This window comes from Alcaligenes faecalis (genome assembly GCF_005311025.1).
Lineage (GTDB): Bacteria > Pseudomonadota > Gammaproteobacteria > Burkholderiales > Burkholderiaceae_B > Alcaligenes > Alcaligenes phenolicus.
The window spans coordinates 1-56214 of the sequence record NZ_CP031747.1 but is presented as its reverse complement, the minus strand read 5'-3'; the positions used below and the strand labels follow the sequence as shown (position 1 = coordinate 56214).

Here is a 56214-nt window from a genome sequence, read left to right as displayed (position 1 = left end):
TGTCAGACCGCGTCTGCTTCTTTGATAAAGGCGTGATCGTGGAGTCCGGCCCGCCTGAACAAGTGTTCTGCCATCCGCAGGAAGCGCGGACGCAGGCGTTCCTGAGCAACTTTATTCAGGCGGCTTGAACACTTGCGCTCTACGTCACTTGAAGGTGGCTCTGCCCTGAGCCACCTTCAAGCAGCTTTGGCCGAAAAGGTAGCCATCTCCTGCAAAGGCAGCAGGCGGGAATCCTCAAGCGCTGCGCTACGATGAGCCAGCCCTTTCAAGTAGTCCGTATTATCAGCAAAAGCCAGAAAGGAATCCGCGCTTTGCTGCTTAACCAGCATGGCCAGATCCCAGCGCTCCTCTTCTGGCCCAATCAAGAATGACCCGCCAGAACCCAAAAATAAAAGCTGGCCACCACTTGCGTGCAGAAATGGCAGAGTGTGTTCGATATATCGCTCAAACGCCTCTGCTCCACTGATGGGTGTTTCAGGAGCCAGTTCTGGACAAGCGCAGTAATCCGCCACACGGCGAAAGCGCAGCAGATTCAACATGATGACGCTGCCCTGCAAATGACGCATGACAAAAGCACGGCCTGACGCCTGTGTCGGCTCCAGATACACTCGCGGCTCAGGATTGGCATTCATGATCTTTGTCCTCAAATCTTGTTAGGCCGAAAGGGTCACCGGAGTTTCAGCCAGCTTGATCGCATGCTCCCGCACATCTTCCGGCCAGCCAGCCAGCAGGGTTTTGAAGCGCTCCAGCTCATCGACAAACAAGGCTCGCATCGCTTCCTCAAAGCCAGGCAAATCACCACCGATTGCCGTCATGAAGTTATAGGCTCGTTCCTGCGCCTGGCGACGCTGATCTTTGGCGGCGCTGGCACGGCGAGCTTCTTCAACCAGTTTGCGTAGCGCAACCGATGCCCCTCCGGGTTGAGTCGCCAGCCAATCCCAATGTCGTGGCAACAAGGTCACTTCACGAGGAATCACGCCCAGCTTAGGGCGACCACGGCCGCGTGGAGCTTCTTCCTCTGTCTGCTCGACCTCTACTTCAGGAGCATCCACTGGCGCATAGCGTTGCGCCAGCTCTTCGTCCGTCCCTTGGGTGTTCACATCCACAAAACGGCCTGTCACATCGTCAAAGATCAGTACGGGATCGTTAACCCGGCTCTCCAGCACTTTCTTCACGGCCAGCACATTGGTCAGCATGGGACCGGACGCGATACGGCGGTGGCCCATAAAGCTGGTGTAGGTATTGGGGTAAGTCGTTTTCATGTCAAAACCAGAGCTTCAAGTAAGAAGGTTCTATTTTTACCCGGATGATATTAATTCGTCAATATTACCCGGGTAAAAATAAGCGATTGTTGCTAATTGGGTGCATTAACACAGTTGATCCCGTCCAGCAGCCATCACAAGGACTCCTGGACATGCCGAGTCATATCTGATGAGCATCTCCGATAACTGCTTTTCCGGACGCCGGCCAATCAGTACGGTGCAGACCCGTCATTTACCAACGCCGGCCCCCAGACGCTGGCCGCTCCCCTCTTCTTCACAATCCTGAGCCCACAAAAAAACGCCCCCTGAAATAAATCCAGGGAGCGTCTTATCCGGCCAGGTCTGCGCACAAGGCGCAGACCTTCTTTCTGCCTAGGACTCCAGCAGCGGTCCGTTCAACGGCGTCAGGACAGGGAACTGCCCGCGAGTGGCCACATGCGCAGGACGGGGTGTCAGCCCCTGCTTGGGATCACCCACGCAGTTTTCCACGCTGTTATAGACCGTAAACACATTGGCTCGTGGCCAAGGCGAGATATTGCTGGCCGAGCCGTGCAAGGTATTGCAGTCAAAAAAGATCACCGAACCGGCCTTGGCAGTAATGGCTTCAATGCCACCCTGATCCACCAGCAAACGCAGGCTGATCGGATCGGGTACGCCATACTCCTGCTTGCGCAAGGACTCCTTGTAATGGTTGTCCGGTGTCTGCCCTGTGCAAGAGATGAACTGGCGGTGCGAACCCGGCACCAGCATCAAGGGGCCATTGCACACATTATTGTCAGTCAACAGCACCGAGCAGCTTAAGGCGCGCATTTGCGGCATGCCATCTTCGATATGCCAGGTCTCGAAGTCCGAATGCCAGTAAAACTCCTTGCCGGTAAAGCCCGGTTTCAGGTTGGCACGGGACTGATGCACATACACCTCCGAGCCCAGAATCTGGCGGGCCACATCCAGTACACGCGGGTCGCGCACCAGGCGGGCAATCAGCTCGCTTAACTCATGCACACGAAAGATCGAGCGCACGGCCTGACTGCCCTTTTCCACCACCGCTTCTTCACGCGACAAGATGCCGGGGTCCGTGCTCATGGCTTCCACATTGCCCAGCAAGGCTTGCACTTCCTGCGCATTGAACAAATCAGGCAGCAGCAAAAAGCCATTGTCCTCGTACTCCCGCAGCTGGGACTTGTTCAAAGGCTGGCTACCTACCGGATCCGGATACACCACCGGCTCCTGGCGGCTGACGATGGCCGCCGTTCGTTCTGTACGGGATGTGTACAGATCGCTCATGGTCACTGTCATCATGCTCTCCTTAGGTCTTCAGTCTTCCACGATGGCTGGGTAAACCCCTTTCTCATCGTGAACTTCCTGACCGGTCAGGGGCGGATTGAACACGCAGATCACTCGCAGCGGCTCTTTGCCACCGCGCAGATAGTGTTCATCGTGCTGGTCCAGGGCATAAACTACGCCTGGGCCCAAATCGTATTTCTTGCCGTCGGCAACGGTTTCGATTTCGCCATCGCCCTCGATGCACCACACCGCTTCCAGGTGATTCTGGTAGTGGATGTGAGTCTCGGTGCCAGGAAAAATAACGGTTTCATGAAAGGAAAAACCCATGCCGTCTTTCTTGAGCAAAACACGGCGGCTGACCCAGGTGTCTGTGCGCACCTCGTCACGGGTTCCAATCACATCCTGTACGTTCTTGACCAACATTAGCGTGCTCCTCCAATTTTCAGAATCTTGGCCTGGCTGCCGCGCTTGGACAGGCACTGGGCGACGCTGCGTTCAATAATGTCCAGGCCTTGAGTCAGCTCTTCATTGCTGATCGTCAGGGCAGGCAGCAGCTTCAGAACTTCGTCGTGGGCGCCCGAGGTTTCAATCACCAGACCTTGCTTGAAAGCCTGTGCAGCAATTTCATTGGCCAGACCGGCACCGGGCGGCGTCACCAGGCCCTGGATCAGGCCGCGACCGCGTACGCTCAAACCACGATCTGGATAGCTGTGCACCAGGTTTTCCAGCCAGTCGCGCACTTGACGCTCCTTACCCTGGATCTCGGCTTCAAAGTCCTCGTTGGCCCAGTAGCTTTCCAGAGCTTGAGCCGCAGTCACGAAAGCCAGGTTATTGCCACGGAAGGTGCCGTTATGGGCGCTGGGTTTCCATACGTCCAGTTCAGGACGCAACAAAACCAGAGACATGGGCAAGCCAAAACCGGACAAGGATTTGGACAAGGTGATGATGTCAGGGCTGATACCGGCCTGCTCGAAGCTGAAGAAACGGCCCGTGCGACCACAACCGACCTGAATGTCATCGACAATCAGCAGCATGTCGTGCTCGCGGCACAGACGTTGCAGTTCACGCAGCCAGCGCTGTGTAGCAACGTTCACGCCCCCTTCACCTTGCACGGTTTCCACGATGACCGCGGCAGGATGGTCCAGACCACTGCTGGGGTCTTCCAGCAAGCGCTCCAGATAAGCCATCGTATTGACGTCCGGTCCCAAGTAGCCGTCATAGGGCATGAACGAGGTATTGCCCAGGGCCACACCCGCTGCACTACGAAACTTGGAGTTCGCCGTCACTGCCAGGGAACCCGTGCTGACGCCGTGGAAACCGTGCGTAAACGAAATCACATTCTGGCGGCCCTTGACCTGGCGTGCCAGTTTTAACGCCGCCTCCACGGCATTGGTGCCGGTAGGCCCCGTAAACTGCAAGCGGTAGTCCCACCCGCGCGGTTTGAGCAGCACTTTGTCCACCGTTTCAAGAAAGTATTTCTTGGCGCTGGTGGCCATGTCCAAACCGTGTACCAAGCCGTCGGTGTTCAGGTATTCAATCAGCTTTTCTTTCAGATGGGGATTGTTATGCCCATAGTTGAGCGTACCGGCTCCACTGAAAAAATCGATGTATTGCTTGCCTGACTCGTCCTCCAAAACCGAGCCTCGGGCTTTGTTGAAAATGACCGGGAAGGACCGGACGTAGCCCCTTACTTCAGACTCCATCCGGTCGAATATTTTTAAATCAGTCATATTTCCTCTCCTGGTTATAGAACGGCGTGTCTTGAGCCGACAAACAACAATCAGCGAACCAGACCGGCTCTACCGTTCATTTGCGTAAAGTCCCCTCTTATCCAGAGTCCAAGGGGCCGATTCGTAATAGAGGTTCTGCCTCGTGAGCCTGTGCGGCAAACAAGGCGGTATCAAAGAATTCCTGTTCCTGCATGGGGGCGCCCCAACGCCGGGCCATGGCCGCAAACAGGCCACGCGAGGCCCGGTTACCGGGGCTGACCGTCGTTTCCAGATAGCGCAGGGAACGGCCACGCAGACGCTGTCGCAGATGCTCCAGCATGGCCTGCCCCAGACGACGCCCACGGGCGCGCTCATGCACGGCCACTTGCCACACAAAGAGCACATCAGGACGGTCGGGGAGAAAGTAGGCAGAGATGAAACCGTCTATTTGTTCCCCACGCTGCGCGACAACGCAGGTCTGGGAAAAGTGCTCGCTGAGCAGCAAATAGAGATATTCAGAATTCAGATCCAGTGGCGGGCTATCGGCAATCAGCTGATGGATTGCGGCCGCATCACGCAACAGGGGCGCACGCAGTATCAGCGCCGGGTCACTGGGGGCAGGGTCGGCGGCAGTCTTGCTGCCTGCCGAGCTGCCCGGACTAGGTCGGTCCGTCAAACCACCAACCCGGATTCGGGGGGTACATCCCCTTCCGGGACCTCAAGAATAGGCGAGGCCGTATCGTCGGCCTCCAGCACAACATCCGGGTCAGCATCGAGCAAGCGCACAATGCGCTCCAGGGACAAGGTCATGGTGGCCTGTTCCAGCTCGGGCAACTCTTTCAAGGCGTCCGACAACTTCTTTTGCAAGGGGGACGGCGTATCGCGTGCCAGGGTCTCCCCTTCTGGTGTCGCACTGACAAATACAATGCGTCGATCTTCACGACCACGCTCGCGCAGCACCAGCTTCTTGTCTTCCAGGCGGTCCAGAATACCAACCACGGTGCTGGGGCTGACGTGCATTTCGCGGCTGATGGCCGTGGCCGTCAACGGGCCTTTTTCAATAATGGTGCGCAGGCAGATCAACTGGGGCGCGGTGATATTGCTGTACGCCGACAGCTGCCTGGAATGCAGGGCAATCGAGCGCGTGATCTGGCGCAAAGCCCGCAAAATTCGTAAATCGTAGTGTTGATCTGTGGTCATTTAATTAGCCAAACAAAATAATTCAGCACGATTAATTCGTGTTGAAATGATATGCCTAGAAAAGATTCAAGTCAAACCGATTTACACTCAAAATCATAGAGAGCATAAACAAGAGGTTCTGACTCAAAGTCCAAAAAAATGTAAGTACCCTAGCTTACGGGGGCGGACCAGCAAGGCGCAGAAAATACCCTGCCTGCTCCCCTTTTCGCCATGAGTGGCTCGAGCCGACACGCCGCTTACAGTAAACTGCCACGAGCCCTTGCCGTGGGGGCCTGTCGGTTTTCACTCAAGACCGGGTGTGCCGCGTCACAGCCCTGCTTGCAAACCGGCACAGCCTGATACAAACCCGGTCCATTAACCCATAAGTCTCTTGGCCAAGTAAAGCCTGCTGCTGTTCTCGCCGTGCCTTGCAGACACTGAAACCCGCATGAAGCAATCTGATAAGGCAACCCTGATTGGTCTGATCGCCATTGTTCTTTGGAGCATGATTGTCGGCCTGATACGCAGCGTCAGCGACTACCTGGGTGCGACTGGCGGCGCCGCACTGATCTACACCCTGGCCTCTGTCTTTCTTCTTTTATCGCTTAGCTGGGTACGCTTGCGCGACTTTCCGCGCCGCTACCTAATCTGGGGCAGCGTTTTGTTCGTCTGCTATGAGCTGTGCCTGGCTCTGTCCATTGGCTACGCCCACAACAGCCAGCAAGCGATTGAAGTGGGAATGGTTAATTATCTGTGGCCCACCTTTACCATCGTGGCCGCTATTTTGTTCAACAAGCAAAGAGCCAACTGGCTGATCGCACCTGGCCTGCTCTTGTCCATGATGGGTATCAGCTGGATTCTGGGCGGTGAGCAAGGTTTGAGTCTGCACGGCATCTGGCTGAATGTGCAGGACAACCCCTTGAGCTACGGCCTGGCCTTTAGTGGCGCACTGATCTGGGCGGGCTACAGCACCATGACTGCACGCATCGGCCAGGGCAAAAATGGCATTACCTTGTTTTTCATGCTGACAGCCGCCGTCTTATGGATGAAATATCTGGGCCAAGGAGCACCTGCAATGACCTTTACCCTTCCAGCACTGATCTACTTGCTGCTGGCGGCCATGGCGATGGGCTTTGGCTATGCGGCCTGGAACGTGGGTATTTTGCACGGCAATGTCACCATACTGGCCGGCGCCTCCTACTTCATTCCAGTATTGTCAGCCGCCCTGTCTACTTTTTTGCTGCAGGCTCCCTTGACGTCAAGCTTCTGGCAAGGCTCGGCCATGGTGTGTTCGGGCGCCTTGTTGTGCTGGCTGGCCATCCGGGTCCGCAAACCCAGGCCAACGAAAAGTGCTACCTGAAAAACCATATTCATTAATCCGGGCACGGCTGTGCCTGATGAGCAAAAATCAAAATTAAATTCTATTTGCTGCACTGCAATAAAAGCAGCATAAAAAAACCGCCCAACCTTGAATTAAGGGGGGCGGTTCTTTTTATCTATTTTGATTAGCCAGCAAATTAAATCAGGCGGTTCCACCTACGGTCAGATTTTCCATCCGCACGGTAGGAATACCGACTCCAACCGGAACGCTTTGACCTTCTTTACCGCAAGTCCCCACTCCTGAATCCAACTGCATGTCATTACCGATCATGCTGATTTGGTTCATGGCATCGGGGCCGCTACCAATCAAAGTGGCACCTTTGACGGGATACATCAGTTTGCCGTTTTCAATCACCCAGGCTTCCGAGGCCGAGAAAACAAACTTACCGCTAGTAATATCGACCTGGCCGCCACCGAAGTCTACGGCATATAAACCCTTTTTAACCGAGGCAATAATTTCCTGAGGGTCTTTATCGCCACCCAACATAAAAGTGTTGGTCATGCGTGGCAAAGGAAGGCTGGCGTAGGACTCGCGTCGACCGTTGCCCGTAATGGCAGCGCCCATCAGACGAGCATTATGAGTGTCTTGCAAATAGCCTTTCAAAATACCGTCTTCAATCAAGACGGTACGTTGTGTGGCATTGCCCTCATCATCCATATTCAAGGAGCCACGGCGGTTTTCCAGGGTGCCATCGTCAATGACGGTCACGCCCTTGGACGCCACGCGCTGGCCAATACGACCCGAGAACAGGCTGCTGCCACGACGGTTAAAGTCCCCTTCCAAACCGTGGCCTACGGCTTCGTGCAGCATGACCCCTGGCCAACCTGGGCCCAGAACCACCGTCATCTGACCGGCAGGTGCGGGTTTGGCTTCCAGATTCGTGATGGCCGAACGCACGGCCTTATCCACGTAGCTGCGCAACATATCGTCGGAGAAGTAGGACAGATCAACCCGTCCACCACCTGCCGCCGAGCCGCGTTCACGGCGGCCATTTTGTTCAACAATGACCGACAAGGACAAATGCACCAAGGGGCGTACATCGGCGGCCAGACGACCATCGCTACCAGCTACCAGCACGACATCGTATTCCGCACCCAGACTGGCCATGACCTGCACCACGCGCGGGTCCGCTGCACGAGCCAAAGCATCCAGTCGCCCCAACAGGGCTACTTTCTCAGGAGCAGGCAGGCTGGCAATAGGGTCTGTGCCCGTATACAAGGTGGGGCGCTGCATGTCGGCTGGCACCAAAATGCCGCTTTTGCCTGAACCGCCCTGGCGGGCAATCGAGCGCACCACGCGGGCCGAAGACAGCAAAGCCTCGGGGCTGAGGGAATCCGAATAGGCAAAGGCGGTTTTCTCGCCACTTAATGCGCGCACACCCACGCCCTGCTCAATGGAAAAGCTGCCGCTTTTGACGATTCCTTCGTCCAGCGCCCAGCCTTCGCTGCGGGTGTACTGAAAATACAGGTCGGCATAGTCAGCCTGATGGGTGAAGATCTCACCGAGCGCGCCGGACAAATGGCTTTCATTCAAGCCCCAGGGCTCAAGCAACAGTCCACGGGCGCATTCCAGGGCATTGATAGCCGGATCAACTAACTTCATCGTTTATTCCTACTGACAGATCCCCGGCAAACCCATGGCTGCAAGGGACGAAAATGGGTACCAAAAGACGTGCTGACATCAACTTGGCTTCCGTCCATCTGAGCATTAAAACAGAATGTGCCCCCGTATGCGATGCCGACGTACTGATCGGGCAGTTTCCTGGCTTTCAGAACCATGAATCAGCCTGTTGAACTAATAGGTTCAAAAATTCCAATTACGACATTTTCTGATACGGAATTAAAACTATTTTAAAATCTTCCTAATTAGAAACCCACCTATATGGTTTTGATATAAACCCATTCAAATTCATGATAACCCCTGATTAGATTAAATAATCAAGAGCCATTGAATTGTCTAATGACCTTAAATAATTACAAAAACCAAACACCTTTTTGATTAAGCGTTTATTTTTTATCCAAACCACTTATCTTTTCAAGAAAATCAAAGTACACTGTTTTCGCATGATAAACACGAGCTTGTACAGGCAGGGTTTATCAGATAACTACAATCATGAAACAGGAATCCCATATGTCAGTCGAAACTTACAGCTCCGCGAAGCAAAAGATAGAAAAAGAGATTCTGCGTCTGCAAAAGCAGATGAAATCCCTTCGAGTCAAACAGCGTCGTCCTGTCATCGCGTCTATCGTCAAGTCCATGCAAGATAACGAGATCACGATTGAAGAAGTCGCTGAAGCGCTGGAAAATTCCGCCCGCCGCGGCGCTGGTGCTGGTTCCAACGGCCCTAAAACCAGCCTGCCTCCAAAATACCGCCACCCCGGCACCCAGGACACCTGGACGGGCCGTGGCCGCCCACCACGCTGGATTATCGATGCTGAAGCCAATGGTCGCAGCCGTGAAGAGTTCCTTATCAAATAAGTTTTGGGAACCAAACAAAAGAAAGGGACCGCTTGAAAAAGCGGTCCCTTTCTTATTGATATAAATCCCCTACATAATGCCGGGGTTCTGGCGACTCAATCCCGAGCTAATGGATATCGGATATCAATCACTTGTCCATTATTACCCGGGAAACCATCAAATATGGCCTGGGACAAAAACGGCATCTGCTGGTCCAGGTTGTCGGAATGGCTATAAGACACGGCGGTGGCGCGATACACTTCTGCGCCCGAGTTTTGATTATCTGTAATGATTACATTTAGATAATTTTTATACACAGTGACAGGAACATTCACTACATTCGGAGAATAAAAGAAACCTCCGCCCCAACCATCATTTGGCGCATAATAGCCGCGCCCGATTCCCCACGCCGATGGACCATAAAAACTATCTGCAAATTGAGGCACCCAGCTTTGTTCTTGTGGATTGCCATAATCCATTTGCACCACAAAACGCGCAGACTTCAGATCCGCTGCTTGCACCAGTCCGGTCACACCAATAGAAGCCCGTACAGAATCTGCAAAAGACTGGTATTGCAGACTACTGCTTTTGTCCGGCGAGGACTTGATGTAATAGGTATCGCCACTGGTCGCCGTGGGCCATTGCTGATAACGCGTCAATTTGGCGGACCAGCTAGGCGCAGCGCAAGCCGTGGTCAAAACCGCCAATACCAGGCTCATCAGGCGTAGGGCGCGCCAGGAAAACCCTTCAGAAAATAACGTCATAGTTTCACCCTTGCTTGTTTTTCGCTTGCACGTTCAAGCCCGATTAATGGCAGCGCCGTAGCGCCGACGAACAATTAGTTTACTGCCTGTTTCCGGCGTCCAGTGTGGGCGTTCAAACAACATTACAATAGACCATCTTTTTCGATTGTCGGACCAGGATCACATGCGCACAGACACCTTACCTACGATCTCCCGCCACGATTACCAGCCCTACCCTTATCAAATAGATAAGGTACGGCTGGAATTTGATTTGGCGGCCGAGCAAACCTTGGTTCGTCTGGCTTTTCGAGCCAGCAGCCGGGACGGCCAGATCCGCCCCCTGGTACTGGACGGCGAAGACATTGAACTGCTTGAAGTCAGCCTCAACGGGGTCGCCCTGACCGCCCAGGATTACCAGCTTGATGAACAGGGCCTGACGCTCGCGCCCCAGACCGCAGAATGTGATCTGGTGCTGGTGAGCCGTTGCCGCCCCCAAGACAACACCATGCTGATGGGCTTGTATGTCTCGGGCCAGAACCTGTTTACCCAATGTGAAGCCCAGGGCTTTCGTCGTATTACCTTCTTCCCGGACCGTCCTGATGTGATGTCCCGTTATGAAGTGGTCCTGCGCGGCGATGCCAAGCTCTACCCTTATCTGCTGTCCAACGGCAATTTGCTGGAAAGCACTACGCTGGACGATGGACGCAGCCAGGCCATTTGGGAAGACCCATTTCCAAAGCCTTCTTATTTATTTGCACTGGTTGCTGGCGACTTTGATGTGCGCGAACGCGAAATCAAAAAAGCCAATGGCCAGCCTGCCCTATTGCAGGTTTATTGCGATCGTGGTGACGGCGATAAAACAGAATGGGCCATGGAATGCCTGGAACATTCGGTACGCTGGGATGAACAACGTTTTGGGCTGGAACTGGATCTGGACCGCTTCATGATTGTGGCCGCTCGCGACTTCAATATGGGCGCGATGGAAAACAAGGGCCTGAACATCTTTAATGCCGCCTACGTGCTGGCCGATGCACAAAGCACTACCGATGCGTCCTTTCACGCCGTGGAAGCAGTTATTGGCCATGAGTACTTCCATAACTGGACCGGCAACCGCGTCACTTGCCGCGACTGGTTCCAGCTATCCCTGAAAGAAGGTCTGACGGTTTTCCGCGATCAGGAGTTTTCGGCCGACATGCTGGCTCAAGGGCTGGACGGCGCTCAAGCCGCCAGCGCCCGCGCCGTCAAACGCATTGATGATGTCAGCGTCCTGCGCGCGGCCCAGTTCCCTGAAGATGCCGGCCCAATGGCTCACCCCATCCGCCCCGAGAGCTATCAGGAAATCAGCAACTTTTACACCGCCACAATTTACGAGAAAGGTGCGGAAGTCATTCGCATGCAGCACACCTTGCTGGGTGAAGAAAACTTCCAGGCTGGTATTCGTGAGTACTTCAAGCGCCATGACGGCCAGGCAGTCACTTGCGACGATTTCGTGGACAGCATGGACAGCGTGTATCGCCAGGTCAAACCCGGCCAAAGCCTGGAACAGTTCCGCCGCTGGTATCAGCAAGCGGGAACGCCACGCGTTCAGGTCAGCCTGCAGCACGACCCTGCCACTCAAACCGCTACGCTGACCCTGCGTCAAAGCAATGCGCCCGCCGGGATCGAAAACAAATCCACACCCAAGCCACCTTTGCACATCCCCTTTGCCTTGGGCATGCTGGATCAGCAAGGCGCACCACTGACCCTGCACCTGGATGGTCAGCAAGGCGATACGCTGGTACTGGATTTCACGCAAGCCGAACAAAGCTGGACCTTCACGCAGATTCCTGAGGCGCCCGTCCTATCCTTGTTGCGCAATTTCTCTGCGCCTGTGCGGGTGGACTACTACCGTCCGGATTCCGAGCTGGCCTTGCTGGCCCGTCACGACGCGGATCCATTTGCACGTTGGGAAGCGGCTCAACTGCTAGCGACCCGTCTGATCTTGTCCTCGGCATCGGGACGCACACCGTCGGCCGCACAATTGGCGACCGTGGTGCAAACCTGGCATGCGCTGGTCCAAGACCCGGCCTTGAGCCCTGCTTACAAGGCGCGCATCCTGTCCCTGCCCAGCGAGCGCGAATTGCTGGAACAAACCAAGCCCATGACCCCGCGCGCCGTGGTTCAGGCCCGTCGTCAGCTGCAACGTGAGCTGGGCCTGGCCCTGACTCCCTACTGGCAGGAACTGTATCAGTACCTGAGCCTGGAGCAAGCCCCGTACAGCCCCGACGCCTTGCAGGCTGGCCAGCGCTCCTTGCGCAATCTGGCCCTGAATTACCTGCTGGTTGCCGGTGTGAATACCGGCCCGCAGTTGGCACGCAATCAATACGATCAGGCCACGAATATGACTGATCGCATGGGTGCCTTGAGCGCTCTGGTGAATTACGGTGACCAAGAGGATCGTCAAGACGGCCTGGATGACTTTTTCCAGCGCTGGCAGGACAATCCTCTGGTGCTGGACCGCTGGTTCAGCTTGCAGGCCACCGCCCCCAGCACGCAAGTTGCCCAGGTGCGCGCCCTGATGCTGCATCCCGCTTTCTCGATGCGCAATCCCAACCGCGCCCGCTCTCTGATTTTCCAGTTCTGCATGAATAATATGCAGGCTGTACACACGCCGGAAGGCTATGCCTTCTGGGCTGAGCAAGTCATTGCCCTGGACAAGCTCAACCCGGAAATCTCTGCCCGTCTGGCCCGTGTGTTTGATAACTGGGCCCGCTTTGAACCCGAAGCCCGCGACCTGCTCAAGGCAGCGCTGGAGCGTATTCAGGCCGAACCTGGCCTGTCGGGCAATGTGGCCGAAATCGTACATAAAGCATTAACTCTTTGACCTCGGAGTCTGTCTTGAAGAAAAACCTTACTCAGTATCTGGTGGAGCAACAGCGCCAGAAGAAAACGGTCACCGCCGACGTGCGCCTGCTGCTGGAAACAGTGGCTCGCGCATGCAAGGCCATTGGCCATGCCGTCAGCAAAGGAGCGCTGGGCGGCGTTCTGGGTTCTCTGGACTCCGAGAATGTCCAGGGCGAAGTTCAGAAAAAGCTGGATGTGCTGTCCAACGAAATTTTGCTGGAAGCCAATGAATGGGGCGGTAACCTGGCGGCCATGGCCTCCGAGGAAATGGATACCCTGCACCGCATTCCCGATTACTACCCCAAGGGCGAAAACCTGCTCTTGTTCGATCCGCTGGATGGCTCGTCCAATATTGACGTGAACGTGTCCATCGGCACGATCTTCTCGGTCCTGAGCGTCCCACCTGAAGCACGTGATCGCGTCATCGAAGAGCAAGACTTCCTGCAACCCGGCGTGCGTCAGGTTGCCGCCGGCTATGCCATTTACGGCCCGCAAACCATGCTGGTCCTGACTGTCGGTGACGGCGTCGCCGCCTTCACTCTGGACAAGGAAATGGGCTCCTGGGTGCTGACCACCGAGCGCATCACCATCCCCGAGGACACCTCCGAGTTCGCCATCAATATGTCCAATATGCGTCACTGGGAAGCCCCGGTAAAACGCTATATCGACGACTGCCTGGCTGGCCCGGACGGCCCACTGGGCAAAAACTACAATATGCGCTGGATCGCCTCCATGGTGGCCGATGTACACCGCATCCTGACCCGTGGCGGTATCTTCATGTACCCGCGCGATGCCCGTGCCTCCGGTCGCAAGGGCAAGCTGCGTTTGATGTACGAAGCCAACCCCATGAGCTTCCTGGTCGAGCAGGCCGGTGGCATGTCGATTGACGGTACACAGCGTATTCTGGACGTGCAACCTACCGAGCTGCACCAGCGCATTGGCGTGATTCTGGGTTCGCGCAATGAAGTCGAGCGCGTGCGTCAGTACCACGAGCAAGGCTGATTCCTGTCCGCTGAATCTCAGCGGCTGCCGCACTGCTAAATAAAAATGGCCTCCGCTAAGGAGGCCATTTTTTATAAGTAGAACTATTGGGGCTGCGTGCTTATCGGGCTTTCAAAATACCTGACATACAAATCGGGACATCAGGAAAAACAAGCAACGCCAGAAGAGTGGATGCCTGACTTACACCTGTTATATCAAGCGCAGCGCTGAGCAAGGGCTAGCTGTTCATCCCCCTTCTTACCCGATAATCCGCCTTAATCCAGCGTCAACACCGTCGAGCCCGTGGTACGACGCCCTGCCAATTCCTCATGGGCCTTGGCAACCTGATCCAGCGGGAAACGCTGACCGATCAGCGGCTTGATCTTGCCTTGCAGCACCAGCTCGAACATTTCGTCAGCGGCATCTTGCATGGTTTCCTGTGTAGGCACATAAGCCCCCAGCACAGGACGGGTCACATACAAGGAACCCTTCGATGCCAGCGTCGCCAGATTCACACCGGTTACCGGGCCGGAGGCATTGCCAAAGCTGACCATCAGGCCACGCGGCTGCAAGCAATCCAGCGAGCGCTCCCAGGTATCCTTGCCCACGCCGTCATATACGACAGGTACTTTCTGGCCATTGGTCAGTTCCAGCACGCGCTGCACCACGTCTTCGTGGGAGTAATCAATCACTTCCCACGCACCGTTCTCTTTCGCCAAAGCGGCTTTCTCGGGACTGGACACCGTACCGATCAATTTCACGCCCAAAGCACGTGCCCATTGGCAGGCGTACAAGCCCACGCCACCCGCAGCGGCATGAAACAGAATCGTCTGGCCTTCATGCACGCGATAGGTCTGGCGCAGCAAATACCAGCACGTCAAACCTTTGAGCATCATGGCCGCCGCCTGCTCAAAAGTGACGCCATCAGGAATGCGTACCACACGATCAGCAGGCACATTACGAGCCTCGGCATACGCACCCAGCGGGCTTTGACCGTAGGCAACACGGTCACCCACTTTCAGATGCGTGACACCCGAACCGACTGCTTCCACAATGCCGGACGCTTCAAAACCCAAACCATGCGGCAAGGGATTGCTGTAGAGGCCATTACGGAAATAGATGTCGATAAAGTTCAAGCCCACTGCTTTTTGGCGTATGGTGACTTCCTTCTCCTGCGGAGCGGGCAGCTCTACCGAAGCCCACTGCAATACCTCCGGACCACCATTACGCTCAATCCGTATCGCCTTAACCGTCTGCGTCATTGTTTTACTCCTTTGATGAGGGGCCCGTAGCAATGTCTTAGAATAATGCCTTGCTCTTATTGCCTGCCCGACCCACTAGCCCTATCACTGGCTGATATAAAACACCAGAATAGCCTAAATTGACTCCTTTTTTCTCGGATCGCTTTCCATGACGCATGGACGTGCTCTGGCTGCCATTCATGTGGCCGCCGTTCTGTTCGGACTGACCGGCATTTTTGGTGAACTCATTCAGGTCGGCGCCATGCTGATCACCGCGGGCCGAGCCAGCTTTGCAGTCCTGGCCTTGTTTATCAGCATTCGCTCTCAAGGGCGCGGTTTGGGTCAGGGCATGAAAACAGCGGACTTTCGCACCCTGCTAATGGCCTCCATCATGCTGGCCATTCACTGGGCCACTTTTTTTGTGGCCGTCAAAGTGGGCGGCGTGGCCATTGCCACCTTGGGCTTTGCCAGCTTCCCGGCCTTTATTACCTTGTGTGAATGGGCCGTACTGCGCGAGCGCGTTACCGTATCGGAGTGGATCATTCTGGCCTTGGTCACCGTGGGCTTGTTGCTGGTGACCCCCTCTTTTGATTTCCAGGATCAATCCACCATTGGCCTGGCCTGGGCCATTGCCTCCGGCTTTACTTTCGCCATGTTCACCCTCATCAACCGACGCGCAGCCAAGCACTTGTCGGCACAGCAAGTGGCCTGGTGGGAAAACCTGTTTGTCGCCCTGATGTGCTGGCCTTTTGCCATACCGCTGCTGGGCGACAGCACGCTGGTGGACTGGGTATGGATTGCACTGCTGGGGGTGTTTTGTACGGCCTTGTCGCACTACCTGCTGGTCTCTGCGCTAACCGTTCTGAATGCTCGCAGTGCCGGGATTGTGATCGCCCTGGAACCTGTCTACGCCATCGCTTTTGCAGCGCTGCTTTTCGCTCAATACCCCAGCAGTCGTGCGCTGCTGGGTGGCGCCATCATGATTGGAGCCATCACTTGGGCAGGCTTGCGCCCACCCAAGTCCAACTGATGGCTTAGGCCATCGCTTCCAACACTTGGGCGATAGCCTCGCCTACTTGTGTTGTGCTGGCCTGACCACCCAAATCAGGGGTACGTGGGCCATTGGCCAGAACCTGCTCAATGGCTTGCACTACTTCGGCGGCTGCCTGGGGGTAACCCAGGAAATCCAGCATCAAGGCACCACTCCAGATCTGACCGACCGGGTTGGCAATGCCCTTGCCATAAATATCCGGAGCCGAGCCGTGCACGGGCTCAAACAAGGAGGGGAATACGCGTTCGGGGTTCAGGTTGGCCGACGGTGCAATGCCGATGGTGCCGGTACATGCCGGGCCCAGATCGGACAAGATATCGCCAAACAGGTTGGAAGCTACAACAACATCAAACCAGTCCGGGTGCTGCACAAAGTGTGCACACAGAATATCGATGTGATACTTGTCCCATTTCACATCCGGGTATTGCTCGCCCATGGCGGCCACGCGGGAATCCCACCAGGGCATGGAAATCGAAATACCGTTGGACTTGGTCGCAGCAGTAACGTGTTTACCGCGTTTTTTAGCCAGTTCAAAAGCGAACTTCAAGACTCGGTCCGTACCCGTGCGGGTAAAGACACTTTCCTGAATCACCACTTCGCGCTGCGTGCCTTCAAACATGATGCCGCCGCTATTGGAGTATTCACCTTCGGTGTTCTCGCGCACGATAAAGAAATCGATATCACCGGGCTCACGACCTGCCAGTGGCGAACGCACACCAGGCATCAAACGCACAGGACGCAAGTTGATGTATTGATCAAATTCACGACGGAACTTGAACAGAGATTCCCACAGCGAAACGTGGTCGGGAACCAGATCAGGCCAGCCCATGGCGCCAAAGAAAATGGCCTCGGTATCCATTAATTGGGCTTTCCAGTCCGAAGGCATCATGGTGCCGTGCTTTTGGTAGTAGTCCGAGCTCCAGTCCAGCACTTTCCAATCAAAATTGATGGCGTGACGGCGAGCGGCCACTTCCAGAATACGCAGCCCTTCAGGCATGACTTCCTTGCCGATCCCGTCTCCCGCGATCACGGCAATACGATGAACTTTACTCATTCCTCTTTCCTTGTGGTTTTACATGGCCTCCACGGCCTTATTCTGAAAAGACGCTGCTCTGTTCACAAAACAGCAATTAGCCTGCCAGCTTCCACGGTGCCGGCAGGCTAGTCCAAATCGGTTCAGGATTAATAGCCCTGACTGTGATTCACCCGACCAGTCGCAGGCTTGCCTTGCTGCAAAAGCTCGATGCGCGAGCCAATTTGCTCCAATGCCAATTCACGAACGGTGATACCCGAAATATGAGGCGTAACCATCACAGAAGGAATACCCCAATACGGATGATCGGCTGGCAACGGCTCCTGGGTAAAGGCATCCAGCAAAGCGCCTGACAGATGACCGCTCTTCAGGGCGTCCAGCACATCGGCATCGACCAAGTGGCCACCGCGAGCGACGTTGATCAAATAGCCACCAGGCTGCAAATTCGACAATACGTCGCGGTTGATCAAACCTTCTGTTTGCGGAGTCAGTGGCAAGGCGTTGACCAGGATACGGCTGGCAGAGACGCACTCTTTCAAGCCCTCTTCACCGGCATAGCAAGGAAAGTCCGCTTCGTGCAGACGACGCGACCAGCCATGTACGGGATAGCCCAGACTGGCGATGACCTTGGCAATCTTGCTGCCAATCGCGCCCAGCCCCAGCACAGCGACTGGCCATTGGCGGCGGTCGATCGGGCGGTAGGCTTTCCACTTTCCTTCACGCGCCTGTTCCTCGTAGGGCTGAAAACGGCCTACCGCACGCAGCACGCCATACAAGGCATATTCGGCCATTTGCTCGGCCATGCCCGCATCTTCCAAGCGGTACAAAGGCATCTCGGCCGGGATGGTCCCTGCGACGGCATCCACGCCCGCCCCCAGATTGAAGGTGGCGCGCAAATGGGGTTCTTGCTTGAACAAGGCCGCATCCGGCTGCCAGACGATGGCGTAGGTCGCCCCGGTGCTGGGCTGACCCGCTACAAACTCATCAACTTTCCAATCGGGATAGGCTTTGCGGAATTCATCCGCCCAACGTGTTGTTTCTGATGGCCTTGTGGTGGCAACAATTAAATGAGGCAGTTGCGTGGGCATTAACGTTTCCCTCCAAATAAAGAACCCAATACCCCACGCAGCACTTTGGTGGCAGCCCGTTTGGTCTCGGTTTTGATCATGCTTTGCACCAAGCCGTCCTTCTTGCCACCACGCGGCCCGGTTGATCCAAACAGAAAGTCATTGACGACACCCATCAGGCCTTCGTCCTTGCCTGCCGCCGCTCCCGGCTGCGTGGCACCCGCGGCACCATTGGCAGCCGCATCAGCCGCTTTTTTGGCCAGCACCTCGTAGGCGGATTCGCGGTCAATTGCCTGGTCGTACTTCAAGCCAAACAAGGACGCCTGTCGTACCGTTTGCCGCTCCGCATCGGTAGCAGGGCCAATGCGGCTACCCGGAGCCACCAGCCAGGCACGCTCGGTAGGCGTGGGAATCCCCTTGGCATCCAGCATGGACACCAGGGCCTCGCCCACGCCCAACTCGGTAATGGCCGCTTCAATATCCAGACCGGGATTGGGGCGCATGGTTTGCGCTGCTGTCTTGACGGCTTTCTGATCACGCGGTGTAAAGGCGCGCAAGGCGTGCTGTACTCGATTACCCAGCTGACCCAGAACGGTATCGGGAATATCCAGCGGGTTTTGTGTCACGAAATAAATACCCACACCTTTGGAGCGGATCAGACGCACAACCTGCTCGACTTTTTCCAGCAAGGCCTTTGGTGCACCTGTAAACAATAAGTGGGCTTCGTCAAAGAAGAAAACCAGACGCGGTTTGTCCAGATCGCCCACTTCCGGCAGGCGCTCGTACAGATCGGCCAGCATCCACAGCAGGAAGACCGCATACAAGCGGGGGGACTGCATCAGCTTGTCGGCTGCCAGCACATTGATCATGCCGCGCCCGGCCGAGTCGGTACGAATCCAGTCCATCACATCCAGCGCTGGCTCACCAAAGAAGCGATCCGCCCCCTGCGTTTCCAGGCGCAGCAAGGCGCGTTGGATTGCCCCCACACTGGCTGCCGCGATATTGCCGTACTGATTGCGCAGCTCGGCAGCACGGTCCGATACGTCCTGCAGCACGGCGCGCAAATCCTTCAGGTCCAGAATCAACTGGCCCTCGTCGTCTGCCAGACGAAAGACGATATTGAGAATCCCTTCCTGGGTATCGTTCAACTCCAGAATCTGGGACAGCAGCAAAGGCCCCATGTCGGAAATCGTGGCCCGGACCGGATGACCCTGCTCGCCAAAAATATCCCAGAAGGTGACCGGGTTCGCCCCCCAGGCTGGCTCGGGCAGGCCCAGCTTTTGCAGACGCTCCTGCAACTTGGGATTGGGTTGGGCGGCCTGTGAAATCCCGCTCAAGTCGCCTTTGGCGTCGGCCAGAAAAACCGGCGTTCCCAGACGGGAAAAGGCTTCGGCCAGTACCTGCAAGGTGACGGTTTTCCCCGTCCCGGTGGCCCCCGTAATACAACCATGCCGATTGGCCAGTGCTGGCAACAGGTAAATGGGAGTATCGCTATTCTGAGCAAGCAAAATTGGATCAGCCATGATTGTTTGTTCTCTTCCGGATAGAATGCCAAGTGCCTAGATTCTAGCGACTTTCGCCCAAGCTCGGGCCTTGTCGCGCAGACAGGTTAAAATAGATCTGTTTTTCTTTGAACGTAGTCTACTGAATTGGTAATACTTTATGGCCGGACATAGTAAATGGGCGAATATTCAGCACCGTAAAGGTCGTCAAGACGCAAAACGGGGCAAACTTTGGACCAAGATCATTCGTGAGGTCACCGTGGCCGCACGTGCCGGCGGCCCTGACCCCGAGTCCAACCCACGTTTGCGCATGGCCTGGGACAAGGCAACCGCTGCCAATATGCCCAAAGACAACATTCTGCGCGCCATCCAGCGCGGCGCAGGCGGCGCGGACGATGCCAACTACGAAGAAATTCGCTACGAAGGCTACGGTATTAACGGCGCGGCCGTGATTGTGGACTGCATGACCGACAACCGTCAGCGCACGGTCTCGGATGTGCGTCACGCCTTTACAAAAAATGGCGGCAATCTGGGTCTGGATGGCTCGGTCGTGTTTCAATTCCGCCACTGCGGTCAGTTTCTGTTCGCTCCGGGCACTTCGGAAGACACGATTATGGAAATCGGCCTGGAAGCTGGTGCCGACGATATCGTGACCGACGAAGAAGGCCTGATCGAAGTGCTGTGCGCTCCTACGGACTACCCGGCTGTGCAAGCCGCGTTCCAGGCCGCTGGCCTGACGCCTGAAGTGGAAGGCGTGGTCATGAAAGCCCTGAACGAAACCGAACTGAGCGGCGACGATGCCGTCAAGATGCAAAAACTTCTGGACGCACTGGAAGGCCTGGACGATGTCCAAGAGGTCTACACCACCGCCGTCATGGACGAAGCCGAATAAGCTATTTCTGAAAACTCCTCTTTGCGGGCCCTGCCCGACTCATCACTATGAAGCTACTTGTTGTCGGCAGCGGCGGCCGTGAACACGCCTTGGCATGGCGCCTGGCCCAATCTGCACGCGTGCAGACTGTCTACGTTGCCCCGGGCAATGGCGGTACCGCGCGTGCCGAACGTATTGAAAACCTGGCCATCACCGATATCCAGGAACTGATTGCCTTTGTGAAGCAAGAAAAAATTGCCTTCACTGTCGTCGGCCCGGAAGCACCGCTGGCCGCCGGCATTGTGGACGCCTTCCGTGCGGCCGGTCTGAAAATCTTTGGTCCCACCCAGGCTGCCGCGCAGCTGGAAAGCTCCAAGGACTACGCCAAAGCCTTCATGGTGCGCCACAACATCCCGACGGCAGCCTACGCGACCTTTACCGATCCGGACGCCGCCAAGGATTACATCCGTCAGCAAGGCGCTCCCATTGTGGTCAAGGCCGATGGCCTGGCCGCTGGCAAGGGCGTGATTGTGGCCACCACGCTGGAAGAAGCATTGGGCGCCATTGACGACATTCTGGGCGATGGCCGCTTTGGTGCCGCCGGTGCCCGCGTGGTCGTGGAAGAATGCCTGACCGGCGAAGAAGCCAGCTTCATCGTGATGTGTGACGGCAAGAATGTGCTGCCCATGGCCACCAGCCAGGACCACAAACGCCTGAAAGACGGCGATCAGGGTCCGAACACGGGCGGCATGGGTGCTTACTCCCCCGCCCCTATCGTCAGCCCCACGCTGCATAACCGCATCATGCGCGAAGTCATTCACCCCACCATGCAAGGCATGGCCAAGGAAGGCTTGCCCTACTCCGGCTTTCTGTACGCAGGCGTGATGATTGACGATGGCCCGGACGCTACCCGCCCTATCAAGGTGCTGGAATTCAACTGCCGCATGGGCGACCCTGAAACCCAGCCCATCATGATGCGCATCAAGAGCGATCTGACCGAAACCTTCGAACTGGCTCTGGCTGGCAAGCTGGACGAGGCCACCATCGAATGGGATCGTCGTACCGCCATTGGCGTGGTACTGGCCGCGGCCAATTACCCCGAAGAGCCTCGTACTGGTGATGCCATCACGCAATTTGCGAAAGACACCGACGAGTGCATCACCTTCCATGCAGGCACGCAGATGAAAGACGGCACCGTGGTCACCACAGGTGGTCGTGTATTGTGTGTCACCGCTATGGCCGACTCCATCCGTCGCGCTCAGGAAGCCGCCTACGAGGCCATTTCCCAAACGCATTTCGACGGCAAGCAATTTCGCACCGATATCGGCTGGCGCGCTCTGCCCAGCAGTGAATCCTGATTGTCGCAGCAAGGTCTTTTCATGTCTTTACCCATTGATACCGTCCAGGCTTATTTCCGTCAGTTGCAAAGCCACATCGTGGACACTCTGGAGCAGCTGGATGGCACGCCTTTCGAGTCGGACCAGTGGGATCGTCCAGAAGGCGGCGGCGGTTTGTCCCGCCTGCTGGAGAACGGCCCTGTTTTTGAACGGGCGGCCGTTCTGTTCAGCCATGTCAAAGGCCACACCCTACCTCCGTCGGCCAGCGCCCACCGCCCCGAACTGGCTGGACGCCCCTGGGAGGCCATGGGTGTTTCGCTGGTGATTCACCCGCGCAATCCCTTTGTGCCCACCACGCACATGAATGTGCGCATGTTTGTGGCCCAGGCCCAAACAGCGGATCAAGAGGATGTGTTCTGGTTTGGTGGCGGTCTGGACTTGACGCCCTACTACCTGCACGAAGACGATGCCCGCCATTTCCACCAGGTGTGCCACGATGCGCTGGCGCCGCACGGTGCGGATTACTACCCGCGCTACAAGCGCTGGTGCGACGAATATTTTTATCTGAAGCACCGCAACGAGACCCGTGGCATTGGCGGCATTTTCTACGACGACCTGAACGAGCCCGGCTTTGAAGCCAGCTTCGCCCTGACCCGCTCCGTGGGCAATTCCTTTACCGATGCCTATGCACCTATCGTGCGTGCCCGCATGGATCAGGAATACACCCAGGCGCACCGTGACTTCCAGGCCATTCGTCGCGGCCGCTATGTCGAATTCAATCTGGTCTTTGACCGTGGCACCCTGTTTGGCCTGCAATCAGGTGGGCGTACGGAATCCATCCTATTGTCCATGCCACCCCAGGCGAACTGGCGCTACAACTGGTCGCCTGAACCCGGTACGCCAGAAGCGGCCCTGGCGCAATACCTGGTGCCTCGCGAATGGATTTAAAGCGTGTCGGGCTCCTGGGTGGCAGTTTCGACCCCATCCATAAAGCTCATGTGGCGCTGGCGCTTGCCGCGTTCGACCAGCTGCAGCTGGACCAGGTTCAGTTGCTGCCCGCTGCCCAGCCCTGGCAACGCGACGCCTTGGGTGCCAGCACCCAGGATCGTTTGGTCATGGCCGAGCTGGCCGCCCAAAGCCATCCGGGCTTGCAGGTCAACCCCGTAGAGATCGAGCGCGGTGGCCCAACCTACACCATCGACACGGTGCGCAGCTTGCCCGCCGGGTCGCGCTACTACTGGATTTTAGGCAGCGACCAACTGCATAATTTTTGCAGCTGGAACGACTGGCAAGAAATTCTTGAATACGTCGAACTGGCTGTTGCCCAGCGCCCCGGCAGTCCTTTGGAGACGCCCGTCGCCTTGCAGCAGGAACTGAGTCGACTTCAGCGCCGTTTGCATCAGATTGACTTTCTGCCCATGGACATCTCGGCCACCCAGATTCGGGAGCGAGTGCAGCGCGGTGACAACATCACCGCCCTGGTCCCGGAAGAAGTCGCTCAATACATTGACAAAAAACGGCTCTATCTTTCCCACCCACAGGCGCGCCCTGTATAGTTCTTTTTATGAATATAGAAACACTTCAACGACTCGTCATCGATGCCCTCGAGGACGTCAAAGCTCAAGACATCAAGGTCTTTAGCACTACCCACATGACCGGCCTGTTCGATCGTGTGGTCATTGCCAGTGGTACTTCCAACCGGCAAACCCGCGCTCTGGCCCAGAGCGTGTTTGACAAGGCCCGCCAAAACAAGGTCGAAGTCCTGGCCCATGAAGGCGAGGACACCGGCGAATGGGTGTTGCTGGATTTGGGTGACATCGTGGTGCATTGCATGCAGCCGGCCATCCGCCAGTACTACAACCTGGAAGAACTTTGGGGCGAGCGCCCTGTCGAAGTGGAACTGCTGCCGCAATCGCGCCAGGTTCCACCGGCTGGCTTTTTTGCCAGCGCCGACGAAGACGAAGACTAAACCCTTCCTCTGTCCTGTCGGCAATACCCGGGCCGCAGCTTACGATGCGGCCTTTTTTCTTTTACGACATTTCATGAAACTCATTGTCATCGCGGTAGGTCAGCGCATGCCCGACTGGGTGGAACAAGGCTGGCAGGAATATGCTCGCCGCATGCCCCAGGACTGCGCCATCGAGCTGCGCGAAATCAAGGCCGAACCCCGTACCAGCGGCAAGACGCCTGCCCAGATGATGCAGGCCGAGGCCAAACGCATTGAAGCGGCCATTCCCGCCCAGGCGATGCGCATCGCCCTGGACGAACGCGGCAAGGACCTGACCACCGTCAAGCTGGCTCAGGAGCTGGAGCGTTGGCGCAGCAGCGGTCAGGATATTGCCATTCTGGTCGGTGGCCCGGACGGACTGGATGCGGCACTCAAGCAAAGCTGCCACGGCATGTTGCGTCTGTCCTCCCTGACCCTGCCCCACCCCTTGGTACGTATCTTTCTGGCCGAGCAACTGTATCGCGCCTGGTCCGTCATGACCGGGCATCCTTACCACCGCGCCTGAACCTTCTTTTAGTCCTGGTTTCTTATGCCTTTTCAGCCCATCTATCTGGCCTCAGCCAGTCCACGTCGCCACGATCTGCTCAACAGCATCCAGATCACTCATGAAATCCTGCATGTGCCCAGCCCTCCGGGCGAGGATGAACCGCGTCTGGAACAGGAAGCGGTGCTGGATTATGTCCGTCGCACGGCCCGCGACAAGCTGCTGCGCGCCCTGGAATGGCGAGCACAGGACAGCAGTCTGGATCAGGAGCGCGCTATTTTGAGTGCCGACACCACGGTCTGCATGGACGAGACCATATTTGGCAAACCTGCTGATCTGGCCGATGCCGCACGCATCTTGCGCGAGCTCTCGGGCCGCCGTCACAAAGTGATGACCGCCTTGTCCCTGGGCGTAGGTGGTGTGGAGTTTGAAAGTATCAGCATCAGCGAAGTCAGCTTCAAAACGCTGAACGAACAAGAAATTGCGGAATACTGCGCCAGCGGCGAGCCTATGGGTAAAGCGGGAGCCTATGGCATTCAAGGTCTGGGCGGTGCTTTTATCAGCCACTTGAGTGGCAGCTATACCGGCGTAATGGGCTTGCCTGTTCACGAAACCTACCGCTTGCTGGAACTGGCCAATCTGAAGATCCGCGCCTAAAGACCGGCTAATACAGAGAAACAACCTGATCAGAACAGGAATGGGGAACTATCCAGGCAAGGTCTAGTCCCATTCTTTTATTCCATTTGGATCTTAGTATATATTTTTTGGATATATACATTCACCGACTGTTTTGCAGGATTAACCACCATGCCGCTTTCCTCTTTTTCGATCCGTCTTGCCTTGGCCGGTTTACTGTGCGCCAGCACCGTCGTCCAAGCCGCCGATCGCCCCGCTGCCCTGAAGGCCCTGGAAGAGCAAGGGCTATCCATTGTGGGCGAATTTGATGCTCCCGGTGGCCTGAAAGCCTGGGGTGCGTATAGCGGGAATCGCGCATTGGCCATCTATAACCTGCCCGACGGGCAGCACATGATGGTGGGCACCATGATCGATGCCAAGGGTGAAGAGGTACGCCCGGCCGGTCTGGACGAACTGGTGCAACCCGCCATTGCCAAGGACATGCTGGGCAAGCTGGAAAAATCCCGCTGGATCAAGGATGGCGACGACAAGGCGCCACGCGTGGTCTACGTGTTTACCGACCCGAATTGCCCTTACTGCATGCAGTTCTGGCAAATGGCTCGCCCCTGGGTTGAGTCCGGCAAAGTACAGCTGCGCCACGTCATGGTGGGCATTCTGGCCCCCAGCAGCAGCCTGAAATCGGCCGCCATCCTGGCTGCCAAGGATCCCACCAAGGCCTTGAACGAGCACTCTTTGGCCATGCTGAAAGATCGCAGTGCCGGTGTGAAAGGCCTGGACAGTGTGCCCAGCGATATTGAAGCCGATCTGACCCGTAATGAAGATCTGATGATGGGCTGGGATTTGCGTGCCACCCCCGCCATGGTCTGGCAAGATGAGCAAGGTCGCATTCAAATGCAGACCGGCGCTTCACCCGACATTACCGAACGCGTTTTTGGCCCACGCTAATTTCAAGCAGGACATTTATTCATGAGTACTCGTGTTCTCTTGCATGCCCCCACCACCCATGCCCTGGAGCGTGCCCGCAGCAATGCGCGCAACTTGCTCAAGGACATACCGGATGCCCAGATTCGCATCATCGCCAATGCGCAGGCCGTTAAAGCCTGCGTAGAAGGCGCGGAACACGATTGCGACGCCTACACCTACCTGTGCCCCAACACACTGCGCAATCAGTCCCTCAGTGCGCCAGAACGCTTCCAAACCTTGGAGCAAGGGGCCATCACCGCCCTGGTGAAACTACAGACGGAAAACTGGATTTACATTCGAGCCTGATGGGGTGTAGGGCCAGAACAACAGACCATACTGGCCGGTCATGATTCTGCCTGCCCCCGCCCAAACCTTGATACGATAGCTAAGCTCGCGACAAGCGGGCCTGTTTTTACCCGTATCACAAGGAATCCGTCATGCCCACCCTCGTCCGTTCTGCTCTGCGTCCCTGCCTTTTACTGGCTTTATGTGCTTTAGGAACCAGCCAGGCACTTGCACAGCAAACTACCGTGGGTGTCGGTGTTGGCTTTGCCCCCAAGTACGAAGGGGCTGACAGCTACGACGGCCGTTTCTACCCTCTGCTCTCGCACCGTAACGGCCACTTTTTCCTGGCCCCCAAAGCAGGCATGCCTGCCATCGGTCTGCAAACCAATCTGACAGACAACTGGACTATCGGTACTTACGCCGCTCTGGCCCGTGCCCGTAAATCCGGTGATGCCGACCGCCTGTACGGAACTGATGATATTGATCGTCACGGCAATCTGGGTGTATTTACTGCTTACCAACTGGGCAATGCCAAGATTGAAGGCAGCTACTACCAGGCACTGAAAAGCGGTTATGGCGCCACGGCCGTTCTGGATTTGAGCTACCGCCTCTGGAACGATCAGGACAGCAGCTTCTCGCTGGGTGCCGAATTGAAATGGTCCAACGAAAAAGCCATGCGCACCTATTTTGGCGTGAAGTCGCATGAAGCTGCTGGCAGCAATGGACAACTGCGCACCTACCGCCCTGACGCTGGTTTGCGCTCTTATGCCTTGTACGGCCAGTACACCCACAAGATCAGCGAAAGCTGGTCCCTGCAAGGTCTGCTGGGCGTGAACACCTTGGGTGAAGAAGCCAAAGACAGCCCGCTAGTCGAGAAGAAAAGCAGCGTCTTTGGTGGCGTAGGCTTGGGCTACAGCTTCTAAATTCCTGTCAGGGTCTGCCGACCCGCTTGACCGTCAAGCCGTTGTGTTCCAGGCGAGCCTGCACAACGGCTCGATGATCGCCCTGAATCTCCAGCGTTCCCTCTTTCAGCGTCCCGCCCGCTCCACAGGCGTTCTTCAGTTCCTTGACCAGCGCCTTGAGCTGCTCCTCGGGCATCACCAGGCCCGTTACCACGGTCACTCCCTTCCCTTTTCGCCCTTTGGTTTCCAGACTCAAGCGCACCGGCCCCTGAGTCTGAGACAGGCTTTGCTCGCGCCGATTTTCCTCGCAACGACATTGCTTTTGTGGCTGCCCGCAATCAGGACACATACGCCCTTGTTCCGTGCTGTACACCAGCCGAGACAGCTGATCCGATAAGCTGGCCATAAAATCTGGCTCCCTTCGCTGATTAAATAAAAAAGGCCCCCACGCTGCGCCTTCGGCTTGCGCTCCACCTCGCGGCTTGCATGCCGCTCGGATTCGCCAGGCACACAGCAGTCCGCAATGGACTACTGTGTGTCCAGGCTCATCCCCAAGGGGGCTTTTTACCGGGGGCGCCGAGCCTTGGGACGGCCCGACAGTAAAAAAAAGCCCACCGAACTTCGGTGGGCTTTACGCTGGACCAGGCCCAGACGAATTACATCATGCCCATCAGGACCAGACCAAGCAATTGCTCGGAAGTGAAACGCTGGCCGTTGATGTCGAACACGCGATCCTTGCCGTCGTACTTGATGGCCGTGGAAATGCCGTTCTCGTCATTCTTGACCATATTGGATTCGGCGTAAGGAGCGACAGCCGCATCCAGAATCATGTCCAGCATGGCAGCATTGCCTTCTTCAGGCGACAGGCCTTCAGCCTTGTCCATCTCGGCAGCCAGGCCACGCAGCATGGGCTTGGAAATCAGAACATCCAGCTGAGCAGCAGGAATGGCTTCGATCCACATTTCAGGACTGGTTTGCAGCTCTTGCAAGGTCGCATTGGGCTTTTGGAAGTCCATACGCAGTGTGGCTTTGGACTCGCCAGCGGCGGTGTACCAACGCAGAGGCTCAACACGCAGCACAGGTTTGTGCTCCAGCGCCTGCAGCACCAGTTCCATCATCTTCTGAGCCGTTGGGCCATCTACCGAGTCCATATCGTTTTGCAGATTGGAATCGGAAATCAGCTTGGACAGGGCGGAGATTGCAGGTGCGTAAACGCGGTCAAAGTTCATCGACAGCTCAACCGAACCCAGCTTGACCTTGTCTTCAAACACCAGATCAGTCAGCGCGTAAACAACCTTGGTATCACTGACGGAGTCTTTGGTGACCGCATCGGAATTGATGGCGATCTGCTTGAAAGTAATACCATCGGTCTCGGCAGATTGCATCTTGACGTCATCGACGCTCAGCTTGCCGACCTGGGTGCCGCTGACATTGATGTCACCGTCTTGCTTGAAGTCCACCACGAAGTTGGAGGCTTCCAGCTTCAAGGGATCTGCGCTGATGTCATCAACAAACAGCTTGGGGAAGCTGCCGGTCACAACAATATCTTTGCTCTTGCCACCGGCTTTGGTGCGCAATTGACCGCCGCTGAAGTCTACTTTGACTTCGTCGCCTTGGTGCTTGATGGCTTCAAAATGCACATTGGAGTCCACGGCACCGTCAAAACCGACCAGGCTGTCCGCCCACAAAGGGGTCTTGTCGCCCGTCAGCTTGTACCAGCCTTCGGTGTCTTTGGTCTTGACCAGAGTGCTGTGCGACAAGGCGGCAACAGGGGTGAAGTTACCCAGAGCCATTGCCGACATAGGCAGCGGGCCATGGCTGATCTTGTCATCAAAAGTCAGCTCCAGAGGCTTCTCTTCAGCGTCGGAAGGCTTGATGGTGATGGTGTAACGAGCAGTAGAGGAAAATACGCCACGTTGGTAGTCCACCACGTTCATGACGACCGACTCGCTCATGCCCATTTGCTGCATCTGCTCGGCAGCCAGGGTATTGAACTGGGCCACTTTCTCACCCACCAGCGCTTCAGTTTTCTTACCGGTGTACCAGGTCGAACCGCCGTATGCGGCCGCTAACACGACAACCAGTGTGACCAGCCCTGTACTTTTCTTCATGACTTCCCTTTTGTAGACCTACAGTCCCAACTTCAAATAGCCGACATAATACCGAAACTAAGTTTGACTGATGGTAGTTTATTCCCCGTAATTGTAACTATTCACATGCGTAATGCGAGCGACATCGTCTGCGCCCAAGCCCAAACGATGGGCCGCACGATAGGTTTGCTGGGCTGCATGAGCCACTGGCATGCTGGTGTGACTGGCACTGGCCAGCTCCGCCACGGTATTCAAATCCTTCAACATGGTATCGACCGACGCTTTTACTTGATTGTCGGGCGTAGTCATGCGCGGCACGAACAATTGCAGCAAAACCGAATCGGCCCAACCGCCCCCCAGGGCCTCACTGATTTTGGAGGCGTCCACGCCATTGTCATTGGCCAGGCTCAAGGCCTCGGCGATAGCGGTCAAGGTGGTAGCCACAATGGTCTGATTGCATAACTTTGTTACTTGGCCGGCCCCTACCGCCCCCATCAAGGTGACGCGCTGCGAATACGCGGCCAGCACCGGACGAACACGATCCAGCTGCGCCGCCTGCCCGCCCGCCATGATGGCCAGCGTGCCTTGTTCTGCTCCGCCCACACCACCGGATACCGGAGCATCCAGCCAATGAGCCCCGCAACGTTGCTGCAATTGGGCAGCCATCTCGCGTGTGGCCTGTGGAGGAATCGAGGAATGGTCCACCACAATCCGCAAGGCTCCCTGCACCGACGCTAGGCCCTGCTCGCCCAGGACCGTGTCGTGCACAGCCTGTGCATCGAAGACACACAGGAACACGGCTTCGCACTGCTCGGCCATTTGCGCCGGGGTATCGCACCAGTGGGCACCGGCTTCGATCAGGGCTTGCCCCTTGTCCTTGGAACGATTCCAGATACGAACCTGATGACCGGCATTCAACAAGCGGCGCACCATAGGCTGACCCATACGGCCCAAACCACAAAAACCAATATTCATGTCTCGTCCTTTACGCCCCCAACATCATCCAGCCAATTGAAACGGGGCAAGAAAAACCCGCCTGTCAGGCGGGTGAAGTCTGGTCGGCCCAACAAGGGACCGCCCTTATGCTGATACTCAAGCCGCGTCGGGCTGGCGGTCGGGGGCCGCTTCCTGAAAGGCAGACAGCTCCAGACATTTTTCCTCCACAGCCAAGAGGCGTGGAAATGTGCTGAGATCAATGTCAAAACGACGGGCATTGAACATTTGAGGAATCAGGCAGATTTCGGCAAGACCAGGAGTATCGCCAAAAATAAAATCATGATCTTTTTTGCCATGGCGCTGCACCAAGGCTTCCAGGCCTTCCAACCCTACGCTGACCCAATGGCGATACCATTGATTGCGAGCATCTTCCTGGGCGTGCAGTTCGTTTTTCAAATACTGCAACACGCGCAGATTATTCAGCGGATGAATATCGCAAGCCACGGTTTGGGCCATGGAACGTGCCCAAGCCCGCTCTGCCGACGCTTTGGGCAGCAAAGGCAGCTCAGGATAGCGTTCGTCCAGATATTCCAGGATGGCCAGGGATTGCGTGATGATCAGACCATCATCATCCAAAGCGGGCAGCAGTTGCACGGGATTGACCTGCACATAATCGGGCTGATGCTGCTGACCACCATCCTTGAGCAGGTGTACAGGCTTGATCTGGTAGTTCAGACCCTTGAGGTTCAGACCAATCCGCACCCGGTAAGCAGCGGAACTGCGAAAGTAGCTATACAGAATCATCTTGTCTCCTGTCCACCCTGCAAAAATCGTTTTTTATTTGTTCAGGCTTTCAATCTTGCGCGACAGCTCTCGGGGCAGCGGGAAGGCAATGTTTTCCTCCACACCATCCAGGGCCCGCACTTTACCTACGCCCAGTTCCTGCAAGCGCTGAATCACCTGATTCACCAGAACTTCCGGAGCAGAAGCGCCGGCCGTCACACCCACGCGCTTTTTACCGATCAGCCAGGCCGGATCAATCATTTCCGGTTTATCCAGCAGATAGGCTTCAGCCCCCTTGCGCTCGGCGACTTCGCGCAAACGGTTGGAGTTGGAGCTATTGGTACTGCCCACCACCAGGACCAGATCACACTGTGGAGCCATGATCTTGACCGCATCCTGACGGTTCTGTGTGGCATAACAGATATCGCTTTTCTTGGGTTCCACAATATTGGGGAAGCGCTCGCGCAAGGCCTGGGCCACAACTGCCGCATCGTCCACGGACAAGGTGGTTTGCGTCACAAAGGCCAGCTTGTCGGGATCGGCCACTTTCAGGTTGGCGACGTCCTCGGGCGTTTCCACCAGGTACATGCCGCCATCAGCCTGCCCCAGCGTACCCTCGACTTCAGGGTGTCCGACGTGACCAATCATGATGATTTCCCGGCCTTCGGCGCGCATGCGAGAGACCTCGATATGCACTTTGGTCACCAGCGGACACGTGGCGTCAAAGACTTTCAGGCCACGCTTTTCGGCATCGTCACGCACCTGACGCGATACGCCGTGAGCCGAAAAAATAACGATTGCACCCGAGGGAGCCTCGTCCAGCTCTTTAATAAAGATCGCCCCTTTATTGCGCAGGTCTTCCACCACGTAACGGTTATGGACGATTTCATGGCGCACGTAGATTGGTGCACCGTGCAATTCCAAAGCGCGTTCGACAATATCAATCGCGCGATCGACCCCAGCACAGAATCCACGGGGCTGGGCCAGAACAACCTCAGCGTTCTGAACGGGAGTAGCTTGACTCATTACAGAATCCCCAAAATATGAACATCCAGGCGCAAAGCCACACCGGCCAAAGGATGGTTGAAATCGAACAAGGCGGTCTTGTCGTCGATTTCCTTGAGCACGCCCGAATAGCGACTGCCATTAGGGGCGGCAAACTCCACCATATCACCGGGCACGAATTCCGCGCCTTCGGCGGCGTTGCTGGCCAGCATTTCGCGAGTGATGCGCTGCAAGAGGTCCGGATTACGGGCGCCGTATGCATCCTCGGGAGTAATGTCGAGCTGAAAGCGCTCGTCTTCACGGTGACCCAGCAGTTTCTCTTCCATACCGGGGGCCCACTGACCATTGCCCAGTTGCAAGGTCGCCGGGCGGCCCGTAAAGGTATCCGCAAATACAGAGCCTGCCGCCGGGCCACTGGCCAGCTCTATACGATAGTGCAAAGTCAGGTAGGAATCCTGACGGACAATTCCAAGCTCGGAACTAGCAGAGTTACTCACGATCGCTCACTATAGAAAATCATTCAATTACCGCATTTTAGCGTTTCTTATGGCCACATCCACTTTACGCCGCCAAGGGCCCCGTGAGCGCATGTTGGCGCACGGCCCTGCCTGTCTGAGCACCCCGGAACTGCTGGGCATTGTCCTGCGCACCGGTACACGCGGGCGCAATGCTGTCGAGCTGGGCCAGATGTTGCTGGACCATTTTAACGGACTCAAAGGATTATTATCGGCTGATGCATCTGCCCTGCGCCAACTGGACGGAATCGGGCCGGCCAAATGTGCGGAACTGTTGGTTATCCGGGAACTGCAACGCCGCTGTGCCCTGGAATCACTCACGGACTTGCCGGTGCTGAACCAGGCGGACAAGGTGCGCGAATATTGTCTGGCCCATATTGGACATTTGCCCGTGGAGCATTGCCTGGCCCTGTTTCTGGACAATCAGCTACGACTGATCTGCGCCGAGGAGATCAGCCGGGGCACAGTCAACCAGGCTTCAGTCTACCCACGGGAGATTTTGCGCGCCGCCCTGCGTCACCACAGCTGTGCCATTATTCTGGCGCACAATCACCCTTCCGGTGCCGCCTATCCCAGCGCCTCCGATATCCGGCTGACCCGGCACATTCGTCAGGCACTGGCTTTGGTCGATATACGCTTGCTGGACCACATTATTGTCACGCCCAGCCAGACTGTCTCCATGGCCGAGCGCGGAGATCTATAGACGGTTCAGGGCGGTGAATGCCACCTTATTTTTGATACAGTTCCATGAGCTTCCCCGTAAAATCCAGAACACACTACAAGAGTACGGAGCGCCATGTCTGATCCCGCCGTCAAGTCCTTTGTTGGACGCGTACGTGACATTCTTCACGATCTATCCCCATCAGAGCGACGTCTGGCGGAATTTGCCCTGGACTTTCCGGGCGACCTGGCCGGCTACACCGCCTCGGAGCTGGCCTCCCTGGCCAATGTGTCCAATGCGACGGTCACCCGCTTTATTCGACGCCTGGGCTACAGCAATTACGAGGCCGCCCGCAAACAAGTGCGCTCCGAAAAGAAAGCAGGTTCACCCCTGTTGCTGGCAGCCACTGAAACAGAAGCCGAGCGCTCGCTGGCCACACACTTGCAGCAAAGTCAGAACAACCTGGCCGCTACCTATAGACGCATCCCCGACTCGTTGCTGAAAGAAATCGCCCTGGCCATTCTGGGTGCGCGCAAAGTATGGGTTCTGGGGTTTCGATCCAGCCATGCCCTGGCCAATTACTTTCGCTGGCAGTTGCTGCAAATCGTCCCTGAGGCTCAACTGATTCCCGGCCCTGGCGAGACCATGGGGGAACATCTGGCAGGCATACACGCTGACGATGTCGTGGTGATTTTTGCCCTGCGTCGCCGGGTGCGCAATATGGATCAGCTGATTGGGCAGATGGCGCAGCTGAACCCGAATGTGTTGCAAATCACTGACCAGCTCAGCCCGGAGAAAAGCGCCTGTCGCTGGACCTTGCGCTGTGATGTCCAATCGCCTGGTGTGCTGGATAATCACGTGGCGGTGATCGGGCTGTGCCATCTGATCCTGAGCCAGGTGATGGATCAGGCCGGTCCTGCCGGGCGTCGTCATCTAGGTCTGGTGGAGGCTTTCCATGACAGCTTTCTGGAGCTGTAGACCGCTACTCTCGTATTGCAGGCCCATATCAGGCACTCCGTAGACAAGCCAGCCTAGAAGTTTCATGGCTGGAATCAGATAAGGATCATACGCAAACGGCGATGATCCTTTTTTTTATTAAAAATCCTTGTATATCAACGCCCTGCTCCGACAATCTGCAGACACTGCAAAATCTTTCTCGTTTACCCTAGTTTTGAAAATATTTTTTCATACCAATAATGATTGAAAAAATAATGCTGGGCTCATACACGCCCTGAAACGAGGAGAAACCATGTCTAGCAAGCAGCAAACCTTGCCAGCCGATACCGGGCAGGTACAGGCCAGTTCTACGGCCAACAATCACACGGTTCAGCAGCAACTGGAAAACTCGCTGGAAACCATAGGCGTCACCAACTCGCACCGCAAAGTGCTGGCCCTGATTTTGCTGGGCGTCCTGTTTGACGTGCTCGAGCAAAATGCCGTGGGCCTGGTCGGCCCGCTGCTGCAGGAACACTGGGGGCTGACGCCTCGTGATGTGGGGTTTCTGAACACCTTGACCTTCGCTGCTGCCGCCCTGGGGCGTTTGCTGTCCGGCTATATCGCCGATCACTACGGTCGCCGCGTCATGCTGACCATCAATCTGGCCCTGTTCACGCTGGGCGCCCTGATCTGCGCCCTGGCCCCCAGCTACTGGGTACTGGGCCTGGGTCGCATGATTGTCGGCTTTGGTCTGGGTGGCGAAATCTCGATTGCCGTCACCATGCTGGCCGAGTTCTGTTCCTCGCGTTTTCGCGGCACGGCTGTCGGCACGATCAACGTCGCAGGTGGCGGTCTGGGCAATATGCTGGCCCCGGCCTTCGGCTTGCTGGTCTTCACCCTCTTTCCCGGCCCTGAAAGCTGGCGCTGGGTGTTTGGCCTGCTGGTCATGCCTGCCTTCATGGTGCTGTTTTACCGTCGCTACATTCCTGAAACGCCCCGTTTCCTGGTGTCGCAAGGGCGTATCGAGGAGGCCAATCAGGTTTTGAATATTCTGGCCTCGGGCAAGCTGGGCCGTCACGTTGCCAATCCCTATCCTTATTTGCACAGCGGCCCGCAGGCACAAAAAGCAGAGCGGGTGCGTTTGAACGAGATTTTTCAAGGCCCATTGGCCATGCGCACCCTGGTGACCGGCATTGCCGTGTGCATGACCTATGGCGCACAGCTGACGGTTCTGACCCTGATGCCTACCCTGCTGGTGGAGCAAGGCTATTCTTTGGTGAAAAGCTATACCTTCACAATCCTGATGCAGTCGGGCAGCCTGCTGGGTGCCTTGACCGCCTCTTACCTGGGCTCCCGCGTGCCTCGCAAGCGCGTCTTCACCTACGGAGCGTTACTGGCTTGCGCCAGCGGTCTGGCCTTTGGCTTCCTGAGTTTCAATATCTACCTGGTGCTGCTGTTCGGTGCTGCTTTCCAGTTCTGCGTGCTGCTGCTGAACACCACGATCTGGATTTTCTCCCCCGAACTGTATCCCACCCGCGTCCGCGCCTTTGGCACCGCCTTCATTCTGGCGCTGGGCACCCTGGCGGGCGCCTTTATCCCTACGCTTAGCGGCTGGGTGCTGGAAGGCTACGGTGTAGCCGGCATGTTCACCTTGATGGCGGGCATGTACATCACCTTTGCCGCTGTCCTGCAGTTGGCGCCCGAAACCTTTGGTCGCCCCCTGGATACCTGATTCACTTAAAAAGCCGCCTTGCTGCGGCCCTTGTATTTATGTCTCATACCGTACTGCTCATCAACCCCAATACTTCCCGTCCCACCACGGACATGATGGTGGCGCTTGCCCAGGCTTGTTTCCAGAGCCTGCAGCGCCGCGACATCCAGGTCCGGGGGCTGACCGCCCCTGAGGGACCGGGCATGTTGACCGAAATGGAAGAACTGGAGCAGGCCGCCGCCATATCCAGGCACCCGCAGGTGCTAGCCCAGGCGCAAGACGTTGATGGCGTCATCGTCGGCGCTTTTGGAGATCCCGGCCTGCAATCCCTGACTGAACGCCTCACGGTTCCGGTCATCGGCATCGGTCAGGCCTCCATGATGCTGGCTGCCCGAGCAGGCACGCCTTTTGGCATTGCCACCACCACCCCCGGTCTGGAGCAATCCATTCTGGATCAAGTACAGCGCTATGGCTGGAGCGAACAATTCTCCGGCCTGCGCCTGACCCCTACCGCCCCACTGGATCTGGCCCAGGCCCCTGATCGTCAGGATCAGGAACTGGCCGATAGCGTCGCGACATGTATCGAACAGGACGGTGCCCGCGCCGTCATCATCGGCGGCGGCCCACTGGCCCAAAGCGCCCAGGCCCTGCAAAGCAGGCTGGCTGTGCCGGTGATCAATCCCATCATTGCTGCCTGCGAGCTTATGGCCGAGCGCCTGCCCCCAGATCAGCCATAACACGCTGTACCACACAAGGAGACACCCCATGACAAGCAGCACCCTTGCGCACGGAAGTCAGGCTTTATCCGCCAGCAAGCAAGAACTGGATCAGATTTACAAGAAAGTGATGTGGCGCATTTTGCCCTTCATCTTCTTGCTTTGGATGCTGGCCTGGATAGACAGGCTCAATATTGGTTTTGCCAAGCTGCAAATGCAGCCCGAACTGGGGTTTTCCGAAACGGTTTACGGGATAGGCGCTGGTATCTTCTTTCTGGGCTACTTCTTTTTTGAAGTACCCAGCAACTGGTTGCTGCTGCGTATTGGTGCGCGCAAGACCCTGGCCCGTATCGCCTTTGGCTGGGGGCTGATCTGCGTGCTGATGATGTTTACCAAAACAGCCGCTTACTTTTATGTGATGCGCTTTTTGCTCGGGGCTTTTGAAGCGGGCTTCCAGCCCGGCGTGCTGCTGTTTCTGACCTTCTGGTTCCCGGCCCATCGACGCGCCAAAGCCTTTGCGGTCTTTATTTCTGCCTCGGCAGTGGCTTCGGTTGTGGGCGCGCCCCTGGCCGGTTTCATCATGACGCGCCTGGATGGTGTCAATGACTGGTCCGGCTGGCAATGGCTGTTTCTGCTGGAAGGCCTGCCCACAATTTTCGCGGGTATTCTGGCGGTGATGTTCATCGTGGACAGTCCGGAAAAAGCCAGTTGGTTAAGCCAGCGTGAAAAAGACCTGATCAAGCAGGAGCTGGTGCTGGACGCCAAGGCTGCAGGCCCACGCGAGCACAGTTTCAAGAAAGCCCTGGGCAATACCGATCTGTGGACCCTGACCCTGATGTTCTTTGGCATCGTGGCGGCCAACTCCACACTGGCCTTTTTTGCCCCCACCCTGGTGCGCTCGCTAGGGCCAGCCGACCCGCTGCAAGTTGGTTTGCTGGTTGGCCTGGTCTATGTCTTTGGGGCGATTTTCCAGCTGGCGCTGGGTTTTAGTGCCGACCGTCGACGCGAAGCCCGTCTGCATACAGGAATTCCCGTCATCATTGGCGCAGTCGGTCTGGCAGGCGTGGGACTCTTCCTGGGCAACAACACGACCATGGCCTTCATCAGCCTGATTATTGCCGTGTCCGGCACCATGGGTTGCATTCCGGTGTACTGGCAACTGCCTAACGCCGTTCTGGCAGGCTCGGCAGCAGCTATTGGCGTGGCCTTCATCAACTCGGTCGCCAACCTGGCCGGCTTTGGCGCGCCCTTCATGTTGGGTGCCCTGAAAGACGCCAGCGGTAATTTCCAAAGCGGTTTGTGGATTATTGCGGCACTTGAGCTGGCGGTCGGCATCTGGATTCTGTCTTTCCGCAAGCGCAAACAGATCGACTGACGACCTTATCGACCATCAAGCAAGACGCCCCGAACCCTGACAATCTCCGGGTTTCGGGACCTGACGCCTATCATTAGGCGGCTTCTTGTTGCACTTGTGCCGCGCTTTGATGGAGTTTTCTTTGAAAAGCGGCGGCTCAATGCTAAAATTTCAGGCTTCATCGGATACGTGGCAAAAAGTCTTTAGGCATTATTCAATCGGGCAGGATGTCAAAACCCAAACCCGGTTAAAAAAACAGCCCTCTAGCTTTTTAGTGCCGGTACTTACAAGATTGGAAATCTGCCCTGCGCAGCTTTATTTTTGTAAATACGTGCCTTGCTGGCGGTCCTTATTTGTTAAAACAGGAATCATCATGAAAGAAGGCATTCACCCAGAATACCGTGACGTGGTGTTTCTGGACCTGCAAACGGGCAACTCCTTTATCACCCGTTCCACTGTCCAGACTCGCGAAACCACCGAAAAAGACGGTCAGACTTACCCGCTGTTCAAGTGTGACGTGACGTCCGAGTCGCACCCCTTCTACACGGGCGCTCAAACCCGTATCGTGGAAACTGGCCGCGTTGAAAAATTCCGCGCCCGTTTTGCCCGTACGGCTGGTACCGTCAAGAAAGGCGAATAAGCTCTCTTTCTCGGCATACCGCGTTCAGCGCAAAAAAGGCAGCTTCGGCTGCCTTTTTTTTACCGCACATTTCCCGGCCAAGGCGCCCCCTTTGCATTAAGATAGGGCGAATCAACAGACTGTTTTACCCTAGACGTGTCATCCAGCCTCATACCCACCTCCACCCCTGCTCGCCTGACTGCTACCGCTGCCGTCAAACTTCCCCGATTGGTCCTGCTGGTCGTTGGGACTATTTACATTCTTGCGGGTCTGTTTTTCCGCGATCCCTGGAAGGCAGACGATGTCATCGGGCTGGCAACCATGCTTACCGCTTTGTCAGATCCCAGCGGTCAGGCCCTGTTGTTGCCGCAGGTGGGCGATCTGGCACATGCCCAGGACGGGCCGCTGACCACCTGGCTGGGTGCCCTGTTCATTACGCTGTTTGCACCGCTGCTCAAACTCTTTACCTCCGAGCTGAACGCCAATATTGTGGCGTCCCGACTGCCTAACCTGCTGTGGTTCGGCATGTTGGCGGCTTCGGTCTGGCACAGCGCCTACTGGCTGGCTCGACGCCCTGAGGCCCAACCGCTGCGCCTGCCCTTTGGGGGCGAGCCCTCGCCCACGGCCTATGGGCGCATGATTGCCGACGCCACCTTGCTGCTGACGGTAGCCACGGTCGGCATCCTCTGGCGTATGCACGAAACCTCGGAAGTGCCAGCCATCATTGCCTTCCAGGCTCTGGCTTTGTACAGCCTGGTGCGCATGTTTGACCGTCCCGCTTCCGGTGCGATCATGCTGGGCCTGTCTTTGGGCGCCTGCTTTCTGACCCGTGGCTGGCTGGGCGCTGGCCCCATCATGCTGGCCACCGTCCTGTGCTTCATTCCACGCGGCCCCTTGCGTCAGCACAGCCAATGGCTAGCCCTGAGTGCCGTCCTGACCCTGGCCATCATCATGGCCTGGTGGATTCCCGCCAAACGCGTCAGCGTGTACTGGACTGAACAGTGGCGTCTGTGGCATCTGGCCGCCTGGGGCTGGGCGGGTTTCAAGGAACAACTGAATAATCTGCGTGACTTGCTGTGGTTCCTCTGGCCGACCTGGCCTTTGGCACTGCTGGCACTGTGGCAGTGGCGCAGCTGGTTCAAGGCCCCACATATTTATGTGCCTGCCATCAGCCTGCTGGTCCCGCTGCTGAGCCTGCTGTTTATCCGCGATGCCTTCGAGCCCGAATACGCCCTGCTGGTCGTACCTTGCGCCGTCCTGGCCGCGTTCTCGCTGCCCACCTTGCGGCGTGGCGTGGTCAATACGCTGGATTGGTTTGCCATCATGTGCTTCTCGCTGACGGCAACCACAGTCTGGCTGGGCTGGATTGCGCAACAAACCGGCTGGCCACGTCAGATTTCGCACAATATCGCCCGCCAGACTCAAGGTTATGACACCTTTATCTCCTGGCCGGTCATGATTATTGCTGCGCTGGGTACGCTGGCCTGGATCGCCCTGGTACGCTGGCGCCTGTCCACCAACCCGCCAGGGCTGCTGCGCGGCACGGTCTTGTCTGCAGGTGGCCTGATCACGACCTGGCTCCTGCTGGTTACCCTGTGGATGCCCTCGCTGGACTACGTACGTAGTTACCGGGACGTCTCCGGTGAACTGTCCGCCGCCCTGCGCGAACACAGGCAGCCCGGCGAATGCCTGCGCTCCTGGGGCCTGGGTTCGGGACAACGAGCCTCCTTCCTGGTGTTTAACAACATCAAGATCAATTTCGACAACCGCTGCTCTTTGGTGCTGGAACAGTTCTCCCTGCGCGACCTGCAAGATGGCAAGGCCCCCATTCCTGACAATGCGGTCCAGCTCTGGCAAGGTAAACGCGGGCCAGATCGTCACGAGGCTTTCCGTCTGCTGCGAGTACAAGCTCAGTAAGTTTCAATCATGTCCTCCGTGTTTCATCACAACTGGAAAGGCCAGGCAGGCCAAATCCTGCGTCAGGCCTGGCCTGTGCTGGTCGGCTCCTGGGCGGGTATCGCCTTTGGGGTGCTGGATACCGTTATGGTCGGCCACAGCAGTCCGGTCGACTTGCAGGCCATGGGCCTGGGCGTATCCATTTACATCACCGTCTTCATTGGCTTGATGGGTGTCATCCACGCCCTGATTCCTATCATTGCGCAGCAATTTGGCGCGCGCCGCCTGACTGAAGTAGGCCGCTGGTGGGGGCAAGGCGTGTGGCTGGCCCTGTTGCTGACCTTGATCGGCACCCTGGCGCTGGCCTTTCCCAATATATGGCTAAGCTGGTCGGGCGATTTGAGCCCTGAGGTTCACGACCGGGTGACCTGGTATTTGCGCAGCCTGATTCTGGCCCTGCCCGCCTCCCTGGTTTTCCGAACGATTTACTGCCTGGGCACGGCAACCTCTCGCCCCAAGGCCGTCATGCTGATCAATCTGTTCAGCGTGGCCTTCAAGGCCCTGTTCAACTGGATGCTGATTTTCGGGAAATTCGGTTTACCAGCCATGGGAGCCGTCGGTTCGGGCCTGGCGACCACCGTGGTTTCCTGGCTAATGCTGGCTGCTGGCCTGTGGCTGCTGCGCGCCGACCGCTTCTACAAGCCCTTTAGCTTGCGACTGGGCCTGCCTAGCTGGACGGCGCAGAAAGAACTGCTGCGCCTGGGCCTGCCCATGGGCGGCTCTTACCTGATCGAGATCTGCGCCTTCAGCTTCATGGCTTTGCTGGTAGCCCGCGAAGGGGTCTTTGCTTCGGGTGCTCACCAGATCATGGCCAATCTGGCCGCTGTCTGCTTTATGGTGCCCATGGCCGTGGGTGTTGCTGCGGCCTCGGTCAGCGCTCAAGCCATTGGAGCCGGGCAATATCATCGTGCCCGCCATGTGGGAATGTTAAGTCTGGGGATTGTGCTGGCGGGGGTCACGTTGACGATCAGCCTGCTGGTTCTGCTGCGCCCTACCTTGGCCCATGCCTATACCGACGATGCCGACGTAGCCCTGCGCGCCCTGCTCTTGCTGCAACTGCTGCCCTTCTTCCACTTTTGCGACGCGTTCCAGTGCCTGATTTCCTATCTGCTGCGCGCCTATAAAGTGGCTTTTGTCCCCATGCTGCTGCAATTCTTTGCCTTGAGCGTGCTGGGCCTGGGCGGTGGCTGGTGGTTAGGGTTTGGACCGGCAGCCGGATCACTGGAAGGGGTCATTCAGTGGCTGGCGCCGGGTGCGCCTGTGGGTGCGGCCAGTTTGTGGACCATGTCCAGCCTGGGCCTGGGGGCCTCGGCCTTGCTGCTGCTGTTCTGGTACAGCCATATTCTACGTATCTACAATCCGGCAAGACGCAAGGCGCGGGCGTCCTAACAAGCAAAGCATGAGCTGCTGGCATTCAGCTCCATGGCAGACTCAGACATCCAGCGGCGCTTTGCTCTTTGCTCTTTGCTCTTTGCTCTTTGCTCTTTGCTCTTTGCTCTTTGCTCTTTGCTCTTTGCTCAGCAGTAGAAGCCTAAGGCCCAAATAAGCCAATCCATCAAAGCACAAACAAAAAAAACGGGGCCAGTTATTCAACGGGTCCCGTTTTCTTTATCGCTTTAGCAAGACAAGGCTAACTCAGGCAGCAGGTTTACTGCCTTCAATTGCTTCCACGATCTTGGCAGTATCGCTCGGAGTCGACTCGGCAGCCGCATCCGGCGACGCTTCAACCGCATCAATAAGCGGGCTGACCAGGTCCACAACCTTGCTGCGCGAGAGCAGGCCCAGGAACTCGTCGTTCTCGCCCGTGACGGCCAAAGGTTCGCTGCTACGCAGCAATTGCCCCAGGATTTCATCCAGACCCATGGTGGCGGGAACGGAACTCATCTCGTCCACAAAACCGGAAATATCCCGTGCACCTTGCTGCACCGCCTCTTGAGCACTGGAACGCATCAAGACACCGGCCAGACGCTTGCCATCGAGCACAGGCGCATAACGCACGCCCCGTTCGCTCAAGCGCTCCAGCGCATGAACAGCACGGGTACGCATGGTGAAGGTCAATGTCTTGCTGGAATCGCGCACCGCATGGGCGGCATTCAGCACCTTGCTGCGGTTCACATCCTGCAAGAAAGCCTGCACATAATCGCTGGCGGGTGACAGCAGAATATCTTCGGGCGAACCTTCCTGGATCAACTCGCCATCTTTCAAAATGGCAATCCGGTTACCCAGGCGCAGAGCTTCGTCCAGATCATGCGTAATAAACACAATGGTCTTGTTCAGACGGGCCTGCAGTTCCAGCAACTGGTCCTGCATTTCACGTCGAATCAGCGGATCCAGCGCAGAGAAGGCTTCGTCCATCAGAAGAATGTCGGCATCGGTGGCCAAGGCACGCGCCAGACCCACACGTTGCTGCATACCGCCAGACAACTGATGCGGATACTGATTCTCGAAGCCTTGAAGCCCTACCTGCTCCAGCCAGTAAGTGGCTTTCTCTTCACGGGCGGCACGTCCTATGCCCTGCACTTGCAGACCGTAAGCCGCGTTCTCCAGCACCGTGCGATGCGGGAACAGGCCAAAACGCTGGAAGACCATGCTGATCTTTTGCTGGCGGAACTGCATCAGCGCCTTGCCATCCAGGCTCATCACATCCACATCATCGACCAGAATCTGCCCGGCTGTCGGTTCGATCAGGCGGTTGAAATGGCGGATCAGGGTGGACTTGCCCGAACCGGACAAACCCATGATGACGTAAATGCTGCCATGTTCAATGGACAGGCTGATGTCACGTAGCCCCAAGGTGTGACCGCTTTTGGCCAGTAGCTCATCCTTGCGAACGCCGTTACGAGCTTCTTCCAGCCAGCGCTCGGGTTGGGAGCCAAAGATCTTGTAGATATTGCGAACTTCAATCTTGCTCATGAGGCCTCCCGTGTCTGAAAGCGGCGGCCAAATTCTTGTGTGATACGGTCAAACAGAATAGCCAGCAGCACAATACCCAAACCGGCCATCAGGCCACGGCCTACTTGCAGGCGGTTGATACCTTGCAGCACTTCGTAGCCCAAACCTCGCACACCAATCATGGAGGCGATCACTACCATGGCCAGCGCCATCATGGTTGTCTGGTTAATACCCGCCATGATGTTGGGCATGGCCAATGGCAATTGCACCCCGTAGAGCTGCTGCCAGCGGTTGGACCCGAAGGAGCGCGAGGCTTCCAGCACTTCGCTGTCGACCAGGCGTATACCCAGATCGGTCAGACGAATTACCGGCGCAATGGCGTAAATAATGGTGGCAATCAGGGCGGCGATCTTGCCCAGGTTGAACAGCATCACTACCGGAATCAGATACACAAAGCTGGGCATGGTTTGCATCACGTCCAGCACCGGCATCATGATGCGGCGCAGCCAGTTGAAGCTGGCCATCAACAGACCTAGCGGTATGCCTATCAGGACAGACAGGAAAACGGCCACGATCATCAGCGCCAGGGTCTGCATGGCAGCATCCCACAGGCCGATCAAACCAATGACGAACAGCATGGCACCCATGGCCACGGAAAACAGGACGCGACGGCTGGCAGCCCAGCCCAGCACGACCACCACCAGCACAACGGCCCACCAGGGACTGCTGCGCAAGATGGACTCCATAAAGACCAGCATGTCCAGCAAAGGCTGGGTCATGGCGCGCAAGGTACTGGAATAATTGGCAACCAGATCACCCACGAACTGATCGATGGGCAAACGTAAGGCGCGCGGATCAATCAACTCAGGAAACATAAAAAACACTCCGTAAAACTCGTGCATGCGGCGCGGGCATATCGCCCGGCCATGAGCCTGCCGGCCACAATGGGACCAGGCAGAAAAGCGAGGTACGGCTCAGTACCCGCACCCACATGGGGTGCAGTCACCGAGGCCGGCCTCGCCCTACAACGACACGAATACTAAAGAGCGGCTTTTACGCGCTGAGCCACTTCCATGGGCACCCACTTGGACCAGGTGTCCTCGTGCTCTTTCAGGAACCAGTGCGCCACATCCTCAGGCTCGCCCTCGGTTTTTTCCATGTGGGCCATGGTGTCGTTCATCAGCTCCAGGGGCATGCTGACATTGGCCAGGAAGGCCGTCAGTTCGGGAGCCTGCTTGGAGAACTCCGTATTCACAGCAGTGAACACCGGATTTTCGGGGTAATCGCTAGGCTCTGGATTGGCACAATCCGGGTCCGTCAGACACCCGTGCTTTTTCTCGTCATAAGCGGGCAGTTCCAGCTTGACCAGATCCATGGAACCCACCAGCGGCGTAGGGTACCAGTAGTAGAACACCACGTTTTCCTTGCGCTGATAAGCAGAGGTCAGAGCCGCTTTCTGCGTGGCACCAGTACCGGGCGAGAACAAGGTGAAGGTATCACCCAGCTTCAGGGCATTGAACAGATTGCCGCTGACCACTTCACAACCCCAACCTGCCGGGCAGCCATAGAAGCGGCCTTTACCGGGTTCTTCAGGGTCCTTGAATTCATCCTTGAACTTGGGCAAGTCCGCAGCGGACTTCAGTTCAGGCAGGCGCTCGGCGGTGTAGCGTGGAATGAACCAGGCTTCGCCACCCATATAAATATCGCCAATACGTTTTACATTTCCCTTGGCTTCAGCCTGTTTCCAGGGATCAGCCACACTGTTGAGCCAGATTTCAGTGTTGACATCCAGGTCGCCTCGCTCCAATGCGGCCAAGGCCGGAAGCGTCTCGACCGAGATGACCTCAGTCTTGCAGCCATAACCCTTGTCAGCGATAAAACGCTCGACTTCAGTCAGGACCAGATTGGATTCCCAATTCATGCCGCCAAAGCGAACCGTGCGGTCCAGTTCGCAGGCAACCGGGGTAGCGGCTTGTGCGGCGGACGACAAACCCAGCAACACGCTGGTCAGCACAGAGGCTTGAATCAGGGGAAAGCGGTGCAAGCGCGACTTGGCACCGGTGTGAGGGAAGTATGAAGACATGATGCTCCTCCTTGAGTTACTGTGGACGCGTCCTGCATGATCAGTCGGCGCCAAGGCTAAAGGGGTGTGCGGAAGACGATGCTCTTATCGCCAATACATACCTACGTATAGAGCGAGTGCCAGGCACTCACGAAAAACCCGGAACAATATTCAGGGCTGAGCCCTTTTGGTACTGTTCGCTGCCTTGACCGAAACAAAACGGCTGGGCCAGGGTTACACCGCGCGGGGCGATGATTTGGTGCGAATAGAACACGCAGTTTCAGGCGGTTCTAGATCGAATTGATGAATCTGGTAAGGAGGCCATTCTACGGGCCTTTGCAATCAAAAACAAATTCTTACTGCGCAAAACCATCAAAACCTTGGAATATGTCAATGGCAAAAACGCAACAAAACCCTTGTTTGGCGTGGTTTTAGCGATTTTCTAAACTTTTTTTTGTTACTTATTAATTCAGAATTGATGGAGTGGCGTAAAAGCAGCCCCAAAAAAGACAAATGACAAGGCATATAGCATTGTCATTTGCCCCTCCAGACCGCGCCCTCTAACGCTGATACATATAGTCCCGACGCCATGGATACACCAGGTCTGGCGCGTAATCCAGCTCCTGTGCCCGCCCAGCACTTTGCGCCTGAGCCAAAACTTGATGCAAGGCAATCCAGCCATGCTCAAAACCCATGGCGCAACCAGCCAGATAAACCCGGTAAGCACGCAAGGATTTTTGACCCTGCTCGGAATCCAGCGTGGCCTTGGCCTTGTCCAACTGACTTTCCAAGGCATCGCTCCAGGCCCACAACGTGCGCGCATAGTGCGGACGCAGATTCTCAATGTCCAGGCCTTCCAGACCACCTTCGGCCAGATGACGCAGCACATGGCTGATATGGGTCAGCTCTCCGCCGGGGAAAATGTATTTCTCGATAAAGTCGCCCATCCCGGCACCCAGCTGGCTATTATCCACGCCACCGGCCGTAATGCCGTGATTCAGAATCAAACCACCGGGTTTGACCAAACGGCGCAACTTGTCGAAATAGGCGCTGAGCTGGGCGCGGCCCACGTGCTCGAACATCCCGACCGAGGCCAGCTTGTCATAGGGCTTGAGTTCATCCAGCTCGCGATAATCCAGCAACATCATGCGGGCCCGGCCCGACAGACCTTTCTGCTCAATCAGCCCGTTCACATAGGCATGCTGGTTACGGGACAAGGTGATGCCCGTCACGTCCACATCGTAGTTTTCAGCCGCCCACATCAGCAGCCCGCCCCACCCGGCCCCCACATCCAGAAAGCGCTCGCCCGACTGCAGACGCAGCTTGCGGCAAATGTGGTCCAGCTTGGCTTCCTGAGCCTGCGCCAGCGTCATGTCCGGTTCGCGGTAATAGGCGCAGGAGTAGACCCGACGCGGGTCCAGCCACAAGGCGTAGAAATCGTCCGATAAGTCGTAATGAAACTGGATCTGTTTGGCATCCCTTTCCTGGGAGTGACGCCAAACCGAGGTCAGGTGCTTGACGATGGAAGTCAGCCAGCCTGCCTGGGCAGCGTCAACCGGAGAGCCCGGCAAAATATCCGCTGCCAGCTGCATCAGATCCCGCATGGAGCCTTCAAAGTCCATACGCCCTTCCACGTAGGCTTCTCCCAGCTGCCCGGATTGCCCGGCGGCCAGCTGCGCCAAGGTGGCATTATCTTTAATGATCAGATGAACCGCTGCATCAGCCGTGCCAACTTGCTCGCCGTTGGGCAAAGTCAGCCGAACCGGGATGCTGAGTTGATCTAATTTGGCCTGGACCATTGATGAAATTGAACTCAACTTCGCCTCCTTGTATGTAAACAAACAAAGATGACAATGTGTCGCCTCTTTCGACACACCGCCCGTAAGCTGTCAATCCTGTAGCCTAATACAATCAGCCCCTGAATCCGTTGCGTCAAAGTCACGAATCATGTGCTTCACACCTAAAGCACTTAGACCGGAATTGACCTTGCCCCATGCTAAACTGCCTGCCTTTGGCCCATTGCATCGGTTTGCATTGATGCTCGGCACAGGGTAGTGGGTTCAGGCTCTCGGCCAGGATCTGCCCCACCTTAATACTTGGCCCGATGACACGCAACCACTCCCCTGCATTTCCCCCTTGGCTCATCTTGATGGGGCTGCTCACTGCCCTGGGGCCCCTGGCCATTGATATGTACCTGCCCGCCTTCCCGGCAATGGCTCAGAGTCTGAACACCTCGGCGGGCATGGTAGAGCGCACGCTGGCGGGTTTCTTGCTGGGTGTGGGCGTGGCTCAATTAGTGTACGGCCCCATGGCCGACCGCTTCGGGCGCAAGCTGCCCTTGCTGCTGGGCGTGCTGATTTTCACCACCGCTTCCTTTTTCTGTGCACGCGCCAGCGATATTGATGAATTGACCGTGTGGCGCATTGTGCAGGCCTTTGGCGGTGCCGCTGGCATGGCTATTCCCCGTGCCGTGATCCGGGATCGTTTCGAGACCCGTGAAGCCGCCCGCGCCCTGTCCATGCTGATGCTGATTATGGGCGTCATGCCTATTCTGGCCCCGCTGATCGGTGGTCAGATCCTGCTGTTTAGCGACTGGCGCGGTATTTTCTACTTCATGGCTGGCTGTGGCGTGCTCTTGTGGCTGCTGACTTTTTTCACCATGAAAGAGTCCCTGACCCCCGAACGAGTCCTGCCACTGCAACCCAAACTGATTGTCCATAATTACAGTGCCTTGTTACGCGACCGGCCTTTCATGTTTTATTCGCTGGCCGCCGGTTTCAGTTCTGCAGGCATGTTTGCCTATATCGCCGGATCGCCACGCGTCTTTATTGATTTATTTGCAGTCGAGCCGCGCCATTTCGGTTTTTATTTTGGCGCGAATGCCGCCTGTCTGATTGTTTTCTCTCAAGTCAGCGCCCGTTTGCTCAATACGTACAGCCCGCCCACTTTGCTGCGCGTGGCACAGGGACTGCAAGTGATCTTTACCCTGCTGGGTGCCGTTCTGACCCTGCTGGGCGTACTGGACCTGACCTGGCTGATGGTGACGCTGATGGGCTTTATGGCGTGCCAAGGCTTTGTGAACCCCAATTCCGCGGCCCTGGCCCTGTCTGAACAAGGCCATCGCCTGGGAACGGCCTCGGCCCTGATGGGCGCTTTGCAAATGCTTTGTGGTGCGCTGGCCGGTTTTGCGGTCAGCAGCTGGTCCTCTTCCAATGCTTTGCCATTGACCGCCGTATTGGCCAGTTGTGCCGTCTTATCGTGGCTGTTTGGCCGCAACGCAGCAAGGAAAGCACGGTAAAACTTGATCTAAGTGATTTTTCCATATTAGAATAATCTTCTTTGTACCCCAGCACTGGGGTTAACACGATCCTAATTTTACAATCGCCCGCGGCTTTTTTCGTTTAGCGGAGGCTGATTTAGATCTCAAGGGGTATGACCATGGCACGCGTATGCCAAGTGACCGGAAAAGGCCCAATGTCGGGCAACAATGTTTCGCACGCCAACAATAAAACCAAGCGTCGCTTCCTGCCAAACCTGCAGTCCCGTCGTTTCTGGGTTGAAAGTGAAAACCGCTGGGTTCGCCTGCGCGTTTCCGCTAACGCTATCCGCACCATCGACAAGAACGGTATCGACTCCGTTCTGGCCGAAATGCGCTCCCGCGGCGAAAAATACTAAGCTGCGCTTCTTAAACATTTAACCAGGAGCTCATCATGGCTAAAGGTATACGCGAAAAAATCAAACTCGAATCGTCCGCCGGCACCGGTCACTTCTACACCACCACCAAAAACAAGCGCAACATGCCTGAAAAGATGGTGATCAAGAAATTTGACCCCGTCGTTCGCAAGCACGTCGAGTACAAAGAAACCAAGTTGCGTTAATTCGCGCACCGCTCCTGCAGCGGATTGGTTTTCAAAAAAAGCCCCTGCCCTGCAGGGGTTTTTTTTGCCCTTCACAGGCTGCTGTGACAGGCCTGCCTCCTGTCTGCCATTACGCTCATGCACACTGCCCACCTTGCAGCCGTCCACAGCGAGATTTGCCCCGTATAATGGCGGATACTCCTTTACTTTTGTCTAAAACGGTATTGCCACTCATGCAGGAACGTTACAACCCCAGCGAGGTTGAACAACTCGCTCAGCAAAACTGGACCGATCGGGACGCCTATCGCGCCGTCGAAAATGCCACCGCTCCCGATGGCTCGCTCAAACCCAAGTTTTACGCATGCTCCATGCTGCCCTACCCCAGTGGCAAGCTACACATGGGCCACGTGCGCAACTACACCATCAACGACATGATGGCGCGCCAGCTACGCATGCGCGGTTTTAACGTTCTCATGCCCATGGGCTGGGATGCCTTTGGCATGCCCGCTGAAAACGCCGCCATCAAATCGCAGGTTCCGCCCGCCAAGTGGACTTACGACAACATCGCCTACATGAAAAAGCAGATGCAGGCGATGGGTCTGGCCATCGACTGGTCGCGTGAAATGTGTGCCTGCGATCCCGAATACTACAAATGGAACCAGTGGCTGTTCCTGAAGATGCTGGAAAAAGGCATTGCCTACCGCAAGACCCAGACTGTGAACTGGGATCCGGTGGATCAAACCGTTCTGGCCAACGAACAGGTTATTGAAGGCCGTGGCTGGCGCTCGGGCGCGCTGGTTGAAAAGCGTGAAATCCCCGGCTACTACCTGCGCATTACCGACTACGCTGAAGAGCTGCTGGACACCGTGAAAACCGGCCTGCCCGGCTGGCCCGAGCGTGTGCGCCTGATGCAGGAAAACTGGATCGGCAAGAGCCAGGGTGTGCGCTTTGCCTTCCCTCACGATATTCGTGACGAGCAAGGCCAACTGATTCAGGACGGTCGTCTGTACGTGTTCACCACCCGCGTGGACACCATCATGGGCGTTACCTTCTGTGCTGTTGCCCCTGAACACCCGCTGGCTGCCCTGGCTGCCCGCAACAATCCCGAGCTGACAGCCTTTATTGCAGAATGCAAGAAAGGCGGCACCACGGAAGCCGACATGGCCACCCGTGAAAAAGAAGGTCTGCCCACCGGCTTGAGCGTCAAGCACCCACTGACCGGTGCGGACGTTCCTGTCTGGGTCGGTAACTACGTCTTGATGAGCTACGGCGACGGTGCCGTCATGGGCGTGCCTGCTCACGACGAGCGCGACTTCGCCTTTGCCCTGAAATACCAATTGCCTATTCAACAAGTGATTGGCGTTGAAGGCAAAGAGTACGACGCCACTCAATGGCAAGACTGGTACGGCGACAAGCAGCAAGGCCAAACCATCAATTCCGGCAAGTACGACGGCCTGGCGCATGCCGCCGCCGTGGACGCAATTGCGGCAGACCTGAATGCTCAAGAGCTGGGCGAGAAACAAACCACCTACCGTCTGCGCGACTGGGGCATTTCCCGTCAGCGTTACTGGGGCACCCCGATCCCGATCATCCACTGCGAGGATTGCGGCCCGGTTACTGTTCCAGAAAAAGACCTGCCCGTGGTTCTGCCCGAAGAGCTGATTCCCGATGGCAGCGGCAACCCGCTGAACAAGCACGAAGCCTTCCTGAAGTGCACTTGCCCTTCTTGCGGCAAGCCTGCACGTCGCGAAACGGACACCATGGACACCTTTGTGGACTCGTCCTGGTACTTCCTGCGCTACACCACGCCCAAACTGAACGACTCCATGACCGATCCACGCACCGACTACTGGATGCCCATGGATCAGTACATCGGTGGTATCGAACACGCTGTGCTGCACTTGCTGTACGCCCGCTTCTGGACCAAAGTCATGCGCGACATGGGCCTAGTCAAGATTGACGAGCCCTTCACCCGCCTGCTGTGCCAGGGCATGGTGCTGAACCACAGCTACACCCGCCGCACACCTCAAGGTGGTATCGAGTACTTCTGGCCTGAAACCGTCGAAAACGTCTACGACGAAAAAGGCGCGATTATCGGTGCCCGTTTGAAGAGCGATGGTCAGCCCGTGCAATACAACGGCATCGGCACCATGTCCAAGTCCAAGAACAACGGCGTGGACCCCCAATCCCTGATCGACACGCTGGGCGCGGATACCGCCCGCCTGTTCATCATGTTTGCCAGCCCGCCAGAGCAAACCCTGGAGTGGTCGGATTCGGGCGTGGATGGCGCCAACCGCTTCCTGCGTCGCCTGTGGGCCTTCTGCTATAACCACGCCGATGCTCTGCGCGCTGGCAACGCCCAACAAGCCACCGACTGGAGCGATCTGGATGCGGCCGCCAAGCGTACCCGTCTGGAAATTCACTCCTTGCTCAAGCAAGCCAATTACGACTACGAGCGTATTCAATACAACACCGTGGTTTCGGCTTGCATGAAGATGCTCAACACCCTGGAGCAGACTCAATGGGAAGACACTCCCGCCGCACAACGTGCACTGGCTGAAACCACGTCCATTCTGTTGCGCGTGCTGTACCCTGTCGTCCCTCACATCACCTGGCAGTTGTGGCGTGAACTGGGTTGGGCAGACAGCCTGGGCGATATGCTCGACGCCCAATGGCCTGCTGTGGATGAACAAGCCCTGATTGCTGACGAAGTGGAGCTGATGCTGCAAGTCAATGGCAAGCTGCGCGGTTCATTGGTCGTGCCTCAGGGAGCGGAAAAAGCCGCCATTGAACAAGCCGCAGCCGAACACGCTGCCGTGCTCAAGTATCTGGAAGGCCGCCCCGCCAAGCGCATCATTGTGGTGCCTGGCAAACTCGTTAACGTCGTAGGTTAATCATGCACCTAGCCCGCCTGCTTCCTTCCAGCTCCTTGTCTGTTCCTGCACCCAGGTTCTGGGGACTGGCGGGCTTGATGATCCTGCTCAGTGTTGTTCTGACAGCGTGTGGCTTTCACCTGAAAGGGGTGGCCCCGCTGCCGTTCGACACGATTTACACCAACATTACGGACAACAGTGCGTTTGGCGCGAATCTGCGTCGAACCTTGTCGGCCAGTTCACCGCAAACCCGCTTTGTGGAGCGCCCGCAAGACGCTGAAGCCATCTTGCAACAGCTCTCCCACAGCCGTAATCAACGCGAAATCTCCATCAACGCCAAAGGCCAGGTGGAAGAGTACGAACTGCAACTGACATTTGTGTTCGAGTTGCTGGACGCCAAAGGCCGCGTGATCCTGCCGCCCACAACACTGAACGTCATTCGTGAAGTACCGTACGATGCCGAGGCTGTACAAGCCAAAGATAGCGAAATCGAGATGATTTTCCGCGATATGGAACAGTCTTTGATCAATCGTATTGTGCGTCGCTTGAGTTCGCCCGACGTGACCAGCGCCTACCATTACATAAGCAGCCAACCAGAGGCCAGCTCCATGGAAGAGATGGAACTGCTGCCCACTCGACAACAGGCTCCGCTGTAAGAATGGGACGCAGGGCCGACCACGACACCTTGCTGCGCGAACTGGCCACGCCAACCGCCGCTTTCCAACCGCTTTATGTGGTGTCCGGTGACGAGCCTCTGTTGCTGGTTGAAGCGGCGGATGCGGTGCGCGCCCGCGCCCGCCAGGACGGCTTTACCGAACGCAGCAGTTTTACCCTGGATGCACGGGCCGACTGGTCGCAGCTGTTTGCTGTAGCCCAGAACATTTCCCTGTTTGGCGATCAAAAACTGGTGGATGTCAATATTCCCAGCGGCAAACCTGGCAAGCCAGGCGGCGACGCCCTGCAAAAGCTGTGCGAGCTGATCAGCGGGGGGCAAATGGATGGCACCAGCTTTCTGATTCAGCTTCCCCGGCTGGACAAAGCTACACGCAACAGCAAATGGTGTCAGGCTCTGGAGCAGGTGGCCTGTTGGGTTGACATTCAGCCCATCAACCGCAACTCTCTGGCAGGCTGGATTGCCCAGCGCCTGAAAGCCCAGGACCAAAGCCTGGAGCGCAACAGCCTGGAATGGATGGCTGACAAGGTTGAAGGCAACCTGCTGGCCGCCCATCAGGAAATACAGAAACTGGCCCTGATCTACCCACCTGGCCAGCTTAGCCAGGAAGAACTGGAAAACGCGGTTCTGAACGTAGCCCGCTACAGCGTGTTTGATCTGCGTGACTCCATGCTGGCAGGCCACAGTCAACGCGCCCTGACGGTGCTTGATGGCTTGCAGGCAGAAGGCGAAGCCCTACCCCTGGTCTTGTGGGCTGTAGGCGAAGAAGTGCGTACCTTGGCCCGCTTGTCACAAGCGCGTCAGCAAGGACAGGACCTGTCCAACCTGTTTCGCCAATACCGCATTTTTGGCCCGCGTGAAAAACTCGTTCGTCAGGCCCTGGACCGTATCCCGCCTCAAAGCTGGCCCGCTTCGGTTCTGCATGCACACGATATAGACCGTTTGATCAAAGGCCTGCACCCCAACGGACGTCAGCAAGACCCGTGGGAAGAAATGCGCCGCCTGACCATGCGTATCGCGGTCGCGACACAAGCGCCCCGCCGCTAAGCGTCCGATACCCCTTAACTTCTTAATTGTTGCGATAATGCTCTCTTGAACCGGAGAGTTACACGGCTATGAACGATATCACCCAGTCCTCTGCCGCCACCCAGGTCGGCGATCTGTCTTCCATGATGCAAGATTTGGGCAAGCGCGCCCAGCTTGCTGCCCGTCGTATGCGCGCCGCCACAGGCAAAGCCAAGGCCGACGCCCTGCGCTATATGGCTGATGCCCTGATTGAGCAAAAAGCCCAGTTGCAAGCAGCCAACGAGCTGGACTTGCAAGCGGCACGTGAACGTCAGATTGCCCCGGCCATGATCGAACGCCTGGTCCTGTCCGACCGCGCCCTGGAGATCATGACCACCGGCCTGCGTCAAATTGCCGATATGGATGATCCGGTTGGCCAGATCAGCGCCTCGCGTACCCGCCCGAATGGCATGCGCGTGGCTCAGATGCGTGTCCCTTTGGGTGTCATCGGCATCATTTACGAGTCGCGCCCCAATGTGACTATTGACGCCGCTGCCCTGTGCCTGAAATCGGGCAACGCCACGATTCTGCGCGGTGGTAGCGAAGCCTTTCATTCCAACCAGGCCCTGGCGCAGATCATCTCCAGCAGCCTGGAACGTGCTGGTTTGCCCAAAGAAGCCGTGCAAGTGGTTCCCACCACGGACCGCGATGCTGTTGGCCTGCTCGTAACCATGAACGACTACGTGGACGTCATTGTCCCGCGTGGTGGCAAGAGCCTGATCCAACGACTGAGCGCCGAAGCCACGGTTCCTCTGATCAAGCACCTGGACGGCAACTGCCACGTCTATGTGGACGAATTTGCCGATCTGGAAAAAGCGACCCGCATCGTATTCAACGCCAAGACCTACCGCTACGGTATTTGCGGCACCATGGAAACCTTGCTGGTTCACCGCAGCATTGCACCCGCTTTCCTGCCAGAAATGGCCCGCCAGTTGCAGGAAAAAGGGGTGGAACTGCGTGGCTGTGAGCAGACCCGTGCCCTGGTTGCCAATGTGGCCCCTGCTACCGAGGAAGACTGGGAAACCGAATTTGCCGCGGCCATTCTGGCAATCCGCATTGTGGACTCCATGGACCAGGCCATGGACCATATCGCACAGTACAGCTCAGAGCACACCGAATCCATCGTGACGGAAAACCTGAGCCTGGCCGAACGCTTCCAGCGCGAAGTAGACTCCAGCTCCGTCATGGTGAACCTGCCTACCTGTTTTGCGGACGGCTTCGAGTACGGCCTGGGTGCCGAAATCGGCATTTCCACCAACCGTCTTCATGCCCGTGGCCCGGTCGGCCTGGAAGGCCTGACGACCTACAAATGGGTCTTGCACGGCAATGGCCAAATGCGTGGTTAAATCATGCTTTGGCTAAAAACATTTCACATCTTGTTTGTGACCTCCTGGTTTGCAGGGCTGTTCTACTTGCCACGCATCTATGTCAATCTGGCCCAGGAGCAAGATGCCAAGACCTATGAAACGCTTCTGGGCATGGCCCGGCGCCTGTATCGCTTTATGGCTCCTCTGGCCATTTTGACTTTGCTGACAGGCCTGGGATTGTTTTTGTATTACGGCATAGGCAAAGGACAGGGCTGGATGCACGCCAAACTGACCCTGGTCTTGATCCTGTTTGCCTTTCACGGTGTGTGCGGACGCTATCTGCGGCAGTTCCAGCAAGGGCAACAAAGCCGCTCACACGTATTCTTCCGCTGGTTCAATGAAATTCCGGTCATCGTTCTGCTGCTGGTCCTCATCCTGGTGGTTATAAAACCCTTCTAATACCTTATTCATGTCAGACCAATCTGAACGCAAGACACTAAGCCTGAACCCAGGCACTAAAAAGAAAGCCAGCAATGCGGAACCCCGCGTGCGCTCGGGTGCGCGCGCACGAGCAGCCAGCCTGCAGCAAGACCGCCAGGGCGGCCCCAAGCGCGAGACCCGCCCCTACGTAGAGAAACGTGACCAGGACCGCCGCGAGCGCCCTGCTTTCAACCGCGACCGCGCAGATCGTCCTCAATCGGGCGAGCGTCGCGAATTTTCAGGCGAACGCCGTGAGCGTCCCGCATTCAACCGTGATCGCGACAGCCGCCCACAATCAGGCGAGCGTCGTGAGTTCTCCGGTGAACGCCGGGAATTCTCGGGCGAACGTCGTGAACGACCCGCATTCAACCGTGACCGCGACAGCCGCCCACAATCGGGCGAGCGTCGTGAGTTCTCCGGTGAACGCCGGGAATTCTCGGGCGAACGTCGTGAACGACCCGCAT

Annotated in this window: 55 protein-coding genes and 1 pseudogene (1 of these 56 only partly in view); 33 read left to right on the top strand and 23 right to left on the bottom strand. The window is 56.8% G+C overall.

The window, feature by feature from the left end:
* Nucleotides 1-128 carry the final stretch of an ectoine/hydroxyectoine ABC transporter ATP-binding protein EhuA gene (gene ehuA / locus D0C27_RS00280; protein ID WP_009456195.1) on the top strand. The gene continues 658 nt to the left of window position 1, outside the view, so 128 of the gene's 786 nt are visible here — the last part of the coding sequence; the start codon falls outside the window, past its left edge; the stop codon is at nt 126-128.
* Between the two features lie 48 nt (nt 129-176).
* Here the strand turns inward: ehuA and D0C27_RS00275 are convergent, their stop codons facing one another.
* From D0C27_RS00275 to D0C27_RS00245, 7 genes are all read right to left on the bottom strand, one after another.
* On the bottom strand, nt 177-632 hold the full coding sequence (locus D0C27_RS00275; protein WP_137430175.1) for a DUF1330 domain-containing protein: 456 nt from the start codon (nt 630-632) through the stop codon (nt 177-179).
* Between the two features lie 21 nt (nt 633-653).
* Nucleotides 654-1262 carry a DUF2239 family protein gene (locus D0C27_RS00270; RefSeq protein WP_137430174.1) on the bottom strand — a complete coding sequence of 203 codons (609 nt, stop codon included), beginning with the start codon at nt 1260-1262 and terminating at the stop codon, nt 654-656.
* A gap of 372 nt (nt 1263-1634) precedes the next feature.
* On the bottom strand, nt 1635-2558 hold the full coding sequence (thpD, locus tag D0C27_RS00265; protein WP_035272589.1) for an ectoine hydroxylase: 924 nt from the start codon (nt 2556-2558) through the stop codon (nt 1635-1637).
* Nucleotides 2559-2576: 18 nt separating this feature from the next.
* Nucleotides 2577-2969 carry an ectoine synthase gene (locus D0C27_RS00260; protein ID WP_009456191.1) on the bottom strand — a complete coding sequence of 131 codons (393 nt, stop codon included), beginning with the start codon at nt 2967-2969 and terminating at the stop codon, nt 2577-2579.
* Nucleotides 2969-4276, bottom strand: coding sequence for a diaminobutyrate--2-oxoglutarate transaminase (gene ectB / locus D0C27_RS00255; RefSeq protein WP_137430173.1), 1308 nt, complete (start codon nt 4274-4276; stop codon nt 2969-2971). Before ectB ends, D0C27_RS00260 begins: the two co-directional genes overlap by 1 nt.
* 97 nt (nt 4277-4373) lie before the next feature.
* Nucleotides 4374-4931: a diaminobutyrate acetyltransferase gene (ectA, locus tag D0C27_RS00250; RefSeq protein WP_035272586.1), complete on the bottom strand. Its 558-nt coding sequence runs from the start codon at nt 4929-4931 to the stop codon at nt 4374-4376.
* The gene (locus tag D0C27_RS00245; RefSeq protein WP_009456186.1) at nt 4928-5455 is read right to left on the bottom strand and encodes a MarR family winged helix-turn-helix transcriptional regulator; all 528 of its coding nucleotides are present in this window, start codon (nt 5453-5455) and stop codon (nt 4928-4930) included. Before D0C27_RS00245 ends, ectA begins: the two co-directional genes overlap by 4 nt.
* A gap of 427 nt (nt 5456-5882) precedes the next feature.
* Here D0C27_RS00245 and yddG point away from each other — a divergent pair, with 427 nt between their 5' ends.
* A complete protein-coding gene (yddG, locus tag D0C27_RS00240; RefSeq protein ID WP_115633894.1) occupies nt 5883-6794 on the top strand; it encodes an aromatic amino acid DMT transporter YddG in 912 nt (303 codons plus the stop codon).
* 162 nt (nt 6795-6956) lie between these two features.
* On the opposite strand, the gene tldD is transcribed toward yddG, so the two are convergent.
* A complete protein-coding gene (gene tldD / locus D0C27_RS00235) occupies nt 6957-8417 on the bottom strand; it encodes a metalloprotease TldD (RefSeq protein WP_088450447.1) in 1461 nt (486 codons plus the stop codon).
* A 528-nt stretch (nt 8418-8945) separates the two neighbouring features.
* Between tldD and D0C27_RS00230 the strand changes: the two genes are divergently transcribed.
* A complete protein-coding gene (locus D0C27_RS00230; RefSeq protein WP_009456182.1) occupies nt 8946-9293 on the top strand; it encodes an H-NS family nucleoid-associated regulatory protein in 348 nt (115 codons plus the stop codon).
* Between the two features lie 95 nt (nt 9294-9388).
* Here the strand turns inward: D0C27_RS00230 and D0C27_RS00225 are convergent, their stop codons facing one another.
* Complete coding sequence (locus tag D0C27_RS00225; protein WP_026483038.1) at nt 9389-10036, bottom strand: DUF4136 domain-containing protein; 648 nt, start codon at nt 10034-10036, stop codon at nt 9389-9391.
* A gap of 163 nt (nt 10037-10199) precedes the next feature.
* Here D0C27_RS00225 and pepN point away from each other — a divergent pair, with 163 nt between their 5' ends.
* Both pepN and D0C27_RS00215 read left to right on the top strand, forming a co-directional pair.
* Nucleotides 10200-12878 carry an aminopeptidase N gene (gene pepN, locus D0C27_RS00220; RefSeq protein WP_137430172.1) on the top strand — a complete coding sequence of 893 codons (2679 nt, stop codon included), beginning with the start codon at nt 10200-10202 and terminating at the stop codon, nt 12876-12878.
* Entirely contained in the window at nt 12875-13900 is a 1026-nt protein-coding gene (locus D0C27_RS00215; protein WP_009456167.1) for a class 1 fructose-bisphosphatase, read from the top strand. The genes pepN and D0C27_RS00215 overlap by 4 nt, the downstream gene beginning before the upstream one ends.
* A 254-nt stretch (nt 13901-14154) precedes the next feature.
* On the opposite strand, the gene D0C27_RS00210 is transcribed toward D0C27_RS00215, so the two are convergent.
* Nucleotides 14155-15141, bottom strand: coding sequence for a quinone oxidoreductase family protein (locus D0C27_RS00210; protein WP_035272583.1), 987 nt, complete (start codon nt 15139-15141; stop codon nt 14155-14157).
* A gap of 148 nt (nt 15142-15289) precedes the next feature.
* Between D0C27_RS00210 and D0C27_RS00205 the strand changes: the two genes are divergently transcribed.
* On the top strand, nt 15290-16150 hold the full coding sequence (locus D0C27_RS00205; RefSeq protein WP_060186912.1) for a DMT family transporter: 861 nt from the start codon (nt 15290-15292) through the stop codon (nt 16148-16150).
* Between the two features lie 4 nt (nt 16151-16154).
* Here the strand turns inward: D0C27_RS00205 and D0C27_RS00200 are convergent, their stop codons facing one another.
* From D0C27_RS00200 to D0C27_RS00190, 3 genes are all read right to left on the bottom strand, one after another.
* Nucleotides 16155-17225, bottom strand: coding sequence for a tartrate dehydrogenase (locus tag D0C27_RS00200; protein WP_009456162.1), 1071 nt, complete (start codon nt 17223-17225; stop codon nt 16155-16157).
* Between the two features lie 128 nt (nt 17226-17353).
* Nucleotides 17354-18292, bottom strand: a complete 939-nt coding sequence (locus D0C27_RS00195; RefSeq protein WP_083053296.1) for a 2-hydroxyacid dehydrogenase — start codon at nt 18290-18292, stop codon at nt 17354-17356.
* Nucleotides 18292-19794 carry a helicase HerA-like domain-containing protein gene (locus D0C27_RS00190; protein ID WP_115633899.1) on the bottom strand — a complete coding sequence of 501 codons (1503 nt, stop codon included), beginning with the start codon at nt 19792-19794 and terminating at the stop codon, nt 18292-18294. Before D0C27_RS00190 ends, D0C27_RS00195 begins: the two co-directional genes overlap by 1 nt.
* A gap of 139 nt (nt 19795-19933) precedes the next feature.
* Between D0C27_RS00190 and D0C27_RS00185 the strand changes: the two genes are divergently transcribed.
* The 10 genes from D0C27_RS00185 to D0C27_RS00140 all read left to right on the top strand — a co-directional run bounded on the left by D0C27_RS00185 (nt 19934) and on the right by D0C27_RS00140 (nt 27280).
* Nucleotides 19934-20665, top strand: a complete 732-nt coding sequence (locus tag D0C27_RS00185; protein WP_026483044.1) for a YebC/PmpR family DNA-binding transcriptional regulator — start codon at nt 19934-19936, stop codon at nt 20663-20665.
* A 47-nt stretch (nt 20666-20712) separates the two neighbouring features.
* The gene (gene purD, locus D0C27_RS00180) at nt 20713-22002 is read left to right on the top strand and encodes a phosphoribosylamine--glycine ligase (RefSeq protein WP_022983309.1); all 1290 of its coding nucleotides are present in this window, start codon (nt 20713-20715) and stop codon (nt 22000-22002) included.
* 21 nt (nt 22003-22023) lie between these two features.
* The gene (gene hemF / locus D0C27_RS00175; protein ID WP_060186928.1) at nt 22024-22929 is read left to right on the top strand and encodes an oxygen-dependent coproporphyrinogen oxidase; all 906 of its coding nucleotides are present in this window, start codon (nt 22024-22026) and stop codon (nt 22927-22929) included.
* Entirely contained in the window at nt 22920-23537 is a 618-nt protein-coding gene (gene nadD / locus D0C27_RS00170) for a nicotinate (nicotinamide) nucleotide adenylyltransferase (protein WP_009456143.1), read from the top strand. The genes hemF and nadD overlap by 10 nt, the downstream gene beginning before the upstream one ends.
* A gap of 8 nt (nt 23538-23545) precedes the next feature.
* Nucleotides 23546-23950: a ribosome silencing factor gene (gene rsfS, locus D0C27_RS00165; RefSeq protein ID WP_009456142.1), complete on the top strand. Its 405-nt coding sequence runs from the start codon at nt 23546-23548 to the stop codon at nt 23948-23950.
* A 73-nt stretch (nt 23951-24023) separates the two neighbouring features.
* The gene (gene rlmH / locus D0C27_RS00160) at nt 24024-24494 is read left to right on the top strand and encodes a 23S rRNA (pseudouridine(1915)-N(3))-methyltransferase RlmH (RefSeq protein WP_009456141.1); all 471 of its coding nucleotides are present in this window, start codon (nt 24024-24026) and stop codon (nt 24492-24494) included.
* Between the two features lie 24 nt (nt 24495-24518).
* The gene (locus D0C27_RS00155; protein WP_137430171.1) at nt 24519-25130 is read left to right on the top strand and encodes a Maf family protein; all 612 of its coding nucleotides are present in this window, start codon (nt 24519-24521) and stop codon (nt 25128-25130) included.
* A 150-nt stretch (nt 25131-25280) separates the two neighbouring features.
* Complete coding sequence (dsbG, locus tag D0C27_RS00150) at nt 25281-26054, top strand: thiol:disulfide interchange protein DsbG (protein WP_035272568.1); 774 nt, start codon at nt 25281-25283, stop codon at nt 26052-26054.
* Nucleotides 26055-26075: 21 nt separating this feature from the next.
* Entirely contained in the window at nt 26076-26378 is a 303-nt protein-coding gene (locus tag D0C27_RS00145; RefSeq protein ID WP_060186918.1) for a hypothetical protein, read from the top strand.
* Between the two features lie 131 nt (nt 26379-26509).
* Entirely contained in the window at nt 26510-27280 is a 771-nt protein-coding gene (locus tag D0C27_RS00140; RefSeq protein WP_009456452.1) for a MipA/OmpV family protein, read from the top strand.
* A 7-nt stretch (nt 27281-27287) separates the two neighbouring features.
* Here D0C27_RS00140 and D0C27_RS00135 read toward each other — a convergent pair whose 3' ends face one another.
* From D0C27_RS00135 to D0C27_RS00110, 6 genes are all read right to left on the bottom strand, one after another.
* Nucleotides 27288-27665, bottom strand: coding sequence for a translation initiation factor (locus D0C27_RS00135; RefSeq protein ID WP_137430170.1), 378 nt, complete (start codon nt 27663-27665; stop codon nt 27288-27290).
* 250 nt (nt 27666-27915) lie between these two features.
* Nucleotides 27916-29370 carry a YdgA family protein gene (locus tag D0C27_RS00130; RefSeq protein ID WP_137430169.1) on the bottom strand — a complete coding sequence of 485 codons (1455 nt, stop codon included), beginning with the start codon at nt 29368-29370 and terminating at the stop codon, nt 27916-27918.
* A gap of 78 nt (nt 29371-29448) precedes the next feature.
* Nucleotides 29449-30324: an NAD(P)-dependent oxidoreductase gene (locus D0C27_RS00125; RefSeq protein WP_083053291.1), complete on the bottom strand. Its 876-nt coding sequence runs from the start codon at nt 30322-30324 to the stop codon at nt 29449-29451.
* A 117-nt stretch (nt 30325-30441) separates the two neighbouring features.
* Nucleotides 30442-31089 carry a maleylacetoacetate isomerase gene (gene maiA / locus D0C27_RS00120; RefSeq protein ID WP_137430168.1) on the bottom strand — a complete coding sequence of 216 codons (648 nt, stop codon included), beginning with the start codon at nt 31087-31089 and terminating at the stop codon, nt 30442-30444.
* Between the two features lie 33 nt (nt 31090-31122).
* Nucleotides 31123-32094 (bottom strand): 4-hydroxy-3-methylbut-2-enyl diphosphate reductase, encoded by a 972-nt coding sequence (ispH, locus tag D0C27_RS00115; RefSeq protein WP_115633902.1) that lies wholly within the window; start codon nt 32092-32094, stop codon nt 31123-31125.
* Entirely contained in the window at nt 32094-32570 is a 477-nt protein-coding gene (locus tag D0C27_RS00110) for an FKBP-type peptidyl-prolyl cis-trans isomerase (protein WP_230940668.1), read from the bottom strand. The genes ispH and D0C27_RS00110 overlap by 1 nt, the downstream gene beginning before the upstream one ends.
* Nucleotides 32571-32619: 49 nt before the next feature.
* Between D0C27_RS00110 and radC the strand changes: the two genes are divergently transcribed.
* The 8 genes from radC to D0C27_RS00070 all read left to right on the top strand — a co-directional run bounded on the left by radC (nt 32620) and on the right by D0C27_RS00070 (nt 41930).
* On the top strand, nt 32620-33291 hold the full coding sequence (gene radC / locus D0C27_RS00105) for a RadC family protein (RefSeq protein ID WP_022983307.1): 672 nt from the start codon (nt 32620-32622) through the stop codon (nt 33289-33291).
* A gap of 93 nt (nt 33292-33384) precedes the next feature.
* The gene (locus D0C27_RS00100; RefSeq protein WP_137430167.1) at nt 33385-34227 is read left to right on the top strand and encodes a MurR/RpiR family transcriptional regulator; all 843 of its coding nucleotides are present in this window, start codon (nt 33385-33387) and stop codon (nt 34225-34227) included.
* A 271-nt stretch (nt 34228-34498) separates the two neighbouring features.
* A complete protein-coding gene (locus D0C27_RS00095; RefSeq protein ID WP_137430166.1) occupies nt 34499-35917 on the top strand; it encodes an MFS transporter in 1419 nt (472 codons plus the stop codon).
* A gap of 38 nt (nt 35918-35955) precedes the next feature.
* A complete protein-coding gene (locus tag D0C27_RS00090; protein WP_137430165.1) occupies nt 35956-36633 on the top strand; it encodes an aspartate/glutamate racemase family protein in 678 nt (225 codons plus the stop codon).
* A gap of 28 nt (nt 36634-36661) precedes the next feature.
* A complete protein-coding gene (locus tag D0C27_RS00085; protein WP_137430164.1) occupies nt 36662-37987 on the top strand; it encodes an MFS transporter in 1326 nt (441 codons plus the stop codon).
* A gap of 352 nt (nt 37988-38339) precedes the next feature.
* On the top strand, nt 38340-38606 hold the full coding sequence (locus D0C27_RS00080; RefSeq protein WP_009456467.1) for a type B 50S ribosomal protein L31: 267 nt from the start codon (nt 38340-38342) through the stop codon (nt 38604-38606).
* Nucleotides 38607-38741: 135 nt separating this feature from the next.
* A complete protein-coding gene (locus D0C27_RS00075) occupies nt 38742-40502 on the top strand; it encodes an ArnT family glycosyltransferase (protein WP_035272549.1) in 1761 nt (586 codons plus the stop codon).
* A 9-nt stretch (nt 40503-40511) separates the two neighbouring features.
* On the top strand, nt 40512-41930 hold the full coding sequence (locus tag D0C27_RS00070) for an MATE family efflux transporter (protein ID WP_115633905.1): 1419 nt from the start codon (nt 40512-40514) through the stop codon (nt 41928-41930).
* A gap of 246 nt (nt 41931-42176) precedes the next feature.
* On the opposite strand, the gene D0C27_RS00065 is transcribed toward D0C27_RS00070, so the two are convergent.
* From D0C27_RS00065 to D0C27_RS00050, 4 genes are all read right to left on the bottom strand, one after another.
* A complete protein-coding gene (locus D0C27_RS00065; RefSeq protein ID WP_009456471.1) occupies nt 42177-43454 on the bottom strand; it encodes a quaternary amine ABC transporter ATP-binding protein in 1278 nt (425 codons plus the stop codon).
* The gene (locus D0C27_RS00060; protein WP_009456478.1) at nt 43451-44308 is read right to left on the bottom strand and encodes an ABC transporter permease; all 858 of its coding nucleotides are present in this window, start codon (nt 44306-44308) and stop codon (nt 43451-43453) included. Before D0C27_RS00060 ends, D0C27_RS00065 begins: the two co-directional genes overlap by 4 nt.
* A gap of 164 nt (nt 44309-44472) precedes the next feature.
* The gene (locus D0C27_RS00055; protein WP_137430163.1) at nt 44473-45516 is read right to left on the bottom strand and encodes an ABC transporter substrate-binding protein; all 1044 of its coding nucleotides are present in this window, start codon (nt 45514-45516) and stop codon (nt 44473-44475) included.
* A gap of 539 nt (nt 45517-46055) precedes the next feature.
* A complete protein-coding gene (locus D0C27_RS00050) occupies nt 46056-47294 on the bottom strand; it encodes a class I SAM-dependent methyltransferase (RefSeq protein WP_035274497.1) in 1239 nt (412 codons plus the stop codon).
* Between the two features lie 350 nt (nt 47295-47644).
* Between D0C27_RS00050 and D0C27_RS00045 the strand changes: the two genes are divergently transcribed.
* The 9 genes and pseudogenes from D0C27_RS00045 to D0C27_RS00005 form a co-directional block, all read left to right on the top strand.
* Nucleotides 47645-48793, top strand: a complete 1149-nt coding sequence (locus D0C27_RS00045) for a Bcr/CflA family multidrug efflux MFS transporter (protein ID WP_088452995.1) — start codon at nt 47645-47647, stop codon at nt 48791-48793.
* A 140-nt stretch (nt 48794-48933) separates the two neighbouring features.
* Nucleotides 48934-49170 carry a 50S ribosomal protein L28 gene (gene rpmB, locus D0C27_RS00040; RefSeq protein ID WP_003802782.1) on the top strand — a complete coding sequence of 79 codons (237 nt, stop codon included), beginning with the start codon at nt 48934-48936 and terminating at the stop codon, nt 49168-49170.
* Between the two features lie 35 nt (nt 49171-49205).
* Entirely contained in the window at nt 49206-49373 is a 168-nt protein-coding gene (gene rpmG / locus D0C27_RS00035) for a 50S ribosomal protein L33 (RefSeq protein WP_003802781.1), read from the top strand.
* Between the two features lie 212 nt (nt 49374-49585).
* Nucleotides 49586-52246: a leucine--tRNA ligase gene (gene leuS, locus D0C27_RS00030; protein WP_137430162.1), complete on the top strand. Its 2661-nt coding sequence runs from the start codon at nt 49586-49588 to the stop codon at nt 52244-52246.
* Nucleotides 52247-52248: 2 nt separating this feature from the next.
* Nucleotides 52249-52881, top strand: a complete 633-nt coding sequence (gene lptE, locus D0C27_RS00025) for an LPS assembly lipoprotein LptE (protein WP_026483068.1) — start codon at nt 52249-52251, stop codon at nt 52879-52881.
* Between the two features lie 2 nt (nt 52882-52883).
* Complete coding sequence (holA, locus tag D0C27_RS00020; protein ID WP_035272542.1) at nt 52884-53945, top strand: DNA polymerase III subunit delta; 1062 nt, start codon at nt 52884-52886, stop codon at nt 53943-53945.
* Nucleotides 53946-54013: 68 nt separating this feature from the next.
* Entirely contained in the window at nt 54014-55309 is a 1296-nt protein-coding gene (locus tag D0C27_RS00015) for a glutamate-5-semialdehyde dehydrogenase (RefSeq protein ID WP_088450488.1), read from the top strand.
* A gap of 3 nt (nt 55310-55312) precedes the next feature.
* Nucleotides 55313-55729, top strand: a complete 417-nt coding sequence (locus tag D0C27_RS00010; RefSeq protein ID WP_035272539.1) for a CopD family protein — start codon at nt 55313-55315, stop codon at nt 55727-55729.
* Nucleotides 55730-55739: 10 nt separating this feature from the next.
* Nucleotides 55740-56214 (top strand): annotated as a pseudogene (locus D0C27_RS00005) (DNA methyltransferase); the annotation flags it as partial.

What these genes read in the sequence shown, in the direction of transcription:
- nadD (WP_009456143.1), top strand. Translation starts at nt 22,920, where the DNA reads ATGGATTTAAAGCGTGTCGGGCTCCTGGGTGGCAGTTTCGACCCCATC.
- D0C27_RS00275 (WP_137430175.1), bottom strand. Translation starts at nt 632, where the DNA reads ATGAATGCCAATCCTGAGCCGCGAGTGTATCTGGAGCCGACACAGGCG.
- D0C27_RS00015 (WP_088450488.1), top strand. Translation starts at nt 54,014, where the DNA reads ATGAACGATATCACCCAGTCCTCTGCCGCCACCCAGGTCGGCGATCTG.
- yddG (WP_115633894.1), top strand. Translation starts at nt 5,883, where the DNA reads ATGAAGCAATCTGATAAGGCAACCCTGATTGGTCTGATCGCCATTGTT.
- D0C27_RS00065 (WP_009456471.1), bottom strand. Translation starts at nt 43,454, where the DNA reads ATGAGCAAGATTGAAGTTCGCAATATCTACAAGATCTTTGGCTCCCAA.
- rlmH (WP_009456141.1), top strand. Translation starts at nt 24,024, where the DNA reads ATGAAACTCATTGTCATCGCGGTAGGTCAGCGCATGCCCGACTGGGTG.
- thpD (WP_035272589.1), bottom strand. Translation starts at nt 2,558, where the DNA reads ATGACAGTGACCATGAGCGATCTGTACACATCCCGTACAGAACGAACG.
- D0C27_RS00210 (WP_035272583.1), bottom strand. Translation starts at nt 15,141, where the DNA reads ATGACGCAGACGGTTAAGGCGATACGGATTGAGCGTAATGGTGGTCCG.
- D0C27_RS00060 (WP_009456478.1), bottom strand. Translation starts at nt 44,308, where the DNA reads ATGTTTCCTGAGTTGATTGATCCGCGCGCCTTACGTTTGCCCATCGAT.
- D0C27_RS00070 (WP_115633905.1), top strand. Translation starts at nt 40,512, where the DNA reads ATGTCCTCCGTGTTTCATCACAACTGGAAAGGCCAGGCAGGCCAAATC.
- D0C27_RS00225 (WP_026483038.1), bottom strand. Translation starts at nt 10,036, where the DNA reads ATGACGTTATTTTCTGAAGGGTTTTCCTGGCGCGCCCTACGCCTGATG.
- holA (WP_035272542.1), top strand. Translation starts at nt 52,884, where the DNA reads ATGGGACGCAGGGCCGACCACGACACCTTGCTGCGCGAACTGGCCACG.
- D0C27_RS00230 (WP_009456182.1), top strand. Translation starts at nt 8,946, where the DNA reads ATGTCAGTCGAAACTTACAGCTCCGCGAAGCAAAAGATAGAAAAAGAG.
- D0C27_RS00010 (WP_035272539.1), top strand. Translation starts at nt 55,313, where the DNA reads ATGCTTTGGCTAAAAACATTTCACATCTTGTTTGTGACCTCCTGGTTT.
- ispH (WP_115633902.1), bottom strand. Translation starts at nt 32,094, where the DNA reads ATGAGTCAAGCTACTCCCGTTCAGAACGCTGAGGTTGTTCTGGCCCAG.
- D0C27_RS00155 (WP_137430171.1), top strand. Translation starts at nt 24,519, where the DNA reads ATGCCTTTTCAGCCCATCTATCTGGCCTCAGCCAGTCCACGTCGCCAC.
- leuS (WP_137430162.1), top strand. Translation starts at nt 49,586, where the DNA reads ATGCAGGAACGTTACAACCCCAGCGAGGTTGAACAACTCGCTCAGCAA.
- D0C27_RS00185 (WP_026483044.1), top strand. Translation starts at nt 19,934, where the DNA reads ATGGCCGGACATAGTAAATGGGCGAATATTCAGCACCGTAAAGGTCGT.
- D0C27_RS00045 (WP_088452995.1), top strand. Translation starts at nt 47,645, where the DNA reads ATGGGGCTGCTCACTGCCCTGGGGCCCCTGGCCATTGATATGTACCTG.
- D0C27_RS00200 (WP_009456162.1), bottom strand. Translation starts at nt 17,225, where the DNA reads ATGAGTAAAGTTCATCGTATTGCCGTGATCGCGGGAGACGGGATCGGC.
- D0C27_RS00055 (WP_137430163.1), bottom strand. Translation starts at nt 45,516, where the DNA reads ATGTCTTCATACTTCCCTCACACCGGTGCCAAGTCGCGCTTGCACCGC.
- D0C27_RS00190 (WP_115633899.1), bottom strand. Translation starts at nt 19,794, where the DNA reads ATGGCTGATCCAATTTTGCTTGCTCAGAATAGCGATACTCCCATTTAC.
- pepN (WP_137430172.1), top strand. Translation starts at nt 10,200, where the DNA reads ATGCGCACAGACACCTTACCTACGATCTCCCGCCACGATTACCAGCCC.
- hemF (WP_060186928.1), top strand. Translation starts at nt 22,024, where the DNA reads ATGTCTTTACCCATTGATACCGTCCAGGCTTATTTCCGTCAGTTGCAA.
- D0C27_RS00080 (WP_009456467.1), top strand. Translation starts at nt 38,340, where the DNA reads ATGAAAGAAGGCATTCACCCAGAATACCGTGACGTGGTGTTTCTGGAC.
- D0C27_RS00270 (WP_137430174.1), bottom strand. Translation starts at nt 1,262, where the DNA reads ATGAAAACGACTTACCCCAATACCTACACCAGCTTTATGGGCCACCGC.
- D0C27_RS00260 (WP_009456191.1), bottom strand. Translation starts at nt 2,969, where the DNA reads ATGTTGGTCAAGAACGTACAGGATGTGATTGGAACCCGTGACGAGGTG.
- maiA (WP_137430168.1), bottom strand. Translation starts at nt 31,089, where the DNA reads ATGATTCTGTATAGCTACTTTCGCAGTTCCGCTGCTTACCGGGTGCGG.
- D0C27_RS00195 (WP_083053296.1), bottom strand. Translation starts at nt 18,292, where the DNA reads ATGCCCACGCAACTGCCTCATTTAATTGTTGCCACCACAAGGCCATCA.
- D0C27_RS00100 (WP_137430167.1), top strand. Translation starts at nt 33,385, where the DNA reads ATGTCTGATCCCGCCGTCAAGTCCTTTGTTGGACGCGTACGTGACATT.
- D0C27_RS00140 (WP_009456452.1), top strand. Translation starts at nt 26,510, where the DNA reads ATGCCCACCCTCGTCCGTTCTGCTCTGCGTCCCTGCCTTTTACTGGCT.
- D0C27_RS00245 (WP_009456186.1), bottom strand. Translation starts at nt 5,455, where the DNA reads ATGACCACAGATCAACACTACGATTTACGAATTTTGCGGGCTTTGCGC.
- purD (WP_022983309.1), top strand. Translation starts at nt 20,713, where the DNA reads ATGAAGCTACTTGTTGTCGGCAGCGGCGGCCGTGAACACGCCTTGGCA.
- D0C27_RS00145 (WP_060186918.1), top strand. Translation starts at nt 26,076, where the DNA reads ATGAGTACTCGTGTTCTCTTGCATGCCCCCACCACCCATGCCCTGGAG.
- rpmG (WP_003802781.1), top strand. Translation starts at nt 49,206, where the DNA reads ATGGCTAAAGGTATACGCGAAAAAATCAAACTCGAATCGTCCGCCGGC.
- tldD (WP_088450447.1), bottom strand. Translation starts at nt 8,417, where the DNA reads ATGAAGTTAGTTGATCCGGCTATCAATGCCCTGGAATGCGCCCGTGGA.
- D0C27_RS00050 (WP_035274497.1), bottom strand. Translation starts at nt 47,294, where the DNA reads ATGGTCCAGGCCAAATTAGATCAACTCAGCATCCCGGTTCGGCTGACT.
- rsfS (WP_009456142.1), top strand. Translation starts at nt 23,546, where the DNA reads ATGAATATAGAAACACTTCAACGACTCGTCATCGATGCCCTCGAGGAC.
- lptE (WP_026483068.1), top strand. Translation starts at nt 52,249, where the DNA reads ATGCACCTAGCCCGCCTGCTTCCTTCCAGCTCCTTGTCTGTTCCTGCA.
- D0C27_RS00085 (WP_137430164.1), top strand. Translation starts at nt 36,662, where the DNA reads ATGACAAGCAGCACCCTTGCGCACGGAAGTCAGGCTTTATCCGCCAGC.
- D0C27_RS00205 (WP_060186912.1), top strand. Translation starts at nt 15,290, where the DNA reads ATGACGCATGGACGTGCTCTGGCTGCCATTCATGTGGCCGCCGTTCTG.
- dsbG (WP_035272568.1), top strand. Translation starts at nt 25,281, where the DNA reads ATGCCGCTTTCCTCTTTTTCGATCCGTCTTGCCTTGGCCGGTTTACTG.
- rpmB (WP_003802782.1), top strand. Translation starts at nt 48,934, where the DNA reads ATGGCACGCGTATGCCAAGTGACCGGAAAAGGCCCAATGTCGGGCAAC.
- D0C27_RS00125 (WP_083053291.1), bottom strand. Translation starts at nt 30,324, where the DNA reads ATGAATATTGGTTTTTGTGGTTTGGGCCGTATGGGTCAGCCTATGGTG.
- D0C27_RS00095 (WP_137430166.1), top strand. Translation starts at nt 34,499, where the DNA reads ATGTCTAGCAAGCAGCAAACCTTGCCAGCCGATACCGGGCAGGTACAG.
- ectB (WP_137430173.1), bottom strand. Translation starts at nt 4,276, where the DNA reads ATGACTGATTTAAAAATATTCGACCGGATGGAGTCTGAAGTAAGGGGC.
- D0C27_RS00135 (WP_137430170.1), bottom strand. Translation starts at nt 27,665, where the DNA reads ATGGCCAGCTTATCGGATCAGCTGTCTCGGCTGGTGTACAGCACGGAA.
- radC (WP_022983307.1), top strand. Translation starts at nt 32,620, where the DNA reads ATGGCCACATCCACTTTACGCCGCCAAGGGCCCCGTGAGCGCATGTTG.
- D0C27_RS00090 (WP_137430165.1), top strand. Translation starts at nt 35,956, where the DNA reads ATGTCTCATACCGTACTGCTCATCAACCCCAATACTTCCCGTCCCACC.
- D0C27_RS00130 (WP_137430169.1), bottom strand. Translation starts at nt 29,370, where the DNA reads ATGAAGAAAAGTACAGGGCTGGTCACACTGGTTGTCGTGTTAGCGGCC.